Here is a 57671-nt window from a genome sequence, read left to right as displayed (position 1 = left end):
CGATATCAAAAAGCACGTTCTCTTTAGGCAAGTCTTTGCCCAGCAGAGAGCCGGTGACAGAATCCATAGGGTTGATGTAGCGGCTCTGCTCAACGATAGGGCCTGAAAGGTTCAATACCAAGGCCGATTGTTGTGGAACCGTAGGTTGTGTGTTGTCCGTTTGGAAATACACAAAGTAGATAAGGGCAATACTCAATAAAAAGAACAGATTGACCAGTGCAACACGCACAAAGGTGATCAGTTTCCATATCCCTTTAAAGATCATACCGATGAATTTGGCTATTTTTTTCATTATTTCTCCACGGAGAGAACACCACACTTAAACAAGCAGTAGTACTATTTATCTCAATAATATTAACTGGTTAGTATCCTACGTTAATTCAAAGTTCCAAACTAGATGAACTATTTGTTAATCGATAGATATTCTCATTAAGTGTAGTCACATTAGGGGCTGTCGAAGAATTAATACACCCTGCATTATGATCGGTGTTACAAAAATGTAAACGGTTGTTTGAAATTTTGATTTCTGCACTATACTGTGGTCAGACCACAAGGATAAATAACAGAAGTGATGTCTGCCATGTACCCACATTTATTAGAACCACTAGATCTTGGATTTACTCAGTTACGTAACCGTGTATTGATGGGATCAATGCATACAGGCCTTGAAGAGAATAAAGAAGGGCTGCACAAGTTAGCTGCGTTTTACGAAGAGCGAGCGCGAGGTGGCGTTGGCCTTATTGTTACTGGTGGTTTTTCTCCTAATTTACGTGGCAGATTAACCCCATTCAGTGCTGAATTCAGTAAAGTTAAGCACGCTAAAGCGCACCAAGTTGTAACCGAAGCCGTCCACAAACATGGCGGTAAGATTGCCTTGCAACTTTTGCATGCAGGTCGCTATGCAATGCACCCATTCGCACAAAGTGCATCAGGCATTAAAGCGCCGATTGCTAAGTTCGCGCCAAGTGAAATGAGCCCTCGTCAGATTAAGAAAACCATCGCTGCATTTGCCAACAGTGCAGAGTTGGCACAAGTTGCTGGCTACGATGGTGTAGAGATCATGGGGTCAGAAGGCTACCTAATTAACCAGTTTATTTGTAAACGTACCAACATGCGTTATGACGAGTGGGGTGGTTCTTACGAGAAGCGTATGCGTTTCCCGTTAGAGATCGTCAAGGCGATGCGTGAAGCGGTCGGCAAAGATTTCATCATCATTTTCCGTCTGTCGATGTTAGATCTGGTTGAGCAGGGCAGTACCTTTGAAGATGTTGTGTTGCTAGCACAGAAACTAGAAGAAGCGGGCGTTACCATTATCAACACGGGTATTGGTTGGCACGAGGCACGTGTTCCAACCATTGCTACTCAAGTCCCGCGTGGCGCGTTTTCTTGGGTGACGGAAAAAGTAAAACCGTATGTTTCTATCCCAGTTGTGACCTGTAACCGAATCAATACACCCGACGAAGCTGAGCGTATTCTCAGTTCTGGACAAGCGGACATGGTGTCGATGGCACGACCATTCTTGGCCGACCCAGACTTTGTAAATAAAGCCGCTCAAGACCAAGCCCAGTTTATTAACACCTGTATTGGTTGTAACCAAGCGTGTTTAGACAATGTGTTCAAAGGGAAACGAGCAAGTTGTTTGGTTAACCCAAGAGCCTGTTACGAAACTGAAATCGTGGTGCAACCCGCGGATGATCGTAAATCGATCGCCGTGGTCGGTGCTGGCCCTGCTGGTTTAGCTTGTGCGACCACATTGGCGCAGCGCGGGCACAACGTTGACCTGATTGAGAAGAATGACCGCATCGGCGGGCAATTTAGATTAGCAATGCAGATTCCTGGTAAAGAGGAGTTCAGAGAGACGATTCGTTACTTCGCCAATCAAGTCGATGCTTCGGGCGTTAATCTTAAGCTCGATACCGAAGCGACGTTTGAGATGCTTCTCAAATACGATGAAGTGGTGATGGCTGCGGGTGTTGAGCCGAGAAAACTGAATCTTGAAGGTATCGAGCAAGAGAAAGTGGTCGACTACCAAACTTTGATTCGCGATAAGACACCAGTAGGCGAAAAGGTGGCGATTGTCGGTGCAGGTGGTATTGGCGTCGATGTCGCGACCATGTTGACAGAACCGCCTTCACACAGCTTGGATGATTGGTTGCACGAGTGGGGCATTGATAAAAATATGGAGCACCCGGGCGGTTTGTATCCGTACCCAGATGCAATGAGTGATAAAACGGTTTGGGTGATGCAGCGTAAGGCCGGCCGAGTCGGTAAAGGTCCGGGTAAAACGACCGGTTGGATTCATAAGCGCACATTAGAGAAACGTGGTGTGAATCTGATGGGCGGTGTGAACTACGAAAAGATCGACGACCAAGGACTACACATTACGGTAAACAAAGAACCGAAAGTGTTGGATGCTGATTCTGTAATTATCTGTGCAGGTCAAGTATCGGTAAGGCCGTTTGAGGACATGTGGCAAGAGTTCGGTGGCAAGCTTCATGTGATTGGCGGTGCCGACTATGCAGGTGAACTGGATGCAGTGAGAGCCATTCGCCAAGGTGTCGAGTTGGCGACTAAGCTTTAAGCGAAATCAGCGCACAAATATTGTGATAATTCATCAAAGCCCTTAGAGACTGTCTAAGGGCTTTTTTGTTACAGATGTTGCGACTTATTATCGTTTGTAATCTATGCTAAAGTTCAAAGATACAAAAAAGAAAATAGTAAGGACTTCAAATGGATGCTTTGGATCTATTGCTCAATAGACGCTCTATCGCGAAGCTATCTGAGCCAGCCCCAGAAGGTGTTGCCCTAGAGAACATTATTAAAGCGGGATTGCGTGCCCCTGACCATGCCGCTTTAACCCCATGGCGCTTTGTTATCGCTCAAGGAGCGGGTTTACAGAAGCTCTCTGATATTCTTTTACGCGCAGCAGAAGCCGACAACAGTGAAGACGCGGTATTAGAGAAAGTGAAAAAGGCGCCGTTTCGTGCACCTATGGTAATTACCGTGATTGCAAAGGTCACTGAGCATGAAAAAGTGCCGGCATTAGAACAATACTTATCCGCGGGTTGTGCTGCACAAGCGATGCAGATGGCGGCCGTAGCTCAAGGTTTCCAGGGGTTCTGGCGCTCAGGTAAGTGGATGTTCCACCCAGAAGTACACCAAGCCTTTGGTCTTGAAGGCGATGATGAAATTGTCGGATTCTTATACCTAGGCACTCCTGGTTGCACGCCAATGAAGGTGCCAGAGCGCAACCTATCGCAGTTTGTCGAGTTCCTGTAATAGACTAGTCACTGTATAAACAAACAGTTTATCTTGATTTATTAGAGCCACATTAGATAATGTGGCTCTAATTGTTTGTTGTCTCTGGAAAATCATGTCTCGCTTAATCATTGCAGAAAAACCCAGCCTAGGTCGCGCCATCGCGGCTGCATTGCCAAACCCACAAAAGAAAGGCGAGGGCTTTATCCAGTGTGGAAATGGCGATGTGGTGACGTGGTGTATCGGACATCTGTTAGAACAGGTAGAGCCTGACGCCTATGAAGAGCGATACAAAAAGTGGAACTTGGTTGATTTACCTATCGTTCCTAACCAGTGGCAACTGAGACCAAGAAAGAGCTCCAGCAAGCAGTTAACTGTTATTCGTAAGCTACTTAAAGATGCTAAAGAAATCGTACACGCAGGTGACCCTGATAGAGAAGGGCAGCTGCTGGTGGATGAGGTGATTGATTACTGTAAGGTGTCGAAAACGCGAAAAGAGTCGATTCAGCGACTTCTTATCAGTGACCTTAACTTACCTGCAGTGAAACGAGCATTAAGTCAGATGCGCAGCAACAAAGAGTTTATTCCTCTATCGGTATCTGCGTTAGCCCGCTCAAGAGCCGACTGGCTTTATGGTATGAACATGACGCGTGCCTATACCTTGCTTGGTCAGAAAGCGGGTTATCAAGGTGTGTTATCCGTAGGGCGAGTACAAACACCAGTCCTTGGATTGGTGGTGAGACGCGATGAAGAGATTGAAAACTTCATCCCTAAAGACTATTTCACGCTGCATGCTTTGATTCCTTATCAAAATGGTAGCGACAACTTCGATATTCGTGCTCGTTGGAAACCGAGTGAGGCGTGTAAGCCTTGGCAAGATGAAGAGGGGCGGGTACTAAACCGCAAACTGGTGGAGAACGTCGCCAGCCGTATTCAGAATCAACCCGCTAAGGTCGTAGAGTCAGAGCAGAAGCAGACCAAACAAGCTGCGCCGCTTCCTTACTCGCTCTCTGCATTGCAGATTGATGCTGCGAAGCGCTTTGGTATGAGCGCGCAACAGGTTTTGGATACCTGTCAGTCTCTGTATGAGAAGCATAAACTGATCACTTACCCGCGTTCAGATAGCCGTTACCTTCCGAAAGATCATTATTCACAAAGGCAGTCTGTTGTTGATGCTATCGCCAATAATGCCAAAGAGCTTGAGCAAGGTGCGCAAGGGGCTGATTTATCACTGCGATCCAAAGCCTGGAATGACAGTAAGGTTGATGCTCACCACGCGATTATTCCTACTCCAAAGAAGTCATCAGTGAACGGGCTTTCTGGTAATGAGATGAAGATTTACCAGCAAATAGCACGTCAATATTTGATGCAGTTCTATCCTCATGCGGTATACGCAGAAGCCAAGTTGGTGTTTGATATTGCTGGTGGCGTGTTTATCGCTAAAGGCCGACAGTTAGTGACTCCGGGCTGGAAAGTGCTGATGGGTAAAACCGATACAGCAGAGAAGAGTGATGGTGCTGATACTGTACCGCCACTACCGGAAGGCACAGTGCTCACCTGCCGCGAGGGCGTCATTGCAGACAAAAAGACCGAACCACCCAAGCACTTTACCGAAGCGACGCTGCTTCAAGCGATGACAGGGATTGCACGCTTTGTTGCGAACAAAGACCTGAAAGCCATTTTGAAAGAGACAGACGGCCTTGGTACAGAAGCAACCCGTGCGGGGATTCTAGATACGCTATTCAAGAGGCAGCTGTTAACTCGTCAAGGTAAGAGTATTCACAGTAGCCCTGCAGGACGAGGTTTGATTCACGCACTGCCCGAAGACTCCACTTTCCCTGATATGACAGCGCACTGGGAGCATCAGCTGCAAGGCATGGCAGAGCGTAATCAGGCGTATCAGCCCTTTATGTCCGATTTGGAAAACAAAATCTCAGGATTGATGCAGCGTGTTAAAACCTCTGAGGTACCGGAATCTTTGCGTCACCTGCCAAAAGTAGAAAGGCCAGCGTATAAAAAGCGTAAAGCGGGCGGTCGAAAAAAGTACACCAAAAAACGTTCGTCGAGTTAACGACCTACCTTTCTACCACAACGTTCAAAAAGGCTTTTCCAATAGTCGACATGTTGGCGAATCGCAGTGCGAAATGCTTGATGTGTGCCGACTAATGGGAATGTATAGGGATGCAATTGTGGCTGCGCCTCAAACAAAGATAAGTTTGGAGCCAGTTGTTGATAGTAGCCGTCGAGCTGTGCCATGTAGGGCTGGACGATGCCAATGAACTGCTGCTCGAACACATTGTTGAGGTGACGAAACTTGGTGGTATCTCGTTGTTTTCCACAAATGATCTTGTGGTCAAATGTTTTGAGCTGTTGAGTGATCAGGTTCAACTCAAAAGTGGCCGCGCTCAATGAGTAGTGAAGATCGCCAAGCACCACCTGTTTTTCTAACGTCTCTTGTACCTCAGTAATCGAGCCAAGTGTCATCGATGTATTGAATGACTGGTTTAGATAATCCAGTGCATCACTGACTCGTTGAACCTTCAAACCGACATCTTCACTCAACCACTGACTGCCACGTAACTGAGATTGCATGGCATCACTGGCATAGAGCAGGTTCCATTGATGCATCGCGATCTGGTCGCGCTTTTGTTGCTCGATGCTCAGCAACTGTTGCTGAACATCATCTGAAATGCCTTGGTGATTGAGGCACTCTGATAACCCATCTAAGAAAGCCACTTGGTAATCAAAGTTACGAAATGGGTCTGCCACCTTCCCAAGCACGGAATTACGTTCAGCAATCAGGTTAAACAAGCCACACTCTCTAAGTTGGTAACTGTCTAATAGCCCCATGGAGATCGGTTCAATGTTAATGTTCAACTCACGCTTTCTGGGTAGAGCATCAAACTGCCACTCTTGAATGACTCTATCTTCATCTTGAACGCGCGCAACGCGACTGTGGTACTCATCAAACACGTCACCTTGGTTATCCCAGCAACCGACGAGCAACGCGCTCAGAAAACCTAAAATAGGGATTCGTCGGGAGATAGTAGAGAGAGTCACCTTGCTACTCATTGTGCTTACCAAGCGATCGTTGAGCCATCGTAATTGAGAAAGTGACCACTTACTTCAGTATTACTGTTCTCAATGACTTGAATTAAGCCTGCAGCTGAGGTTTGCGTGTCGATAAGCGCATTGGGGCCGCCCATCTCTGTTTGTACCCAACCCGGGTGCAGAGCCAAAACCGTAAAGCCTTGCGGGGTAAGGTCATTGCTCAAACTTTTCACCACAGAGTTGAGTGCCGCCTTTGAAGAGCGATAGATGTAGCCGCCACCAGAGGTGTTTTCTGTCATACTGCCTACTCTAGATGATAAACAAGCAACCTTTTTCGAAGAACCGTTTGAAAGTGCAGGAAGAAAGGCTTCGACAAGCTTGAGAGGCGCAATGGTGTTTGTTTCGAATACACGGCGCCACTCTTCAACATCCGTATTCCCCAAACCGTAACCTTTCGGCCCATAATAGCCGGCGTTGTTGATGAGAATATCGATGCCTTCAATATCATTCGCTAACTCGTTAACTGCCGGGTAGTTGGTTACATCCAGTTCAATGCAGGTTAGGTTGGAGTGCGCATGGTTCAAAGTCAGCAGTGCCTCAGCAGCATTTTTGTTCCGATAAGTTGCGTATACGGTGTGACCTGACTCTAGGTATTGTTGAGTGAGGCTCAGTCCAATACCGCGGTTTGCCCCGGTAATAAAGATGGTGCTCATAAGAAGTCCTTGTAGAGATGATGAATCAAGTGTGATGGCTTACAAGCAGAAAATCAACGACCCACCAACTGGTTAGCAACATAGTTACGAATAGTATTACTGCGATAAACGAACCGCAGATCACTCCACCGAGCAACATTAGGTTTTTCAAAACAGCCCCTTAATTTGATTAAATGGTAATCATTATCATTTATTGCGGTTGTCGCCAAGACTCAGGCTGTTATGATCTTAAGACTTTGACACAATGAACAGTTTTATGATCCCGCTAATCTATCACTCAATCTATTCACAGCTCCCTTTACCCGAAGGGCACCGCTATCCAATCAACAAGTATCAATTGCTGTATCAGGCGGTTGAAGCTAAACGATCTACGCTCGCTCATTGGCAGCAGACTTATCAACTCTTTGAGCCAAAAGCGGTGACGTTAGAGCAGGTAAAGCAAGTACACAGTGAAGAGTATGTGGACCTATTAGCGAGTGGTCAGCTTGCAGCCCCAAAGATGCGTCGTATCGGATTTCCATGGAGTGAGCAATTGATTGAACGGACTCTGTGTTCAGCGGGGGGCACAGCGCTATCGGCAGAAATGGCGATTGAACATGGTATCGCTATTCACTTAAGTGGTGGTTACCATCATGCCCACCATGATTTTGGTAGTGGCTTCTGCCTGTTTAATGATTTAGTTGTCGCAGCAAAGCATGCACTTACCTTCGAACACATCGATACGGTATTAATTGTTGATAGCGATGTTCATCATGGCGATGGAACGGCAACCCTCTGCCAAGATGAACCAGACATTGCGACGCTATCTTTCCATTGTGATAAGAACTTTCCAGCGCGTAAGCCTGCTTCTGACTTTGATGTACCGCTTTCTAGAGAAACGGGAGACGCAGAGTTTTTAGCAAGCTTTGAACAAGTGACACAAATGGCGATGGCGCACTATCAACCTGATTTGATCATCTACGATGCAGGTGTTGATATTCATGTAGACGATGAGCTTGGCTATCTCAATGTATCAACCGAGGGCATCTATCAGCGTGACTGCTTGATGTTTCAGATGGCAAAAAAGCAAGGTATTCCAATTGCTTGTGTTGTCGGAGGAGGCTATCGCTCTCAACACCAAGATTTGGTGCCGATTCATATGCAGCTTCTTAATGCCGCTTATGATGTGATGGGGTGAAGTTCGCTATTTTTTCGTCCTCAATGTGTAAACACATTTCAGGATGGGACAGGCATAGAAATGGAAAAAGCCGCTGATTTCTCAGCGGCTTTCTCGAATGTGGTGGAGGGATAGGGATTTGAACCCTAGAACCGCTATTAACGGTTGCCGGTTTTCAAGACCGGTGCTTTCGACCACTCAGCCATCCCTCCGATGGCGTGAATAATATAAGGCCTCTCTGTTCCTGTAAACCCCCACAAAGATTGTTTGCTTTATTTATGACCGCTTTAGGTGGTTTTTGTGTTTGAGTGCTGAAAACTTGATCAGACTGGCGCTAGTTAGTGGAATAAACTGATGCCGTGAGTGTGGTTTTCTCGGATGTGGTCCATTCATCGACATATCGGATGACGTGGCTAAAGCAAGATAAGATCAGTGATGTGAATTGGTTTGCTTTGTGGGACTATCAGCAAGAGTTTCAGGGGAGCAGAAACGAAAAAAGCCGCTGATTTCTCAGCGGCTTCTAGAATGTGGTGGAGGGATAGGGATTTGAACCCTAGAACCGCTATTAACGGTTGCCGGTTTTCAAGACCGGTGCTTTCGACCACTCAGCCATCCCTCCAGTGCGGTGAATAATATAAGGCATCCTTGACCTTGTAAACCCTTAATTTTCATTATTTTGTTTGAATGCTTGTTTTATAAACATAATGAATAATAAAAAAGGAAGCCGAAGCCTCCTTTTTTGGTATTTAGTCGCTGAAACAAGCCAAATTAGTCGTTCTTAGTGTAGAAACGCTGCAGCTCGGTCAGTCCTTGCATCAATACTGGCAGTCGAGGACTCACATCTTTCAGGCGTTTATAGTTCTCATCGTAAAGCTTATAGTTGCCAAACTTATCGAGCACCGTGGTTTGTTGGTTGGTAATCAGCGCTAATTCACGAGAATCACCAGCAAGAATCCATTTACGCTTGCTTTCATCAAACAAGTTACGGCCACTACTGAAGTCATTCGGGTTTGAAGATACACCCAAGAGATCTTGCAGCAGAGTCACTGATACATCTAGGTGGCTCGAACGGTGAGTGTATTCAGACGCAGATTTACCAGGCCAATGGATATACATAGGCACTTGCAATTGGTAACGGCTGTAGTTGGAGTTCGCACCCCAGCTGTTGGTCTTGGTTTCATTGAACTCGGTACCGTGGTTTGACGTAATGATCACCACCGTATTTTCAGTCAACGAAAGCTCTTCCAGTGTTTGATAAATGGTTTGCAGCTCATCATCCGCTGCTTTTGCTGCTTTCTGGTAGTCTGCTGCAAAACGCTCAGCCGCACTGCGAGTTTCGTTACTGTCGTTTTGATAATTGGTGAAGTTATCTAACGTCGTTAGTTCAATAAAGCTGAACCAAGGTGAGCTAGCTTCAGAAGATTGAACCCATTCTGTCCACGCGTTAATCGCGCTCTCATCGTTATGAGCCTGAGTTCCTTCGTCGATCTTACGTCCACGGAAGATGATCTCAGAGAACATGCCATCTTCAAACTGGTCGCCACTGAAGGCAGCAATGCTGTAGTTGTGGTGCTCAAGTACATCAAGCAATACCGCATTAGAACCCTGAGATTTTATGCTGCTTGAGTAACTGCTTGGCAAGCCATAAAACAGGCCGAAAATGCCGTACATATCATTACTTGAACTGTAGTGATTGCTGAAGTTAATGCCTTCTTGTGCGTAAGCAAAGCTGTTCGGCATGACTTCATTGTTCAGTGCGTCAGCGCGCAGGTTGTTGACACTCACTAGCAGAATATTGAGGTCTGCACTGCGGCGGTTGTATTGAATCTTTTCTAGCGGATAGCTGACAAGGTCGATATTGTCAGTATTCGCTTCGCGGCGTTCTAGGTACTCTTCACGATCAAGTAGGCCGTGTTTTTCCATGAAGCTCTTCGCTGTCATTGGGTAAGAGAGCGGGAAGTTCGCTTTTTGGCTAGTAATTGGGTTATAGAAGTAGGCATCTGCCCAAATGTAAGTCAGGTGACTACTAATAAAACTCAAGAAAAACACAGCGGCGATAGGGCGGCCGACATGTTTGTGTGACAGTTTGCGCTGCTTGCGCCATACCCACTCAGATAGACCGAGTTGGAGTAGGAAAATCAGCGGCATAACGATGAAAAGGTGCTGCAAGTCAGAACTGAATGCAGTCTCTTCTTCGCTAAAGAGAACCTCCCACACCACAGGGGTTAGGTGGAGGTTAATGCTTTGATAGGTTTGAGTATCTATCAATAAAACAGTTAGTCCGATTGTTGCAAAGCAGACGGCAACAAGTCGGAGTAACTTTCTTGACGGTAATATAAAGGTGAGGGGAAACAGCACCAATAGGTAGAGAGCGAACACCAAAAAGCCGAAGTGACCAACCCAAGAGACCGCTAAATAGAACTGTCCTAGGAGTGTTTCAGGCCAAGCCGATTGAGTGATATAACGAGTACCGATCAACATCGCAGCAATGATGTTGAAAAATGCAAACCAGTGACCCCAACCAACCAGTCGAGATACACGATCGCTATATGAGTTTGCGCTGTCTACCATTTATTATTCTTTTATCCGTCAGTCTATCTTAGTGAGACTTCTTTTCGTCAAGCGAAGAGATTAGTGCCTCGGCAAATTTTTCAGCAATTCCTTTGCGTTGTGAAGCAGCAACGTTCTGATTTAAGACATTGGTTGCGATATTTCCGGCGATCATCAGTGAAAGTTCTGGTGAAGCTTTGTGCTTAGACAGTACAGCACCTACTTCAGCTAGGATGTTTTCAACTTGTTCATCTGTGTATTTAGATATAATCGGCATAAGGACTCTAATAATGATAGTAAAAGCGGCTTATGATAACCTACAATTCACGACAACTGAAACCTGAACGATAATATTTTCATTATGAGCCTTCATCTTTCCAACGTAATTTTACACCAGCTGAGCAAGAATGATCAGGACGAACTGATTGTTAACTTCCGTGCTGAGTCTCTTGATAACGATGCTTCATCTGAAAGCTTAGTTGCTGAACTGCATCGCGTTTTTAACTCAAAACCTGGCAAAGGGTTTGGTGCATTTAAGTCCGACAGCGAATTTCAGCAGTGGTTGCATGAACTTCGTAAAGGTGAGACCAATTTCTACGATTTCTCGCAAAAAAGTGCTCAACGTCTAAAAGAAGAGCTTTCAAAATACCCATTTGCAGACGAAGGCACATTGGTTTTGGCTGAATACCAGTCGTTAGCAACCGACTATCTATTCATTGGCCTGCTGCCTTCAAACCAGAGTTTGAAAGTAACCGAAGGCTTAGATATCAGTGCTACCGACTACTTAGATATTTCTAAGATGGACATTGCAGCTCGTCTTGACCTATCAACTTACGAGACAGACAAAGAATCAAACCGTTACCTTGCGTACATTAAAGGCCGCGTAGGGCGCAAAGTCGCGGATTTCTTCCTAGATTTCTTGCAAGCTGAAGTGGGCTTAGATGCGAAACAGCAGAACCAAGTGCTGATGCAAGCGGTGGAAGACTTCGTTGCTGACTCTAAGTTAGAGAAAGAAGAGGCGATCAGCTACAAAAAGCAGGTAGCGGATTACTGTAATGAACAGCTGAAAGCAGGCGACGAGGTTCAGGTTCGTGAGCTATCGGGTGAACTACCACAAAGCACAGATGGTACGAGCTTCCTAGATTACACCAGCGAACAAGGCTACGAGCTTGAAGAGAGTTTCCCTGCTGACCGCGCGACCATGCGTAAACTGACCAAGTTTGTTGGCGCTGGTGGTGGTTTGAATGTGAGTTTTGACAGTTTGTTGCTTGGTGAGCGTATCTTCTATGATCCGGAGACAGACACGCTAACCATTAAAGGGACACCACCAAACTTACGTGATCAGTTGACTAGAAATAAGTCATAGCGTTAAGTTAGCACTAAGTGGCAGTAGGACGCTGCCACTGAGATTCATTTTCGCTTTTAATTCTTAAGGTTAATGAATCAACCTCCTCGAATCATTGGATCATAACAAGGAATGTCGATGGAATTATCTGTGACCCCACAACCCACGATTAAGCGTTCAACAAAAATCATCGCTCTGGTTTTGATTATTTGGCTTATTCCTACCTTGATGCTGCTTAATTTAAGTCGTTCCTACAACCAATCACTTGAACAGATTGAAGAGCTCGGCATTCGAGTGACTGAGTTAAGACAGTCTCTATACTTTTCAGAACCGCTTCGAGTATCAAGAGTTAATGATATGGCCCTTGATGCCCAACTTGTTTACTCTTTGCGATTGCAGGTGGAATCGGACTTTAAAAATGCCTGGATTCGACCGGATGTGAATCAATTGCTTTACGTTGTTGACCAATTTTTGGAAAAATTCAACGAGTTCACTCCCATTGAGAGCCAAGTTCAGTATCTAGTCGATGATATAAAGGCGCTCAGAAGCGACCCGAATACTTCTTCGCAGCTGCTACCTTTGTTGAATCAGTTCGGTACTGTTGTCTTCCAAGCGATGTATTCAGAAAATCACACCTCTTCCTCTATCTATCGTGCATTCGATGCAATCTTAGAGCAGTCTTATCAGTTAGAAGATGATGAGCAGGACGCACTGCAACAACTGCTTGCCGACGCATCGTCGTTACTTGGCGACTATGCGCAGCTGAATTACTTGGTCGATAGAATTAAGAAAAACTCAGTGAATGAGCAAATCATCGCGCTAGAAAATCAGTATCACTCAGGACAGTTCTACATGCTGCTCACTTTGGCGATATTAAGTGGCTTGGCTTTCTGCGTTCTGGTATTTACCCGATTAAGAACAGAGCCATATGAGCAAGAGTATTTTGATTCGCTAGAGCCACAAACCAATAATGTTAATCACAATCTAGTTGATGATACGGCTACCCTATCGCAAACGACGTCGTTGAACGAATCTTCGGATCAAAAAGATCGATCGGACAGCAGTGTGATCTTTAAGGCTGCTGCGACAAACCCTTCAACGAAACCAGTAACGGCTGTTGATAGTCCCGCTGAAAATCCGTTTTCGGAAAGCTCTACTTTTGCGGAAACTCCTATTAGTGAAAGACAAATCTCTTCTGAGTCGCGTATTAAACCCGTTGAATCTGATTCAATGAGCTCGGCACAGAACACTTTCGTTGATGCGGTTGAGAGCGATAATGTGGTCCCTTTGCAGCACAAATCGGAGAGCAGAACGGACGTTGCTGAAGAGACGGATACGCCGGTCATTGATATTACGGATATGCTAGAAACCTTAGATGGCGACCACGAATCGGTGTCCTTGCTGCTGAATGTGTTTGTAGAGGATCACGCCGATGACTTTGAAAAGTTCATGCAACTGAAAACAGAAGATGAAGTGACGGCTGCGAGAGTGGTGCATAGCTTGAAAGGCGTAGCAGGTAGCATTAAAGCATCAAGGTTGGCTGTGATAGCCACGAGCATCGAGGCGAGCATGAAGCAGTCTAAACCGATTAGCGATGATGACTTGAGAGAGTTAGAACTGGCGATTGAGGCAACGGTGGAAGCGGCGAGAGCGCACCTGCAATAGAATAATCGACGAGCAATAAAAAGAGCAACGACACTGAGTGTGGTTGCTCTTTTTTTATTTGGTCAAAACAGTGATTAAGCCTGTTGTTTGTTCAGCTCTACCGCTTGTTCCGTCTCTGCAGCTGGTGCTGTTGGTTCACATTTGTCAACGAACCAACCCATGTAAGAGGTAACGATAGTCACGATAATACAGATAAAGCTCAACCACATGAATGGCGCGTAGGATAGGGTAGCAACACCTAGAATGCTCGCCATGTAGATACCGTTGTCACTCCAAGGCACCATACCTGACGTTAGCGTGCCGCCAAATTCCGCATTACGAGATAAGTTCTTACGTTTGTAACCCAAACGGTCGTAGTTCTTAGCACAAATTTTTGGCGTTAGGATAAGCGATACGTACATTGCTGAGCCAAACACGTTACCCATGAAAGCGGTACCGATGGTGCTGGTTGCAAGCGAGCCTGCGCTGTTAACACGACGTTCAAACACTTTAGCGATGGTCTCAAGTACGCCAACTTTATCAAGCAGACCACCAAAGCCTAAACCGAACACAATCACAGCTACTGAGCCAAGCATGGAAGACATACCACCACGGTTAAGAATAGAGTCAATGAACTCAACACCTGAAGAGATAGAGAAGGGTGCCCATGCTGTATTGAACGCGGTTAGGAAGTCGATCTCTTGAATCATCACAGCCCAGATAATACCGAGTAGCGAACCAAAGCTGATCACTGGGAAAGAAGGCATGCGGAAAGCAAGTAGGCCAAGGACGATCAAAACAGGTACGAAAGAGTAAGGAGTGATGTAAAACTGAACTTCCATTGCTTTGATAACAGACTCTACTTGGCTCATGTCTACATTGCCTGCGTAGTGGAAGCCAAATGCCGTGAACATAATACCCGTGATGATGTAGCTAATTAAGGCAACCGGCAGCATACCTTTGATGTGCTCAACCACTTCAACGTTAGACATAGACGACGCTAGGATAACTGAATCAGAAAGCGGCGACATTTTATCACCAAAGTAACAACCTGATAGAACCGCACCCGCTGTAATTGGCGCTGGAACACCTAGGCCTTGACCAATCCCCATCATTGCGATGCCCGCCGTACCTGCAGCACCCCAAGATGTGCCAGTAGCAAGAGCAGTCAAAGAACAGATGATCATGGTTGCTAGAAGGAAAATCGATGGGTGAATCGCTTTCAAGCCGTAGTAGATAATGGTTGGCACAATACCACCAGAGATCCAGGTTCCGACCAGCGCACCTACCGCTAAAAGTATTAAAACAGCACCTAAACCATTCGAGATCCCTTTAAGGGCTGCTTTTTCTAAGTCTTTGTATTGATGGCCTAAGCGGATGCCGAGCACCATAATGATGAACCAACCAATGTAGAGGGCAAGTTGGATTGGGAGATCAAGCTTTGCTGTAAAAGAAAACGCAAGGGATAAAAATAAGCCTAACGAGATGAAAACCTGCATCAGGTTCGGTAGGCGAGTTTTACTTTGCTTCATAAAAGCCTCTTGTTATTTCGAGCATTATAGTGCTTCGTTATAGTGTGGGGTACGAAATAGACACTACAGGATTTGGTTGATTATATCGAAAAATAACATTTAAGTTGTGATATTTGACTATTTATAGTCTTATTTTTAGTATCATAATCTAAATATATGTTAAATATATTGGTGCTTATTGTTGATTTCTGTTGCACGTTGTTTTCGCCATGTAAACGGAAATATTGCAAAATAGAGTGGTTTTAGAACTAATAACTGTTTATCAATTGGGCGAATTGACTGTTAGGTAATCAAATAGCTAGCGCTCATCGCAAAATAAGCCTGATTGAGTTGGTTTTTTGAACTTTGTTAATGAACTGCTTGGAAGAGATAACTCCTAGATTTGTAGTGTTCACGGAAAAGAAACGAAAAAGTTACACTTTTTGACAAAAACCACTTGAGTTCTTTTTCTGAAAAACTTATAGATGGAGGAAAGCAATTTAATTTTTATACATGGAGAGTTCGAGATGAGAGTAGGTCTAGTTGGTTGGCGCGGTATGGTTGGTTCTGTACTGATGCAACGTATGGTTGAAGAGCGTGATTTCGACCTGATTGAACCTGTTTATTACAGTACATCTCAAATCGGCATCCCAGCCCCTGTTCTAGGTGGCAAAGATGCGGGTTTACTGCAAGACGCATTCGACATTGAAAGCCTAAAACAGCTGGACGCGGTTATTACTTGTCAGGGTGGCGATTACACATCAAAGGTATATCCAGCGCTGCGCCAAGCGGGTTGGAAAGGCTACTGGATTGATGCGGCTTCAACTCTGCGTATGGATGCTGACTCTATCATCACTCTTGATCCTGTTAACTTGGCTCAAATCCAACAAGGTATTCATGGTGGCACCAACACGTTTGTTGGCGGTAACTGTACTGTGAGCCTGATGCTTATGGCTCTAGGCGGCCTGTATGAAAAAGGCATGGTTGAGTGGATGAGCGCAATGACGTACCAAGCCGCTTCTGGTGCAGGTGCGAAGAACATGCGTGAGCTTATCTCTCAAATGGGTGTGATCAACGACAGTGTAAGCTCTGAACTTGCGAACCCAGCGAGCTCTATTCTTGATATCGACAAAAAGGTAGCGGACACCATCCGTTCAGAATCTTTTCCTACAGACCAATTTGGTGCGCCACTTGCTGGCTCGCTCATCCCATGGATCGATGTGAAGCGTGAAAACGGCCAGAGCAAAGAAGAGTGGAAAGCAGGCGTTGAAGCGAACAAGATTCTTGGCCTAGACGGTCAGCCAATCCCAATCGATGGTACTTGTGTACGTATCGGTGCGATGCGTTGTCACGCACAAGCGCTGACTATCAAGCTTAAGCAAGACGTTCCAATGGATGAAATCGAAGAGATCATCGCAACGCACAATGACTGGGTTAAAGTGATCCCTAACGATCGTGACATTACAGCTCAAGAGCTAACGCCGGCGAAAGTAACAGGCACTATGTCAGTACCAGTAGGTCGTCTACGTAAGATGTCTATGGGTAACGATTTCCTAAATGCATTCACAGTTGGTGACCAACTACTATGGGGTGCAGCAGAGCCTCTACGTCGTACTCTACGCATCATCCTTGCTGAGAAAGCGTAATAAGAAAGAGTTTTCTGTTTTGAGGCGAGATGGGCGCTGTCCTTTTAAACTCGTCGCTTAATGAGAGTCTAAAGCCGATGTTCATACATCGGCTTTTTTGATCGCCGATGGCGGGTTTATCTAAAGTCCAATTTGTTTAGATACAAATCTTGTCCTTTACGCCACAAAAAACAAAGATCCCCAACTCGCTCGTCCCTCACTCTTGAGGATGACGAGAGTTCGCGTCCAAACCAACGTCGTTTCCAATACTGACGAAATGTAATCGTGGAAAACTTAGTTTTTAGTAGGCAAGTAGAGATATCTCTTGAATAGGATGGTGATTCGTTCACTCACTTTGAATGATGATAGGAGATTATTTCTAAACTAATGTCATTCCCGATAGCGACGAAGGAGCGTAGTCGGGAATCCCGTTTTGGCTCAGTGAACCAACATCAAAAAGGGTGACAATGAATGTCACCCTTTCTAGTCCCCTGATATCTTGTTATCCGGCTCTAGGAACTACTCTTAAATCCCTTCGCATCTCGATACCCGAATCTCGTATCTGCTTTTAAATCCCTTCGCATCTCGCTACCCGAATCTCGTATCTGCTTTTAAATCCCTTCGCATCTCGCCACTCGAATCCCGCATCTGCTCTATTCATCCTCAACCACAACCCGTTTATCTGGGTCAGCCAACTCACTACCACAATGCTTACAGTGCATCGCATCCGAGTCATGCCCGGAACGATTACAATTAGGACACTTGACCAGCTCTTTGTGGGCGTTCATCTCATTACTCAGTTCAGCAGTAATGATACCTGTTGGTACCGCTAGAATTGAATAACCCAATAGCATGGTCAGTGACGCAATAGCTTTACCCAGTACCGTCTGTGGAACCATGTCGCCATAGCCGACGGTAGTGATGGTGACGATCGCCCAGTAGATACTTTGTGGAATACTGGTAAAGCCATTATCAGGGCCTTCGATAACAAAAATCAGTGAGCCAAAAATGGTCACTAAGATACCCACTGTACTGAAGAAGATCAGGATCTTACGTCGTGCCATCAACAGCGAACGCAAAAGGATATTGGAATCTTGTAAGTAGCGAACGAGCTTTAGGATACGGAAGATACGCATTACACGAAGAAGCCTGATCACACCCATGAACGAGGCACCTGGGAAGAGTATCGCTAGATAGGTTGGCAGAATCGCGAGTAGGTCGACCACGCCATAGAAGCTGGTGGCGTAAGATTTCGGCTTTGGTGAGCAGTAGAGTCTTAAAAGATACTCAATGGTGAATAGTGCGGTAAAGGTGTACTCAATGTAGCGAAGCTCTTGTGACCAAGCTGTCATGACGTTAGGTAGTGACTCGAGAATCAAAACCACTAAAGACGCAATAATGGCAACAATCAGCGAGATATCAAAGATACGCCCTGCTCGGGTATGTGTACCAAAAATGATGACATAGAGGTGATGCTTAAGAGAGTGTCGAGGCATAGTTGTAAAAATGTGCTTATTGTAATGACTTGGTAAACATCATACTCGGATGAAATAAATGAGGCGAGTGAAAGCCCATGCTTTACTCGCCTCGATAGCGTTTTTTAGTGTCGGTTAAACGTTTTCTTTATTACGCCAAACCTGGGAATAGGTTGCGAAGACCGTTGGCAATGAACTCGATACCCAGTGCACCAAGAATCAGACCCATGATACGGGTGATCACGTTGATGCCTGTTTGGCCTAGGAAGCGCACAATCACGGGTGCAGAACGGAACAGTAACCATGAACAGGTTGCAAAAGCGACGATGCTAATGCCAATACCCACAGTATCAATGGCCGCTGGGTAGCGAGAGCCGTAAACAATGGTTGAACTGATCGCACCTGGACCTGCCATGAGCGGCATCGCAAGAGGTACTACACCGATTTGCTCTCTGCTTACGTATTCTGACTTCTCTTGTTTGTTCTGCTTATCTTCACCTAGCTTACCGCTCATCATTGAAAACGCGATGCTAAGAAGCAGTAAGCCACCCGCCACTCGGAATGAATCTAAAGAGATGCTGAACATGTCCAACAGCATTTGTCCGGCCACTAATGACACAATCAATATAACTGCTACTGCGACGTTAGCTTGTAGTGCCGTTCGATTCCTCTCTTCTGGCGGCATATGGGCCGTGAGAGAAACAAAAACAGGCATGATGCCGATAGGGTTTACAGCGGCGACAAGCCCAAGGAAGAATTGCAGAAAGATTGCGAGTTCTAAACCTTGCATGAGAGCGATCTCCAGTTAGCGTTAATAGTAAAGTGAGTTTGATCTGACCTATATCAGAGTGCGTAATGTAAGGGACAAATTCAAAGAGCGCGAATGAAAAAAACTAACCTGAAATGGGGGCTGTTTTTTAGAAAAACTAATTGAGTAATAGATGTGTAATTTGAATGTTGCAGGATGTTCTTTGGTGTTTCATGTTGTAACTTGATTTGGTCTAAATGTTATCTCGCGCACGCTTTTAATAAAAATTATGACAGTTTCTCCCCCGTTGCAACGGGATGGATATACTCTCAGTAGCACAGTTTTTGCCGTGTACATGTAAGTAAGCTGATTAAAAATGAAACTTTTTTACAGAATATGACATTAATTAGAAAAAAATTATCCGTTTGCTTGTTTTTTGTTCGAATGTAAATTGTGATTTTAGTCTATATAAATCATGGCTTTAACGACATTTTTGCGATTGCCTTACCACTTATTGGTTAATTCCTTTTGGGTAACTGATCTGGGTCAATTTTTTTCACACACTGAAATAATATACTCAGTTCCGAAAGCAATTTACTAAGAACGCTGTTGGCAACCGAGTAATGACACAGTGAAATTAATAAAAAGTTTTTAATATTTATTATTTTAGGAGATCCACCATGCCTGTAACTAACTTAGCTGAACTAGATGCTCTAGTAGCACGCGTTAAAGCAGCACAAGAAGAGTTCGCAACTTTCTCTCAAGAAAAAGTAGATGCAATCTTCCGCGCAGCTTCACTTGCAGCTAACCATGCTCGTATCCCGCTAGCTCAACAAGCGGTAGCAGAATCTGGAATGGGTATTGTTGAAGATAAGGTAATCAAAAACCACTTCGCATCAGAATTTATCTACAACAAATACAAAGACGAAAAAACGTGTGGCATCTTAGAAGAAGATGACAACCTAGGTACAATGACTATCGCAGAACCTGTAGGTATCATCTGTGGTATCGTACCAACAACTAACCCAACTTCTACTGCGATCTTTAAGTCTCTTATCTCACTTAAAACTCGTAACGGCATCATCTTCTCTCCACACCCACGTGCGAAGAACTCTACAAACGATGCAGCTAAACTAGTTCTAGACGCAGCAGTAGCAGCGGGTGCTCCAAAAGACATCATCGGTTGGATCGACCAACCATCTGTAGAGCTTTCTAACGCTCTTATGAAGCACGACGGTATCGCACTTATCCTTGCAACTGGTGGTCCAGGCATGGTTAAAGCAGCATACTCTTCTGGTAAGCCAGCAATCGGTGTAGGTGCAGGTAACGTTCCTGTAGTTATCGATGAAACAGCTGACATCAAGCGTGCTGTAGCTTCTATCCTTATGTCTAAGACTTTCGATAACGGCGTAGTATGTGCTTCTGAGCAAGCAGCTATCGTAGTTAGCGAAGTATACGACGAAGTAAAAGAGCGTTTCGCATCTCACAAAGCTCACGTTCTATCTAAAGCTGACGCTGACAAAGTACGTAAAGTACTTCTAATCGACGGTAACCTAAACGCGAAAATCGTAGGCCAACCTGCTCCAGCAATCGCTGAAATGGCTGGTGTTAAAGTTCCTGCAGACACTAAAGTGCTTGTTGGTGAAGGTCTAGGTAAAGTTTCTTACGATGACGAATTCGCTCACGAGAAACTATCTCCAACTCTAGGTCTATTCCGTGCTGACAACTTCGAAGACGCAGTTGCTCAAGCGGTAACTATGGTTGAAATCGGTGGTATCGGTCACACATCTGGTCTTTACACTAACCAAGACGTTAACGCAGACCGCATCCGTTACTTCGGTGACAAGATGAAGACTGCACGTATCCTTGTAAACATCCCAACTACTCACGGTGGTATCGGTGACCTTTACAACTTTAACGTAGCACCGTCTCTAACTCTTGGTTGTGGTTCTTGGGGTGGTAACTCTATCTCTGAGAACGTAGGTCCTAAGCACCTTATCAACAAGAAAACTGTAGCTAAGCGAGCTGAAAACATGTTGTGGCACAAACTACCTAAGTCTATCTACTTCCGTCGTGGTAGCCTTCCAATCGCAATGAGCGACCTAGAAGGTAAGAAACGCGCATTCCTAGTAACTGACCGTTTCCTATTCAACAACGGTTACGCTGATGAAGTAGTTAAACTGCTTAAAGAGCAAGGCATCGAAGTTCAAACATTCTTCGACGTAGAAGCGGATCCAACACTATCTGTTGTTGAGAAAGGTGCAGAAGCAATGAAGAGCTTCCAACCTGACGTTATCCTAGCTCTAGGTGGTGGTTCACCAATGGATGCTGCGAAGATCATGTGGGTAATGTACGAGCACCCAGAAACTCACTTCGAAGAACTAGCAATGCGCTTTATGGACATCCGTAAACGTATCTACAAGTTCCCTAAAATGGGTAAGAAAGCTGAGCTTGTATGTATCACTACAACGTCAGGTACTGGTTCAGAAGTTACTCCATTCGCGGTTGTTACTGACGACAAGACTGGTGCTAAGTACCCACTAGCTGACTACGAAATCACGCCAAACATGGCTATCGTTGATGCTAACCTAGTAATGAACATGCCTAAGTCTCTAACAGCATTCGGTGGTTACGATGCAGTAACTCACGCTCTAGAAGCTTACGTATCTGTTCTTGCTAACGAATACTCTGATGGTCAAGCTCTACAAGCACTTAAGATGCTTAAAGAGTACCTACCATCAAGCTACGCGAACGGTGCAAACGACCCAATCGCTCGTGAGAAAGTACACAACGCAGCAACTATCGCTGGTGTAGCATTCGCGAACGCATTCCTAGGTGTTTGTCACTCTATGGCGCACAAGATTGGTGCTGAGTTCCACCTACCACACGGTCTGGCGAACGCACTACTAATCTCTAACGTGGTACGTTACAACGCGAACGATAACCCAACTAAGCAGACTGCATTCTCTCAGTACGACCGTCCACAAGCACGTCGTCGTTACGCTGAAGTTGCTGACCACCTAGGCCTAAGCCAAGCTGGTGACCGCACTGCTCAGAAGATTGAACGTCTACTAGCATGGCTAGACGAGCTGAAAGGCGACCTAGACATTCCTAAGTCAATCAAAGAAGCGGGTGTTTCTGAAGCTGACTTCGTAGCTAAGCTTGATGAGTTAGCGGTAGAAGCGTTCGATGACCAATGTACTGGTGCGAACCCACGTTACCCACTAATCACTGAGCTTAAAGACGTACTACTAGCGTCTTACCACGGCCAAGCTTACGTTGAAGGTGAAACTTTCGAAGGTACTACTGTAATCCTTAAGAAAGCTGACCAAAAACCAGCAGACGCTAAAGCGCCTAAAGCTAAAAAAGAAAAAGCTGACGCTTAATTAGATTCAGTTTTGAGATAGATTTTCGCTAGCACGTAAATCTACAATCGGGAAAAGAACAAAGCCCCAGTCGAGAGACTGGGGCTTTTTTTGATCAGAATTGAAACTAACAATTTCACTGAAGCTGACAGGAGCTTTTACTTATCATGATTAGCGAAGCTAAGTTAGTATACTCACGGATCAAATTGAGCTATTCGGCACTTTCATGAGAATAAAAGTAAAGCGTTTCTGTTGTTGCCTTACCGTCAGAAGTTTGGTCGCATAACGAATTACCACTACGTATCACATAGGTGTCGATATATAGGTCACCTTGTAATTGAGTCCAATCTAAGCAAAAAGGCTTAAAATTCCCAGACACTTTTGATTTCGCACCGGTTCTGTAGCGAAAACGAGCATATGCTTGTCCTGAATCGAACTTCACTGACGTACTGTTTGATTGGAGTTCTCCGAACTCGCCATATTTCCACTTGAATGTAACGGTTCGTGGTTGCCCCAGCGCAATATATTCATTCTCAGTTAAGTCTAAAGTATAGTAACCCACTCGTTTCAACCCATCTTTAACCATACTGACATTTGGTTGGATGTCTGGAGATACTGCTTGAGGCTTTGAGTTGACCTTTTTAAGACCACTCGATGGCAGCTTAAAGACAGAGGGTGGATTACCCTTACCACCAATCCTATTGTGACAAAAGGAAGTTTTTGGTTCGAAATAGTGGTCTGCGCCTCCTTTTTCCCTAATATGTATCCCAGAGATACACGGTTTTGCCACCGGTGTTGTTCTTGAAAATTCTTGGTGTTCTGAAGTGACCCAAGTTTTGAGCGTCTGGTCGTGTCTAAGTTGCCACAGAATGTTTGTAACACTATAGCGATCATTATCTTCTTGCTGCTTAAACTCAATGCCTCCCTTTCTTAGTTGACCGTCCATGCCGTGATCAGTTTTGTACTGTGTAGAAAAATATATGGATTCAATAGTATCAAGAACTGAAGGAGGTGGTGGCGGTGGAGGAGGTGGTTCATGTGGATCAAGAATGATTATTTCACCTTTATCTGGATCTATTTTACCCGGAGAGCCTGGTTCGCCAGGGGTACCTGGGATAATGTTACCGTCTGAGTCCAGGGCATAGGCGGCAAGTAGCCCGACAACCTCTGTATCATCATTGACTGTATCAGGTAGGCTTGCTCCGGGAAGGTGCACTAGTTGAATCTCTCTTTCAGTGAGGTATTCATCTTTATTGCCGTCATCAACAAAGACGGGATAAAGGTTATCTCCTTGCAACATCCCTTGTGATTTTGCATAGCGAAGGTTTTCTTCTGTCGGCAATAGCCAGTGGAAGTTATCTGGTACGTTGTAGTTATCTGAAACCATGTCTGCACGGTATTGCTCCGCACTGGTGTTCATCACTAAGTCGATAAACTGCTTGAACGTGATGGGTTCTTCGCCAAAAACATAGCCAAATTCTTTACAATCCTCGGATGGTATATTTTCTTGTGAACATCGTGAATAAGGATAATTATTTACGTATTCGATATCCATTGCCCCGCCGCCTGAACCGCCAGATTTAAAATCTCCTTGAACTCCAGCATTGGTCGAGAATGATATAGGTATTCCAATTAAAAGTGGCAGTATGGATGTACGTGTGAAAGTGTTACTTCTCATTATTTCTCCTGCTTTTATGAAGGTGAACTTGTTGATAAATATCTGATCAACTATTCCGGCTTGTATATGTTTATGTGCCTAATAGTCATATTTTTTAATTAAAATTAACGCTGGGTCTATTTGTTGTTTATAAAAAACTCGTATCTTTTTTAATTTAAATTTAATGTTTTTAAGGTTTGTTTTATAAACTGCGATTTATGGGCTTCTATTTTATATAATCTTTGCTTGTAATATTAATAAACTAAAAATAACCTCACTAAACCCTTTAAAGTCACATATTGAAAGTACTAGTATAAGAAATGAGCTTAATGATATTTAAGTCTGTTTAGGTTAAGTTTTAGAATATTTTAAAGATAACTCAAATAGTGTTGGTATGCTATACCATGTTGTGGTTTGGTATTGGCTGAATATGTATTTTTAATGCAAACTACCTCTTTAGGGTTGATCTAAAATATCATTAGTAATAAAGTAAATAGCGTCCTGTTATTAATTACTAAATTGTTATTAATAACGATGTGGCTTTGTCTTTAATCGCATTTTTGTAATTAGTAAATCTTGTTGTTCTTATGGTTGATTAGCTCTCATTGCCTATGAGTAGTGACGGATTTAACGTAATAAAAATTCGTATTAATGACTGGTTTGTAATTTAGCTTAATTTAAGGGCTGCTAATGTTTGTAGCCCCATTAAAATACAATTATAAGTTCAAGGAGAAAGTAGTGAACCTGAATAAAGGTCGAGTTAAAAACTCAAAGAAGAAAAATCAAGGTATTGCATTGATAGAAATGCTTATTGTGATTGGTATTATTGGTCTAATTACAGCGGGTATTGTTGCGCTTTCGACATCGGTATTTCGCAGTATGGATGAATCAGATGTGATCGCAAATTTAAGTACAGTAAAGGTAAAGCTACAAAAAGGCTATAAAACTCAAGGAACTTACACTGGCCTTGGCGGTGCATCAGGTGCAACGAGTTCGCTTCTAGAACGTGCAGATACGTTGAATCCGTTTGGAGCTGATTTTGTATTTGGTCCTGTAGAAACAAATGGGCAAACGGATGGTGGTGCAGCAATAAAAGTCGCAGGTCTTAGTTTAGATTCGTGTCAAAATATCTTAACAACTATTGATGATAGCACCTTTGAATATATCGCTCTTGAAACTGGAGGTGCTGGCACGGCTCCTACAGTCCTAGCTACAACTAGTGATATTGCTGAAGGCGGTATTACCGGCTTGGCGGAGTTTGTTGTAGGTGGTGAGGTAGAAATTGATAGAACTGTAGATGAAGTCGATACGAGATGTACTACAGCCGCAGAAGATAGTAATGCAATGCTAGTAGTTGGTTTTTATTAACTGATGAATTTCTAGTTTATAAGTGCTCTACTGTTAGAGCACTTAATTCAATTTGCACCCAACCCGTAATCCGGAATTAATATGAAAAAATTAATAACTGTAATTCTGCCTTTACTCATATTAGGTTGTTCTACCAGCGAATATGTAGAATTGCCACAAAACTCTGAAACGCAGCAGCGTATTGATACAGAGCTAGATAAGAGTAAAGAGAGAAAAACAAACTATTTAGAAGTGGTTGATCACTCGATGCTATTTGAGCCAGGAAATGAATTCCAGATCAATAGCTTTTACAAAGATGAAGATATCAGCTTTAGCTTTACAGACAAAGCTACCGTACAGATGATCATTGAAGAAATGAATGCTCTTCTTCTTTATCAAGGTAACTACATCAATAACTGTTTAACCGAAGATTCAGAAAGTGGTGGCAGCAACGATAGCTCGAATGCTATTACTGATGCACTTGGTTCTCTGCCGTTAGCTGGTGGGGCAGCAATGCCTCAAGAATCCACTCAACTGAGTGAGGACTATAAAAAGTTTATCTATGATGGGAAGTTATCCGGCCTCTTTAAATCCTTAGAAAATATATATGACGTATCGGTAAAATTTTATGACGACCAATACGTAGTATCACGCTGTAGTATGGAGAATATCCCACTTGCTGGCTTGCTATCGTCAATGGAAGCGAGCTTAGAAACAGCATCTAATTCGGCAGGTGGTAGTGGGTCTTTCTCTGGCTCAATGGATCTTTCTTATGATCTTAAAGCCTCTCTAATGGAAGAGGTGGAAATGCTGCTTTCTGAGGAGGGGACAGTCAGAGCCAATAATACGACAGGGTCGTTACTAGTTGTCGAAAGACCATCCTATTTAAGACAAGTGAAAAGACTTGTCGATGATTACAACCAAGTACTAGAGCAACAAATTTTGCTTTTAGTCACAGTGTTGCGCTATGGGGACAACGATGTCAATAAGTTGGGTTTAGATTGGGATTCGATAATTACGAGTGGTTCAACTTCAATAATTCCATCTTCGTCATTTAGCGATAATATCGCCGGTCTTGATTTAGGCTTTAAAAAAGATGGTTCTTCAACAACCGATCTAATATTACGCAGTTATTTCAACAATACGCATTCACTGCTTTCTACTAAAGCAGATTTGCTCACTCAGAATGGTGTTCCTACCCCATTAAGTATTGCTAAAGAGCAAAGTTATATTTCAACCGTAACAACGGAATATGACAAGGATTTGGATAGGGAGATTAGGGAAGTCGGAACCGACGTGATCAACGAAGGTTTTAACATGATGTTCAAGGCATTGGCGGTCAACGATAAAATATCGGTAACCACCCACATTACCCAAAATGAGTTAGTCGGATTAACCGAAGACCAAGGCATTACGCTTCCAACCGTATTCAATCGTCAGTTTTTACAATCATTTCGTGTAAATAGCGGCGATGTGATTCTGCTCGCTGGATATGAAGAGAATAGTGCTAGAACCAGTGACAGTTCAGCGGCTCCAGGAACCATTATCTTTGGTGGTTCTAACAACCGAGACCTAGACCGCAGCAAGATAGTTATTTTGATCGAACCAAGGGTGATATAGGAAATATTATGAAACTCGCGAAACTATGTATTCTACTATCAGCCTTGTCTGCTGGTACTCATGGGCAGTCTGCCGAAAACCTTTATACAGTCGTTAGGGGCGATACTGCGTCTCAAGTTGCATTTAACCATCAGCTGACTTTGTCCCAATTAGCCAACCAGAATCCACACTGGGTTGAGAGTGTAAAAAGTAATCTAGACAAGCTATTTATCGGAACCAAGTTAGATGTCTCTTTACCAAGTCATGGTAATGATAAACAACCCATTTCCGAGGAGAAAGCCGATCTCGACATCGCTGGAGAGGGAAGTCAGGCAGTAGAAATTGTCTCGAGTGAAGAGCTAAATCACTATATGAAATATACCGTAGTGAGCGGAGACACGGCATCTGAGGTTGCATACTCCCACCAAATGACCTTGCAGCAACTGACGGATGAGAATATGGCTTGGGTTGAGCAAGTAGGTGGTAATATTGACCTATTACCTATTGGTACACGACTCAATGTTATATCCCAAAAATTAGCGCCGCCTGTCGCAAAGAGCACGCTAAACGAGATAACAGGCGATGCGAAACAAAAAGTAGAAGCGGAAGAGCCAGTATTTCAAGATACACCGTCCGTTCCAGGTGAGAAAAGTAACGGTAAGACGAGCAAAACAGCTGAACTCAATCAGGCTGATGTTAAATCAGAGATTACTAAGCCAATCAATTTAGAGCCAGTTGTCGTTGAAACATCAGTGGTAGCAAGCAAGCTGATTGACTCTCAGCCGGTAGAAGCTAAAAAACAGGCGCGGGCTATCTCGTCTTTTAAACTTGCAGAGAAAAAATCGTTTAAAAAGCAGTTCCTTAACTGGTGTCGTAGCGAAGAGTTGAAGTGTATTTGGGAATCTCAAACTGATTTTAAAGTTGCTGCTGATTTGGAATACAAGGGCAATACTGCAAACCAAATTGTTGAACAAGTCGCTGAAGATTTATATCTGAACCAATCTAGAACAAAAGTTCGCTACTACAGCAAGAATGATGTGTACCGCGTTTATGACTAGTATTTTTGCTTATTCTATCATTTTTATTATTGGCTCAACTTTATATAGCTTTCTGCAGTGTATTAGCGAGCGAATCTTTATATACAAGTGGCCTATTCTATTTTCTTTAATTTCAAGTTCGCGTTGTGATCTTTGTGGACACAAACTTTCGATAAAAGAATACTTTCCTTTGCTATCGACGATGTACCTCAGAGGGAAGAGCCGTTGTTGCCATCGTTATTTAGATAAAAAATATCTCTATGGTGAGATTATTTCAGGAGCACTTTTATGTACAGGTGTATATTTGTTACGATTCTAGCTATATTTTCTTCTTTTGAATTAACAGCAGAAGAAGTGCAGGGTGTAAATAAGAAAATAGACACAATGCAAGTTCATGCGAGTAAAATGGAATCTAAGATAGAACAGTATATAAAATATAATGAAGAAATTGAGAAAATAAGAAGTGAGAAAGCTCGCCTTCAAGAGTATCTTTCTTTGGTTCGACTTAAGATATCTGTTGCCAGTGAAGAGCAAAAATTGAAAGAGAAAACGCAGCCGAAACCTAAGGCTCAACCTGTTAATGTAACTCAACAATTGGCAGCACCGGCTAGACCGATGGCACCTAAACGTAAAGATATGATACCTGAGGTAAACATATTAAGCTTTGCTGAAGTAGGGAATCGTATTAACGGCGTCATTATGATGGATGGGATTCGATATTCATTAAATAAAAAGAGTACTCGTGTTGGTAAGTATAAGTTTGACTATGGCTCTGGCATGTTAGTTGTTTCCACTAAAGATGACAGGAAAGAAGTCTATGTTGAGTAGTAAGTTGAATCTTAAACTCTCTAGGGAAAAAAAGAAGTCAACGATTGAATCACTTTCCACTTTTGAAGATTGCAACATTGAGTATCAAACACGAGTCTATACGTTAAAAGACAGTGAAGTTGTCCCATATTGTGAAGAAAATAGAATAAACAGGAAATTTCTTTACTACTTCAGTTTTGATTCAAATATTGAATGGGAATATAACCAATACTTCACATCGACGAAAGATACCCCTTTACTCATGGCTGTGATCCCAATGATCAAGGATCCTGCACTTGTTAACGGCAACCATTTTTTTATAGTAAAGAATCCTGATGATGAACAGTACTATATATGGGGTATACAAGGTGGAGTTATCTTGACTATTAATGAGGAATTCCCTGCATGTTATAAAACCCGTGCTTTAGCAATAGACAGTATAGAAGTGATCGCTGCGCTAAAAGGGATTAGTGATTACGATGTATTAGATGTTAAACCTGAAGACTTGACTGACAGTGAATTATCACAGTACCGATTTAGACCAGTGACTAAGAGTTTAAGAGAAAAGGTCATTATATCTAGTGCAATCACCTTATCTTTCATTGTTTCTATTTATACAGGTTGGAATATTAGTTTCGGACTTTATTAATGAACATCAGTGTAGACAAAAAAACAGTTAAAATGTGTGTGATTGTATTTGCTATATCTATCACGCTAGTTTTTATATCTAGCCTGTCTAGGTATTTTATTTACGAACGACCAAAGGTGATAGAGAAAGAGAATGAAGTTAAGCGGCAGGCGCTGCTAAAAACGTCTCTAAAGAAAAAGGCCGATATTAGTGTTGATAATAAAATTCGTGAATTTTGTTCTGCAATTGACATGTCAAAAATTGAACCGCTGGTTACGTATTGGGTTTACGGACACTATGAACAATTTCCGGGATGGAATGTCAATAGCGCCCGATGTAATGATGGGAAATGTAACGCAAACCTCAAAGTTTCCTCTTCTGTCCAGGACAAGAAATCAGCAGTGAATGCTATTCGCTTCCTGCTAGATGAGCTGAATGCTAGCTATGACGGTGAAAGTCAGTTCACTTACTCATTTGATCAAAAGTTTACTGCATTGAGTATTAATAACTTTTCAATGGCTTCTGTTGTAGAAACATCGCTGGAAGAAGCTTGCGTAGATAGTCAGCCTCCACTTAGTGATGTGATGGAATTGGTGGATGAAATGAACGGTATTGTCAATTTATACAAAGATGGACAAGTTTACCTTGATATTAAGCCAAAGAAGAATCTTCCATACAGCTATCAAGATATGGTGAAGTTTAATGAGCTGTCAAAAGTACGCTATGTCCAAGAGTTAGATGTTTACACTACAACACCATCTGAGCTTTATAAATTCGTTGATGCTTTTGATACCGTGTCACCTTGGCAGTGGAAAGTAAAAAGCTTCGAGTATCCTCAAAAAAATAGCCATCTTAAAAGCAGCGTTGGCTACAAACTGTCGCTCAACTTAATCGTGCGTGGTTAGTTACATGAAGAGTAGATACACAGGTTTTACATTACTTGAAATGCTCATTGTAATGGCGATATTTGGAATCATCGCAGCAACGCAATTATCGGGTTATACCACCCGGTTTAACCAAAAACTCAGTTATGAATCTGGGGTTCGCATCGCCAATTTAGTCTTAGGTGTCCGAGCAAGAGCTCAGGATACTATCGTGCCTTTAGCTACAGGAGAGTATAACAATTATGTTGATTTTAAGTTTAGTGACTGCGGCAGTACCGAGAACAACGGTATTCCAGAAGATGTTGGTGCTGGTTCACTAAATAGAGATGACTTTCCAGAAGGTACGTTGTTTCTTCCGTGTCCATTTCGACAAACATTTCAAGAGGATGGTATTGAAGTTGTTGGTAATGAGGGTGAAGCGTTAGATGCAGTGACGATTGTCGTTGCGGGTGAGACAGTAACCCTACGAGATGAGTTGGAAGAAGATAGCCCTGCAATGGTTCACACTGGAGACGTATTTAATATTCGTTTAGACATTGGAGGTTTTCTCTATGGTGATGATGACAATCGCCTGACTCAATTAACGAACTTAGTTGATGGTTTCGAAAGCTCCTTAGTCATGAATGGTATTGCTGTCCCTGATCAAGTACAGATTTTTCCATATACGATGCAAGAGATCGAAGCCACATTGGACACGGGTGGAGCTAGGGCTACATTCTTGGAAGTTTCAATTGGTGTTAGACGAGGTGAGTTCCTGCGTGCTGATGGCAGTGTCAACATAGAAGCCGGCTCTCCTTTGTGTTGGACGGTTATGGCACCGGGTGGTGCTCCGGAAGAAGTGTGCCTGAACGTTGCGCTAGATGGATTAAATGATCAAGCAAACATCAACCTCACTTCATCTACTGGTAGAGACATTAATGTTGTTACTCGAAGTCAGGGCCAATTCGTCAACCAAGACGTGGAGGGTAATTTAAGGACCAGCCCTACCATCTATTCTGTTAATACCAATGAGCGCGTCCCTGTACCGGTTTGTCCTGTTGGTACCGTGCCAAGTATTGCAGCTAGTATATCAGGCTTTACTGACTCACAGTTGGCAGATGCCGTTGATGGAAACTGGGGTGATATGGAGACATCTGCCCCGGACTATGGAACATCAAGTGAGGTGGGCTTAGTCGGTGTCGGCTGGAGGCGCGATGGGAATGATTGGGTGATTGAGTCGAATGTCGCCTCGATGGGGACAACAGGTGGCTCTGATTCAACGGCATCGCGATTTAATGTGATGACTTGGTGTGGTATAGCGCGGTAACTACTAAATGATTAAATACGAAGAAATAAAATCAGTCGACCAACTGGGTTTTTATGAGCGAATTGTTACCGATGAGATATTTGGTGATTTTAGGAATGTCATATTGGTTATTGATCCCGAAGATATTGTTTATGCATTCATCAAGACATCAAAGTTCGACAATCGAGAGCTGATTGTTATCAATGACCGACTAAGTTCTGCTGATTTGCCGATAGTATCGAAAGTGTATGAGTGTGCGGACGAGTTTTTTATTCTTGTCCAAGACAATATCTCGCAGTACTTAAGAAAAGACTTTGATACACAAGACAACGTTCTTCTAATGAGTCAAGCGGAGCTAAGAGTTCGCGAATTATTGTCGGGAGCTGTTATTGAGGGAGCTTCTGATGTTCATATTATTCGAGAAAAAAACATTGCCATAGTGAGCATGAGAAAGCTTGGTAGCGTTGTTCCCTACAGCCAGATTCACCCGAATGATTGTGACATGATGATGAGCGTTCTCTATAACGTGAACGCATCGGGTAAAGGGATAGCGTGGAACCGACGAGAGCCACAAGATGCGGTGATCGCGATGGAAATCTCAGGTGTTAACTACACATTTCGTTACGCTCATATGCCAATCCATTCTCTCGATGGTGAGTCTTACCACGTCGTATTGAGGGTACTGGGCGGTAAGAAGAAGCAGGTCGACCTAGATCAACCACAAAAAAGCTATTCGGACGCGATCAAGGCGCTGGGTTTTGATATTCAGCAGATGGCTGCACTGAAGAAAATGTTCAGTCGCCCAAATGGACTTATTGTTGTATGCGGGACAACTGGTTCTGGTAAGTCGACCACAATTAAGGCCATGCTCGAGTGGCTCTATTACGAATTCCACGACAAGAAAATCTCAATGTTAACGGTAGAAGACCCTGTGGAGTATGATATTGGTGGTGCGATACAGACTTCTGTAGTCCGAACGCTGAACTCAGACAAGAATGCCTTTATGCCAGCAATCTATTCAGCGATGAGACGAGATCCAGATGTGCTGCTGATAGGTGAAACGCGAGACCCTCATACTGCTACTGCACTCGTTGATATTGTGGAAGGTGGGCATATCGCGGTATCGACACTGCACGCTTCATCTGTGGTCGGTGCAGCACAGCGTTTATCAAGCCTAGGAGTGAGCTTTAAAAAGCAAGCCTCTGTTGATTTCTGGTCAGGCGTGATTTGTCAGAAGTTGATCAAAGTGATTTGTACAGAGTGTAGTTTTTCTCTGTACAGTGCCGCTAATAAAGGTGTAATGCCGGAAACTATCGCTCGTATCAACCAGTCACTCACGTTAACGTCCGACGATAGAAATACTCTGAGATTCACTAATCCTGAAGGCTGTACTCAATGTGATTTTACAGGCAACGTTGGCCGAAGAGTCGTGGCTGAAATGCTCGCCGTGGATGACCACATATTGTCAGCATTGGCAAAAGAAGACTCATTAGAGCTCTATACTGCATGGGTTAATTCCTATGGGAGCGATAAGGCACTCGGCAAAACTCTGAGAGAAAAGGCGCAAGAGTTAATGACAAACGGATTGTTGTGCCCGATTGAGTTTGAATCCAAGTTTGGCTTTATTGAGTAGGGGGTAAAATGCTATCAAAAATGAAAGTGGGAACCACAAGGTATCTCAGTGTTCAAGACCGCATCTCTTTCTATGATAAGTGTTCATCAATGTTGGAAGAGGGGATTTCACTGTTTCTAGCGATTCAACAGATGCAAGACATTGCTGCTAAAACGCGACACAAAAAGAAAGAGCAGCTCTACGGAAAATGGCTTAAAGAGTTTAAGAAGGGTAGCAAGCTTGAAAAGATATTTAAGGGTTATGTACCAGAAAGCGAATTGATTGTCCTAGCGGTCGCAGAAAAAACCGGTGAACTCGTCGTGGCCTTTAAAGCCCTTAGTGATATGGCAACACTAAAGCAGAAAATAAAAAATGAAGTACTAGCGGCAACGTTGAAACCTTTGTTTAGTATCGCTGTTGCTATCGGTGTGGTTGTGTTCTTCTCTATAAAGGTGTTTCCCGTTTTTGAACAAGCGATACCTTTAGATAAGTGGCCAACGATTTCAAGCACAATGTATTCGATGGGTAAGTTCTTCACCTCGTATCAAAGTATATTTATGGTTCTGGCTATTTTGGTTTTTGTTTTTCTGCTGCGTTATTACTGCGTCTATTCTAAGTCGCCAATACGCATGAAGCTTGATCCCTTACCTCCGTTTTGTACACATAAGAGCATCTCGGCGACCTACTTTTTACAGTCCCTTGCTGTTTTATTGTCTTCAGGTGTCTCTCTGATTGAGTCAATCAAGATTATTGAAAGGAACAGTAAAGGATGGATTGAAGACAAGACCGAAAAAATGGCAAAAAACATCCGTAAGGGTCAAGCATCTCATGACATCATCAATGTTGGTCTGTTTGATATCGAGACGATGGCGGATGTCGCTATCTTCTTAGAGCGCGGAAACATGGGTAAGAATATCGCCAAGATAGCTCGAAGAACGGAAGCACGTTTGGACAAGCACTTCAAAAAGCTGGCGACTAATATTAACACTGCAATTCTCGCGCTTCTTGCTGTGCTAACTGGCTGTATCTACTACTCCATATTCATGTTGACTCAACTTATTGGTAAGTAGAACTCTTCTTTCTATATTTACAATTCTGCCGCCACCACTCGGCCGCTGAAGTAGTCGTTAGAAACGATATATTCGGCGGTGCGGGTGAGTTCATCTTGCAGCTGCGCCCAGTGACACTTATTGAGTTTGCCATCGGCATTGTGAATGGCTGGTATGACTCCACCGACTCGTATATTGAAAGGGGTCAGTTCTTTGGCCCAGCTGTGGGTAAAACCTGTGATCATCGAATTGGCGCTCTCTAAGCCAGAGACATCTCGAAAATCATCATGGGAGATCACATTGACTATCACCCCTTGCTTATTGGCTTGTCTGAGCCTGTCTACGCTTGCTTGCCCGAATGAGAAAAGGGTAGAAGCCATAGCGGAAAGGTTATCGATAAAGCAGCTGACGGGTTGTGTTCCGGTGAGAGTTGGCATTGGCGTACTTACCCAATTGTTCACCAGAACATCCGGTGTGGTGCCAAATGTCAGTTGAATAAAATCGAACACCTTGAGTATGGTTTGGCTGTCATAGCGTTCTATTGGGTAGCTATACACTGACGTCGAATAGCGTGAACACAGCTGATAGGTTTCATCTAGGCTTGCACTGTCAATATCACAAAGAATGACGGTCGCACCCAAATTAACAAAATGGTTTGCGATGGTTCCCCCAAGTTGTGACCCAGCGGATGTCACCAAAATGATAGAGCTTTTTATTTCCATTCCTAGACCTAAATGAGTAGTCGTGTTTAGCTAAGAGTGGGTTAAAAAATATACGATTGGTGTGAATTAGCTCAAACTAAGCAGTGAAAATACAGAACTTTATATGAACTTAGTGTCAGCTCACACTTTGTGGGTATGTGCGTGAAATATATCACACTGCTCAATGTTTCCGTGAGGTTAAGCTTGAGCCTGAATATGGAATTGACGTTGAGCGGTGGTGAGGTCGTTGTATAGCGTTGCGTTTGGCAAATCCGCTGGTGGTTGCTTGGCTAACTTGCGACGTTCATGTGTGGACAGGTTATGGTAAACCTCTTCAGGGAAGTCGTGTGTTCCTTCTGGTAGAAATGCCAGCGCTTCAGGAGTGAGGTAGTGGTTCAGTTTGGCACTCGGCAAGCCGCCTTCATGAAAGCCTTGTGATTGCTTGGCTGAAATATCATAAGAAGATTGATTCGAGCGTAAAGGCTGCGGCTCTGCGACACCAAATTGTTGGCGCAATTTACTTTCTGTTGTGTCTTCTACTGACAAAACATCCAGAGGCGTGTTATCACGAACATCATCGGAAAACATAGACAGCAGCAACGCGAAATCGGCACGGCGACCTTGTTCAACCGCTTGGTTGATTCCAGTCCCGAACTTGAGTTCGTTAATAATGACGTTATTGTCGAGTGTGTTTACTTGCATGGTGCCTCTCTTTAGATACACCTATAACGGCAAGCCTTGCTCAAACTTTAGTGCTAAAAGCGATTAAGTAATTGATTGGTTTTATTTTAATCAGGGAGGAAGTGTGGGAGTCAAAAACAAAAAAGCCCACGCATGCGTGAGCTTTTATCAGAATCAGCTGAATGCCAATTATTTAGCTAGGTTCGCTGCAACGAATTCCCAGTTAACTAGAGCCCAGAAAGCGTTCATGTAATCTGGACGTACGTTACGGAAGTCGATGTAGTAAGCGTGTTCCCATAGGTCAACAGTTAGAAGTGGAGTAACACCTTCTTCTGTTAGAGGAGTCGCTGCGTTAGACGTGTTAACGATCGCCAGAGAACCGTCAGCGTTCTTAACAAGCCAAGTCCAAGAAGAACCGAAGTTGTTGATTGCTGAATCAGTGAATTTTGCTTTGAACTCTTCGAAAGAGCCGAATGAAGCGTTGATTGCTTCTGCAACTGCACCTGTTGGTTCACCGCCAGCTTTAGGAGCTAGACAGTGCCAGTAGAAAGTGTGGTTCCAGATTTGAGCTGCGTTGTTGAATACGCCACCAGTAGAAGTCTTGATGATCTCTTCTAGTGTTTTACCTTCGAACTCAGTACCAGGGATAAGACCGTTTAGCTTAACAACGTAAGTGTTGTGGTGCTTACCGTGGTGGAAATCTAGAGTCTCTGCAGAGATGTGTGGTTCTAGTGCGTCTTTCGCGTAAGGTAGAGCTGGTAGTTCAAATGCCATTGCTCAATTCTCCATTGATATGAAAGAGTTACCTCTTTCGATTGCTTCCAGTGTTATTTATTATTCATAGCTTACTTTTTGCAGGCTACGGTCAATTTGCTGACTTGCGATATAGTTTAGCAAGTTTTTACTTTATTAAAAGCACATTTGTGTGATTTTCTATGAAATCTTACCTTAACTCTTTAACCATTTTTTTTATATGGTTTTTATTCTTGGGGTTTGGGGTAGAATAAAGCCAACAAAGCCGTAATCCATTAACGAGGAAGCAATGGAAACTATCGATAAAATCAAACAGCAAATTGAAGAAAATGCCATTCTACTTTACATGAAAGGTTCTCCTAAACTACCAAGCTGTGGTTTTTCTTCTCAAGCATCTCAAGCGCTAATGGCATGTGGTGAAAAGTTTGCTTACGTGGACATCCTACAAAACCCTGACATTCGTGCTGAGCTACCAGCTTACGCACAGTGGCCAACATTCCCACAACTTTGGGTTGAAGGTGAGCTGATCGGTGGCTGTGACATCATTCTAGAGATGTTCCAAAAAGGCGAACTTCAGCCTCTTATCAAAGAAGCTGCAGCGAAAGTTGCTGGCGACGAAGCATAAGAGCTGAGCTTATAGCGACACTCAATGAGAAAAGGGGCCGTTGGGCTCCTTTTTTATTGGTATAAGGGAAATGCAATGAATGTAAAACTTCACTATGTCCACGATCCAATGTGCAGTTGGTGTTGGGGATACAAGCCGACATTAAAACTTCTTAAACAGCAGTTGCCTGCGAGCATCGAGTTTAATTACGTGGTTGGTGGCCTTGCACCGGATTCTGATGAGCCTATGTCAGGTGAGATGAAGCAGAAGCTACAAGCGATTTGGAAGCAGATCGAAGCCAAGCTTGGAACAGAGTTCAACTATGAGTTCTGGACCGAATGTCAGCCTGTTCGCAGCACGTATCCTGCTTGTCGAGCTGTGATTGCCGCAGGATTTCAAGATCATTACGAAGAGATGCTTGAAGCTATTCAGCATGCTTACTACCTGCGCGCTATGCTGCCTCACAGCACAGACACGCATTTACAATTGGCTGAAGAGCTTGGAATGAACGTGCAGCAGTTTGAAAACGACCTTTCAGGTAAGCTTTTAGAAGGCGAGCTAGACGATCAGCTAAGCTTTAAAGAAGCGATGGGTGTCTACTCTTACCCAACTTTAATGCTTGAAGTGGATGGCATTTTCACCGAGGTTGAGTTGGACTACCACTCGACGGAGGCAACGCTTAAATCTATTCGCGAGATTATCCTCAATAATACGCCCGCTTAATCGCAGCGTCTGAACGTGGCAAGCGAGCATATTAATGATCTCAAGGCTTACTCAAAAGAGTAGGCCTTTGATTGTGGCGTTTTGGTTTGGGTTGCTCGCAGTTGTTCGAGCTCTCGTGTGAATTGCGATGATACTCGTTGAACGTCTTGAAGGTAGCCATTCATTTGGGCTTCAACTGTTGATACATCGACCGATTGTGCGGCAAGATCATCTGATAGAGCTTCAATACTAGCCAGCGGATTGGCCAGTGCGTCACAAGCAACCATTTTCGCAGCCCCCTTAACGCGATGAGCAGCAGTCTTAAGCGATTTGAACTTCTGATCCAGCCACAATTGTTCAATCGTCTTCCAATCTTTGATAAAGCTTGTCTCAAATTCCATAAGTAGTGACATTGCCACATCGGCATCACCAAACAGATCATTTAGCCCTTTAAAGTCAATAATGGTGACGGGCTCATCATTGGTCACTTGTACTGTGATTGGTTTTGCTTGTGTTGCCTCTGCGGTCGCTTCAAAGCTCTCTTCTATACCTTGAAACAGTGCGGAGAACTCATTGATTTCATCCGATGTGTCGATGCTTGTCTCTTTCGGTATCGCTTCGGGCTCATTGGCTGAAATGTGATTGAGGGAGGGTAGCCACTTTTCTAAGGTTAGCGTCATCTGCTTGATTGAGACAGGCTTGACTAAGAAGTCATCCATACCGTGGGCGTAGCAATTTTCATCTTCACCTTGAACGGCATTAGCAGTAAGCGCGACGATAGGTAAACGGTATTCAATCAATGGTGCGAGCTCGGTAGATTCCTTGCTATTTAACACTTTAGAACGATCTAACGCATTAAAACGATGAGCCGTAAAGCTTGCTCCTGATTGACGCAGCGCCATCACTTCTTGTTCTGGCAGTTCTTCATCTGGCGTGTCTAACTGTTTTCGTTTCAAAGCATTATGGACTTCATCGCACTGTTGTTCGGCTTGACGAATGCTTGCAGCTAGTGTGTAGCCATCCATCTCTGGCATATGACAATCTGTTAATAGCAGTCCGTATCTTTTCTCTTTGAGTGCATTAAGCGCCAGTTGTCCGTTGTCTACAATATCAGCGTGAACACCAATGTTTGCCAGTTGCTTTGCGATGACTTGTTGGTTAATTGGGTGATCTTCTGCGACTAAAATCAGTCGTCCATTCTGTTCTGCTTGCTCGCGGGTTTCTTGGTTAAAGCGGGCGCTTTTCTCTGCATTAGTCTCCATTGGGACGAGTTCGTGGCTCACGGGTTTAGTGAGAACATGAACCAAGTTATCGGGCAGGAGTGGATTTACGGATAAACACCAAGAGCAGCCGAGTGGTTCAGGCGAGAGCATAGGGTTTTGGTTAATGACTGTAAATCGGGTTGCCTGAGCGTGGGCTTGAATCCAGGCATCAGTGATTGCCAGTTGTTGCCATACCGACATTGCGACAAAGATGTGTTTTGGGTTGTGTCGAGTAATAGATTCTTGCAACAGATCTTTCTGATTGATGTGCAGAACTTTAGGCTCAAGTTGAAGGTGTTTCAGGTAACGGCACAGCTCTTCTTGTTGTAAGAAAAAACCCACAATGTAAACCACTGAAGAGGAGTTTTGTGTTTGGCTTGGGCTGCATTGAGCGTCTTCTTTGAGCAATTGAGGCAAGGCCAAGCCTGTTGTTGGCTCTTCACTTTCGCCTATACAGACTGGGAGTGTAAGTGTGACGGTAAAGTCACTGCCTCTTCCTTCCTCACTGTTGAGCGATAATGTCCCCTCCATTTGTTCAATGAGTTTGGTTGCAATCGAGAGCCCAAGTCCTGTACCGCCAAATCTGCGGCTAGTGGTTTTGTCGACTTGTTCAAAAGGTTGGAAGAGTGCATCTTGCTTGTCCTTCGGGATGCCGATGCCAGTGTCTGAAACAGTTAAGCTTATCTTCTGCTGGTGTTGATTGCGCTCAATAACATTAACATGCAGTGAAATCGTGCCATGTTCGGTGAATTTGATCGCATTATTAAGGAAGTTATTCAGAATTTGGTGCAGCCTGATATCGTCGGCAAACAGCCATTGTGCGAGCGTAGGATCTTGCCAGAAGTGGAACGCTAGGCCTTTTTGCTGAGCATGTATCGACTGCGGCTGAACGATACGTGCCAGTACCTTGCCAAGCTCAATCTCTGTTGGGTTGAGTTCTAATTTACCTGCTTCAATCTTGGAGTAATCAAGCACATCATTCACGATATGGAGTAGGTTCCGAGCCGACTGGTTTAACCCACCGTGCAGGCTCTGTAGCTCTTCGCTTAAATGGTGTTCCTGCATCAGTTCCAATAGGCCAAGAATGCCACTGATGGGTGTGCGTACCTCGTGGCTGATGGTGGCCAAGAACTGTGACTTCGCAGCTGTCGCGCTTTCAGCTTTTTGTCTCGCGTTGTCCAATGCCTGTTGTTGCTTCTTTAGGAGGGTGATATCGGTGATAACGGTATTCCACTCCAATGCTGGCTTCGCCTTGCTTTCAACATCACGGTCGGAACTATGCTTCTTCGACGGTACGGCAGTGATTTCACTTGAGTTGCTCGATACTTGACTGCTGAATTTAACCCACTTGATCTCACCAGAGGGTAACTGTACTTTCTGTTCGCTCTCCCAGTGTTTAGTGTCTGCTACCTCTAGTATGGTGCTCTCAAGTTGACGAAGTCCTTTTGCTGAGAATAGTTCGAATAATCGCTGCGGAGTGTCTTGGACGGTTTGAGCACATAAACCAAACATCTCACTAACGCCGGCGCTGACAAAGCTGAACTCAACGCTTAGTGGTTGAGTTGGCTCGGTTTGGATATGTTTTAGAACCACGCCATCGATGTTATCTGCGAGTGTTTGTAAGTGGTTCTCTGCGGCTTTTGCTCGCTCTTCAGCAACTTTTCTTTGCTTGATCTCAGCGGCCATCTTTCTATTCCAATAGACAATCACTAGGATGATCAATCCAATTGCCAGCCCTATGATCGCTGACCATTTAGCGACTTCACGTGGGGATAGTCCTTCTTGATACTCATAGGTTAGCCACTTGTTTTCAAGTCTTTCAAGCTCTTTTTCCGGCAATGCACCAATGGCCTTATTTAGAATGCTGAGGAGCATGGGATAACGAAAATTCACCGCCATGGCGAGTGGCGCGTTGTTTTGTTCGCTAATGGTGCCGGTGATTTTAAACTGGCCAAGATAGTCTTGATGAAGCAGTGGCGCAGCATGATGCAGAGAGGTGAGTGTAAAGTCGATCTCCTCTTTCTGTAATGCTTGGAACGCACTGACGTGATTAATGTAACTCTGGCTACGACAGGTTAAACAGAGTGATGGCAATACTGTCGCACCACCGCTATTTTCAATGACACCGATGGTCTCATTACCACTTGGTGTGAAGTTACCAAACCGATCGGAGCGGCTCAATAGCACCCATGGCTCATAGCTGTAGGCTTGGGTAAAGTCCATGTAACGGGCTTTATCAGAAGTGGGTGTCATGTTGGTGAGAATCATGCTCTCACCGCGGTTGAAAGCGATCTCTGCTGCCTCGGTGGTGAGATATGTGGTGGGCTTAAAAGAGACACCTAATACGTTACCAATCAGCTTTAAAACATCAGCCGACAGTCCATCGTGCTGCTTTTGTTCGTTGATGAAATCATACGGGTACCAATGGCTGTGAGTACCAACGGGAATCGTCGGATTTCGTTCTAACCAGTCTTGCTCTTCTTGGGTCAAATTGAGCGTGCCATAATCCAAAAGCATCGAGTGTTGAGAAGGGGCAAGCCACTGGTTATAGATGGAATGGAGTGAATCCGCTTTGATGTCTTCTAAGGCAAAGTTAATGCGGCTCAACAACTTGTGCTTACCTTTCTTAATGGCGAAATGCAGGTGGTCAGCGGGCAAGTCTGGCAATAGAGACAGCATTAATGACTCTTGAGGCTGCTCGCGTAGCAATGCTGAAAGGGCAAGAGCATCACCGATGTAGGCATCAACGCGATTCTCTTTGATGGCTGAAAACGCGGCTTGCGTACTATTTAAGGTCGTCACTCGACTATCGGGCAGAAGACTAGGAAGCAGCTCATTCAGTGCGAAGCCTTTTTCTAAAGCAAGATTCGCGGTCGCGAGATCACTCAGTTGATTAACCGTTTGTTGTTGGGTGATGACAGCGCGACGGATTGAAAACATCGGCTCACTGAACGCCATATATTCTTGACGCTCTTTTGTGGCTGAAACACCGACCAACAAATCGAGTTCACCTTGCTCAAAGGCTTGCAATACAGCACTGAAGGTTGGGTAGAGATAGATCTCATAATCAAATCCTACGTTGGCTGAGACTCGCTCTAGCATGGTGATCAATAGCCCCTCGGTGACAGTGCTGCCAGCCTGAGTCTGATGTTGATAACTATAAGGCACCATATCGTAGGCAGGTAGACCAACCCTAAGCACGACTTGATTCGGTGAGTGAGTGTTTGCTGTTGCTTGAGTGGTTGTTGATGCTTGAGTCGCGAAAGGTTGAGCATCTAGGGTCTGAAAGTGCTCCTCAGCCAGCAGTGCGTTGGGCAGCGCCAATAACAACCAGCAGCCCAAAACGGTGAAAAAGCGCTGTATTAGGGTTTGAATACCGTCGTATTGCATGAAGACATCCTGTCGTTAGCGGTTCATTTTTTGTAAGCTCGGTAAATTCGATCAGCTCGATTAGCTCACAGTAGCAGGCGCACTTTTATTGAGCGGAGGCAGCGCGAAGTTGTCTGCTTGTTGGAGTGCTATTCGCTGCAGAAGTGCAAGACCGCTGCTGTCGGTTTTTAGCAATGTGTCGAGTTGGCGTGTTATCTGCTCAACCTTCTCTTGCACACCCAGTGATTGGTAACACAGTGCCATTAAGAAGAACGCCTCGATGTCGTTCTCGGAAAACTCATTGCTAGAGGTGCTATCGATATGTGCTCGCGCGGAGTCCGGTTGATTGAGTTGGATAAGCTGTAAACTGCGACATAACTTAAGCAGGGGTTTGCTGAGCGCATAGCTCTTTTCTGAATGAGAAAGCCTCTGCCAAGCAGCTTCAGGACGCCACAGCTGCAGCTCTTTCTCTGTCAGGTTGGAAGAGTCACACCACAAGATCAGAGCGCGCTTACCTGTCGAATCCCAAATTGAGTGGGGTAAGAGTTGTGCCAGAGCACGTAAATGCTGGGTTGCTTTATCAAAATCGCGATTGAGCAGTTGCAGCCACACCATGGTATTGGTGAGCTCTATATTGCTGCCATTCACCGAAAGCACATGATCAATGGTGTTGTCCGCCATCTCAAGTTTGTTGGTGTTGAGACACACCTTAACTTTGAGTTGCTGTAGCTTGAGATTCCGTGGGTTTTGTTCAATCAGTACGTCCAACTGACTTAGAGCGTCTTGGTACTGTTGTTTAGCGATTTGGATTTCAGCCAGTTTTATCTTCGCGGGTAAGTAATCATGCAGCTGAAGAAGACCATTGAGCATCGCCTGTGCTTCATCAAGGTGCTTATTTTTGATCAGCACCTTAGCCATATAAACAATCGCGTCTTTGAGGGTCGAAGGATCGGGTGCTTTGGCAAACAAGGGCTTAACTGCGTTGAGACCACTTTTGATGTAAGTTTGCTCTAAGGTCGAAAAGTAATGCTGGCGCGACAGCCCTAAAGTAACACGCTTAATGATGTCATCCGCTCGTATTGGCTTGATGAGATAGCCATCGGGTTCGAAGTTCGCATAGCCAAAGAAAATGTCTTGGCTGTCATTGCCAGTGACGATGAAAACCAGTGTTTGAGGTTTGATAAGCTCTTTTTGTTGTAGAAACTCTAAGAGCTGTAAGCCGTTACTGCCAGCTCCGAGGTCGTGATCGACGAGTAGAATATCAAAACGATGTGCGCGACATGCTTCAATTGCACTTTGTGCGTTGGAGGCACTAATGACGTTGTTATTGGGAACGCCGAGTTTGATGAGCAGTGCACGAGTCGCACTCTGAATCACACTACTGTCATCGATGATCAGATAGCGTGATTGGGCAAGTATATCCATATATTAGCCTTATGACGTATTGAGCCTTTACCGTACATATCCATCTATTTATCGAATTATTTATCTAGGATTGCACAGCTTATTTATTAGACACTTAAGTGTAGAAGGGCATGTTATAAAATGCCACCTGATGCATAAAAACAGAGTGCTTTTGGAAAGGGAATCACGTACGTAATAAGAGGGTGGGTTATGAGAAAGGCAATAAAAAACCGCCTAATGGTAGGCGGTTTTGAAAGGTATACGTTTAGCTTTAGACTAAAGAACCATTGCCGCAATCCAACCGAATGCGATCAGCGGTAGGTTGTAGTGTAGGAAAGTTGGTACTACCGTTTCCCAAACGTGCTCGTGTTGACCGTCCGCGTTAAGACCCGATGTTGGACCAAGCGTAGAGTCTGAAGCTGGCGAGCCCGCGTCACCAAGTGCAGCCGCTGTACCTACTAGTGCGATAGTCGCCATAGGAGAGAAACCGAATGCAGCTGCTAGCGGTACGTAGATTGTTGCCAGAATTGGGATAGTCGAGAATGAAGAGCCGATACCCATTGTCACCAATAGACCCACAACCAACATAAGAAGAGCAGCAAGCGGCTTGTTATCACCAATCGTGGTCGATAGGGCCTCTACAAGTGACTCTACGCCACCTGTTTGCTTCATTACTGCGGCAAAACCTGCTGCGGCAATCATGATGAAGCCGATCATTGCCATCATGTGAACGCCTTTAGTGAACACGTCTTGCGTCTCTTTCCACGCAATTACGCCACCAAAAGTGAACACCATGAAGCCCGCTAGAGCACCGATGATCATTGAGCCAGTCGAAAGCTGAACAGTCAGAGCTGCAACAATACCAACAGCCGCCACAATGATGTGCTTCTTGTTGATTTGCTTAGCTTCTGTCGACACTGTTGTGTGTTCAGTCTCTTTGTATTGGCGTGGTTTACGGTAAGTGAAGAAAACCGCTGTTAGTAGACCAAAGATCATGCCTGCTGCAGGCAGAAGCATAGCGACAGGCACTTGGCTTGCAACCACGTTTTCAAGGCCATTGTCGTGTAGGTTCTTTAGTAGGATATTGTTAAGGAAAATACCACCGAAACCAATTGGAAGAACCATGTATGGCGTGATCAGACCAAATGTCAGAACACACGCGACCAAACGACGGTCAAGGTTCATTTTCGCAAATACGCCTAGTAGAGGTGGAATTAAAATTGGAATAAAGGCGATATGCACAGGGATAACGTTTTGAGAAGACATGGTCACTAGAATAAGTGATGCAAGAATGCCGTATTTCAAACCGTTAGACGCAGCGCTGTTCTCTTTGCCGTGAATACGTTTAATAACGCTTTGAGCAAGTAGGTCTGTGATACCTGAACGTGAGATAGCAACCGCAAAGGTACCTAACATTGCGTAGCTAAGTGCGATGGTAGCACCGCCACCTAATCCGCTTTCAAAGGCTGCAACGGCATCGTTAAGAGTCATGCCCGACACAACGCCACCGATGATCGCACTGAATGTGAGAGCAACGACAACGTTAACACGCATCAAGGCCAGAACTAGCATGATGCAAACTGATATAACAACAGGGTTCATAATTTTCTCGGAGTGTTGTGTTTAACTACTTTTTAATTAATGACAATACGAAAAACGTTTGTCGATTTTATTCTTGTTCTGGTTCAACAAGTGGCCAGCCGCCTAAGGCTTTCCATTTGTTAACGATACCGCAAAACAGTTCAGCTGTTTTTTGAGTATCATACAAAGCAGAGTGTGCTTCTTTGTTGTCAAAATCCATCCCCGCAGTACGGCAAGCTTTAGCCAGAACGGTTTGGCCATAGGCAAGTCCACTTAAGGCAGCAGTGTCAAAAGTTGCAAAAGGATGGAAAGGGACGCGTTTAAGCTTACAACGCTCACTAGCAGCATTGACGAAATTCAGGTCAAATGTTGCGTTATGTGCCACCATGATAGCGCGGCTGCAATTGGAAGCTTTTTGTTCTTTTCTCACAAGTTTGTAGATCTCTTTGAGGGCTTCTTGCTCAGAGACCGCACCACGTAATGGACTGAAAGGGTCTTTGATGCCATTGAAATCTAAGGCTTCTTGCTCGATGTTGGCACCTTCAAAGGGCTCGATATGAAAATGAAGCGTCGATGCTGGATGAAGATCTCCGTTTTCATCCATTGCTAATGTAATGGCACAGATTTCTAATAATGCATCGGTTTTCGCGTTGAACCCTGCGGTTTCCACGTCAATGACTACCGGAAAATAGCCACGGAAACGTTTTTTTAGGGTCAGAGCTTCGTTTTCTACAGTCATGTTGGCCCAAATAAGTGTGATTGAGGCTGCATTATTGCAGATAATAGCAGTGATAAAAACTCCAGAAAGTGATTAATTCATAAATTAGCCACCCACATTCGGCGCGATATTTGCATTAATCTGACTAGAGAGAATATGCGGCAATTGGCTGCATTGTTAAACGAATTGCTTAAGAGATACTCCCCCTTATGAATAAACGACTAATTACAGGTTCAATTCTGTTTTCGTTACTGATGTCGTCGACGGCGCTTGCGCAAGAGAAGCGATATGGGGCATCTCCTCAACAGTCGACTTGGGAAATGGTGGCAAATACCCCATTGGAATGTCGACTGGTTCACCCGATTCCAAATTTTGGTGATGCGGAGTTTTCATCGCGTGCCAGCAAAAAGATCATTTTAGATTTTGAACTAAAAATGCGCCGTCCAATGGGGGCGACACGCAATGTCAGCTTGATCTCGATGCCACCACCTTGGCGTCCGGGGGAAAGCGCGGATCGCATGACAACGATTAAGTTTTTCCAGCAATTTGACGGCTACGTTGGTGGTCAAACGGCTTGGGGGATCTTGAGTGAGTTAGAGAAAGGGCGTTACCCAACGTTTAGCTATCAAGAGTGGCAGAGCCGAGATCAGCGAATTGAAGTTGCTCTCTCTTCAGTGCTGTTCCAGCAGAAATACAATGTATTTAGTGACTGTATTGCTAACTTGTTGCCGTACAGCTTTGAAGATATCTCATTTACCATTCTTCATTACGATAGAAATAGCGACCAGCTGAGTAAGGCTTCTCAAAAGCGTTTGAGTCAGATTGCCGAATACATCCGTTATAACCAAGATATCGACCTTGTGCTGGTGGCAACATACACAGATTCAGCAGACAGCAAAGGTGTCAGCCAAAACCTATCGGAGCGTCGAGCAGAGTCGCTACGTGAGTATTTTAAATCGCTTGGTCTTTCAGAAGAACGAATCCAAGTTCAGGGTTATGGCAAGCGTCGTCCGATTGCCGATAATGCATCACCTATCGGCAAAGATAAGAACCGACGCGTGGTGATTTCACTGGGGCGAACTCAGGTTTAATCATCAACCTATTATTCAATCAAATAAAAATGCCAGTCTCGACAGACTGGCATTTTTATTTCCGGGCAGGAAAGCAATTAGTTAAGACGGAATTTGGCAATAATTTCGCAGTTGGTCGCCGTATCTATTTTCTCTACCATAGAGGCAATTTTTGGGTTCGGGTGGCGCTTCATAAAATCAATCAACGCCTTCTTACAGCAGCCAATAGAGTCGATAAAGCTAGCACACTGTGTATTTGGGCATTGAGGAATCAGGGTCAGTACTTTTTCTGAAGCGAGCTGTAGATATTTTAGCTCATATTCAGTGTCGCCAGCCCAACGCCAGAATTGTGCTAAGTTGTGGCATGAAATAACGGAGATCAGTAGTCGCTCATCAGCTTCGATATCCGTGCGTTCAGTAATTCTTTCACTGAGAGTTAGCGCTTGCTGATAGTGTAGGATGCTTCGAATAGGATCGTCGAGTTGCAGCGCGGTATCGGCAAGTAAAGTGTGTTTTTCCCATTCGTTTATCATAATGATAGCTCCCAAATTAAAACTGGCATCAATCTAAACGATAATCATTATCATGTAAAGTCTAATAACTGAGATTTAAGCAAGAGGTAGTGTTTTATGAGAGCCACTGCTACGAAATGAAGTGGAAAATAAAAAGCGAGCATGATGCTCGCTTTATTATTGAATCGTTGTGACTACTTAAGTAGCGGAAGCCTGAAATTAGCCTTCCAGTCCAGCGCTAGCTTGCTTGTTTTGAATCAGCTCAATCATGTAGCCGTCTGGGTCTTTAACAAATGCAATGTGCGTTGAACCGCCTTTCACGGGGCCCGGCTCACGAGTAACGTTGCCACCTGCCGCTTTGATTGCATCACATGTTGTGTAGATATCGTCAACACCGATAGCAACGTGACCAAATGCGTTACCAAGATCGTACTCAGACGTTCCCCAGTTGTAGGTCAACTCAATCACTGAACCTTGTGATTCATCGCCGTAACCCACGAATACTAGTGTGTATTCGTACTCTTTGTTTTCGTTGCGACGAAGTACATTCATGCCCATCACGTCAGTGTAGAACTCGATTGAACGATCCAAATCGCCGACGCGTAGCATGGTGTGTAAAATACGACCGTTTGACATAGTTTGCTCCTAGCTTTGATGTTTTTATAGAAAACCGATAATTGGTTAGACTTCGGTCTTCTCTTTGAATTCGCATAAGTCTTCAATGATGCAGCTACCACAGCGTGGCTTGCGCGCCACACAAGTATAGCGGCCGTGCAGAATCAGCCAGTGATGTACATCTAGCTTGAACTCCTTTGGTACGACTTTAAGCAGTTTTTGCTCAACGTCATCAACAGTTTTACCCATTGCGAACTTACTACGATTCGATACGCGATAAATGTGAGTATCGACGGCAATGGTTGGCCAGCCAAATGCAGTGTTGAGCACCACATTTGCTGTTTTACGACCAACACCAGGTAAGGCTTCAAGAGCGGCACGGTCTTCAGGAACTTCGCCGTTGTGCAGGTCGAGCAACATGCGGCAAGTTTTGATGGTGTTCTCGGCCTTTGAGTTAAACAGGCCAATGGTCTTGATGTATTCTTTTAGTCCATCAACACCTAGGTCATAAATCGCTTGTGGTGTGTTGGCAACAGGGTAGAGCTTATCGGTTGCCTTGTTAACACTGACATCGGTGGCTTGCGCTGATAGCAAAACCGCGATCAATAACTCAAAGGGAGAGCTCCAGTTGAGTTCGGTCTGAGGATTCGGGTTGTTTTCCCTTAAACGCTCTAAGATTTGTACGCGTTTGACATTATTCATAGTGACATTACTTTCCAGTTTTAAAGCTCGGAGTGGCTTAAGCTTCAAGCTTGTTGTTCTTTGCACTCTTGTGAGTGTCTTTATTTATATTTGCAAAAGGGGCTAAATTAGCCCCTTTGAATGATTTGAACTACGCGTTAGTGACACGTGCGCGTTCGATTGTTGGTTTCTCTTGCTTCGGCTGTCTTGCTTTTGCTTGATGGTCGATGAGGTTCTTCAGCGCAATCAAGAAGCCAACGCCGATGAACGCGCCCGGCGGTAGCAGTGCCAGTAAGAAGCTATTATCGAATTGGAATATTTCAATTCGTAGTGCGGCTGCCCAATCACCAAGTAACAGATCTGCACCGTCAAACAAGGTGCCATTACCAATGACCTCGCGCATAGCGCCTAGTACAACAAGAACGGCAGTCATACCCATCCCCATCCAAAAGCCATCTTGCGCTGCTGGCAGTACCGTGTTTTTAGAAGCAAACGCCTCAGCTCGACCGATAATAATACAGTTGGTCACAATCAGAGGGATAAAAATACCCAGAGACAGGTATAGACCGTATGCGTAAGCGTTCATCAGTAGCTGAACACAGGTTACTAATGAGGCAATGATCATTACGAATACAGGGATACGTACCTCTTTTGGAACGTGATTGCGCACCAAAGATACACAGACGTTTGAGCCAACTAGGACTAACAGTGTCGCGATGCCTAAGCCTAGCGCGTTAGTAACCGTTGACGACACCGCTAATAATGGACAAAGGCCAAGCAGTTGTACAAGGGCAGGGTTGTTTGCCCACATGCCATTTTTAATCAGCGTTTTATGTTCACTCATTATGCGCCTCCACAGTTTTTAGGCTGAGACAACAGTGTCTGTTGGTTTTCATTAACGAACACGACAGCATTCTTCACCGCTTTTACTACGGCTCTTGGGGTGATGGTTGCACCGGTAAATTGGTCGAAGTCACCGCCATCTTTGCGTACTTTCCACTTATCTTGGTTCGTTTCAGTGACTTGTTTGCCAGTAAATGAAGTGATCCAGTCGGTAACGCGAAGGTCGATCTTATCCCCAAGCCCAGGTGTTTCTTGGTGTGAAAGGACTCGAGTCCCTAAAACTGTGCCGTCGATATCCAGACCAACGATCACTTTAATCGCACCGTTATAGCCATCAGGCGCAATGGCCTCAATAGCAATCGCACTCGGTTCACCATTGATGGTTGCAATGTAAGCGGGCATGGCTTGCTTGCTGCCCAGCGCTTCAGACTCAACCAGTGTACAAGACGAAAACAATTCGTTGTCATGTTTCTCGTGTGGGATCACTTGATTCAAGACAGATAGTAGTTGTACTTGCTCTTGTTGCTTGATCTGGTCTTTTGTCAGATAGTGGGTAACGGCCACTAGACCTGTGGATGCACAGGCAAAAATTGCAAGGGTTAAACCATTCTTTCTAATAGCATTTAGCATGGTATGTGATTTCCTTAATGGCCGTATGTACGAGGTTTGGTGTAGTAGTCGATCAAAGGAACGCACATATTGGCTAACAGCACTGCAAAGGCAACACCGTCAGGGAAGCCACCCCAACTACGAATAATGAAGACCAAGCCACCGATCATCGCACCAAATACCAATCGACCTTTAACTGTTGTAGAGGCGGATACAGGATCAGTAGCGATAAAGAATGCACCGAGCATCGTGGCACCAGAGAGCAAATGAACCAATGGTGATGCAGTTTCACCCGGGGTAAGCACACTGAACACCAGACTAAATAGCGTCAAACTTGCCAAGAATGAGACAGGAATGTACCACTGAATCACACGTTGTTTGATTAAGACAAGGCCGCCTAGTAGATAAGCGATGTTTACCCACTCCCAGCCAATGCCTGCAAGCCAGCTAAATTGAGGCTGTGAAAGTGCTTCAGAAGCGGTGTTGCCTGCTGCTAGAGATGTTTTGAATGCATCTAATGGTGTCGCCATTGTCGTGCCATCAATACCAACTCGAGCCTGCTGTAAAGAGAGGCCTTCATTGTTAAAACCAGTAAAGATCATCAAGAACGAATCAACAAAGCTTGCAGGTTCTGCACTCAAACTGATGGGTGCATTCCAGCTTGTCATTTGCACTGGGAATGAGATCAGCAATACCACATAGGCGACCATGGCTGGATTAAATGGGTTTTGTCCTAGCCCACCGTAAAGGTGTTTCGCAATAACAATGGCAAAGAACAAACCGATAACCATTAACCACCAAGGAGAGTGTGGCGGGATCGCAACGCTTAAAAGCCATGCAGTAACCACTGCGCTGTAGTCGCGTAACGCCATAACAGGCGGGCGTTTACGAAGTAACATGACACAAGCTTCGAAAGTAACGGCAAGCAAAATAGCGAACACGAGCTGAATGATCGTACCCCAACCAAAGAGGTAGGTTTGGGCCAATAGTCCAGGTAGCGCGGCAATCGCCACCCATTTCATTAGATCGGGTGTGCTTCTGCGGCTATGCGCGTGTGGTGAGCTGGCAATAAAGAAGGCCACTACTCTTTCTCCTCAATGTTCTTTTTATTCTGCTCTTGTTGAGCCTTTCTCGCTTTTGCACGAGCAATGGCCGCGGCAACAGCAGCTTTCTTTGGATCAACCGCTTCGTCTGCTGTCTCAGTTTCAGTTTCTTCAACTTGTGGTTGAGCTTGCTGTGCTTTTTTCGCTTTAGCGCGAGCAATGGCAGCGGCAACAGCAGCTTTCTTCGGATCAACCGCTTCGTCTGCTGTCCCAGTGTCTGCATCAGCTTCTTCAACTTGTGGTTGAGCTTGCTGTGCTTTTTTCGCTTTAGCGCGAGCAATGGCAGCGGCAACAGCAGCTTTCTTCGGATCAACCGCTTCGTCTGCTGTCCCAGTGTATGCATCAGCTTCTTCAACCTGTGCCTTTTTTGCTTTAGCGCGAGCAATGGCAGCGGCAACTGCAGCTTTCTTCGGATCAACTGCTTCGTCTGCTGTCTCAGTTTCAACTTCTGCCTCTTCAACCTGTGGTTGAGCTTGCTGTGCTTTTTTCGCTTTAGCACGAGCAATGGCAGCGGCAACTGCAGCTTTCTTCGGATCAACCGCTTCGTCTGTTGTCTCAGTTTCCGCTTCTTCAACCTTTGGTTGAGCTTGCTGTGCTTTTTTCGCCTTAGCACGAGCAATGGCAGCGGCCACTGCAGCTTTCTTCGGATCAACCGCTTCGTCTGCTGTCTCAGTTTCCGCTTCTTCAACCTGTGGCTGAGCTTGCTGTGCTTTTTTCGCTTTAGCACGAGCAATGGCAGCAGCGACTGCGTCTTTCTTAGCGTCAGCACCTGAATCAGCACCTGAATCAGCGCTTGTTTCTGCCTTCTGTGCCTTCTTCGCTTTGGCACGAGCAATAGCCGCAGCGACAGCGTCTTTCTTCGTGTCAGCGCCTGAATCAGAGCTTGTTTCTGCCTGTTGTGCTTTCTTCGCTTTGGCACGAGCAATAGCTGCAGCAACGGCATCTTTCTTGTCTTCACCAGAGCTTGGGTTGTCGCTGGTGGCTTGTTGAGCTTTGCGTTCTCGAGCTAGCTTTTTGCGCTCTTCGCGTAGCTTGGACATTTCGGTGTTGTCTGGCTCTGCGTTGTTACCTTGCTGAGCGGCTGCTTGTTTTGCTTTCGCTTTAGCAATGGCAGCGGCAACTGCTGGCTTCACAGCCGGCTCGCTGCTTGCTGTATCTGTGCCCGCGGCTTTCTGTGCTTTCACTCGTGCAATGGCTGCGGCAATTGCGTCATCACCGTCAGATGTCTTCATCTCTTTACGACGATTGTCAGCGGCTTTCTTAAATCGATTCTCACGCTCAGCCTTGTCGCGTTCCATACGGGCATTTTTCTCTTCAAAACGCAGTTTGGCGCGCTCGGCTGCGGCGGCTTCATCTCGACGAGTTTTGATTTCTGCTTTGGCTTGGCGGTAATACTGAACAAGTGGGATCTCACTTGGGCAGACAAACGCACAAGCACCACACTCGATACAGTCTTTGATGTTGAGCTCTTCACATTTATCGAGCTCATTTGCCTTAGCGTGCCATTGAAGCTGTTGAGGTAGCAACGAAGCAGGGCAAGCCTCTGCACATTGACTACAACGGATACACTCCATTTCGTAGCTGTTAGGAGAAATCTCGCGGCGCGTTGGCGCTAGAATACAGTTTGATGTTTTAGTGATCGGCACGTTTTCATGTGGCAACGTAAAGCCCATCATAGGCCCACCCAAGATAAGTCTTGGTAGCTTTTTATCTGCTTTGTATCCAAACTCTTCAAGCAATGCGCTGACTGGTGTGCCTAACAGAGCCCATACATTACGTGGCTGCTTAAAGGTTTTACCGGTCAATGTAACGACACGGTTCACTACAGGTTCGCCGTCAATCACTGCTCGTTTGATAGAGTAGAGTGAGCCGACGTTCTGTACCAACACGCCAATATCTGCAGGAATGCCGCCCGCAGGTACTTCTTTGTTAGTGAGAATCTTAATTAGCTGCTTCTCACCACCAGATGGGTATTTGGTCGGAATGACTCGAATGACGATATCTTTGTCTTTTGCAGCGAGCTCTAGTGCTTTAATCGCTTGTGGCTTGTTGTCTTCGATACCAATTACAGTCAGCTTTGGCTGCAATAGGTGTTCAACAACTTCGATACCTTTTAGCACCTCATCCGCGTGCTCTTGAAGTAGTTTGTCATCAGAGGTGATGTAAGGCTCACACTCAGCAGCGTTGACGATCAGAAGATCTGTACGACCCAATCCAGACTGAAGTTTCTTTGCGGTAGGGAAGCCAGCCCCCCCCATGCCTGAGATACCCGCTTGACGAATGATATCCAGAAGTTCATCCGCGCTCTTTTGCGTGTAATCTTCAACGCCTTGACGTTCGATCCACTGATCTTGACCATCAGGTTTGATCACGATGCTCAGTTCAGAAAGGCCAGAAGGGTGAGCGGTAGTTCTTGGTTCGATGGCAACAACGGTACCCGATGTTGGGGCGTGTACAGGAAGAGTGAAACCTGTGTCCAATGCAGTCAGCTGCTGGCCTTTGAGTACAGCGTCACCAACAGCAACCAATATATTGCCGGCTTTGCCGATATGCTGTTTTACAGGTAGCACAATCTCTTGCGGGATCGATGCATGGATCAGATCAGAGCCGTTAGATTGTGTTTTGTTTTCGGCAGGGTGTACACCACCTGGAAAGGTCCAAACAGAGCCGGTACGAATTTGTTCAATTAATGAGATCATACTAACCCTACGCTTCTTTTTCTGCTGGAGCAGCTTGGTTAGTGATGTCAGTAACCGGAATCATGTTCATTTGCCATTTCCAATTTTCAGTTGTTGTCGCGACAGGAATCATTTCTATACAGTCTGTAGGGCAAGGAGCTACACAAAGATCACATCCGGTACACTCATCTTTAATGACCGTGTGAAGGGCTTTGGTTCCGCCGACGATCGCGTCGACCGGGCAAGCCTGAATACATTTGGTACAACCAATACACATGTCTTCATGAATGAAGGCGACGGTTTTGACTTTGTTGTCGAGATCGTGTGCCGAGTCTTCAACTTCTACACCCATCAAATCGGCAAGTTTTTCGATTGTTGCCTGGCCGCCAGGAGGACATTTATTGATGTTATCTCCGTTGGCAATAGCTTCCGCGTACGGTCTACAGCCAGGGTAACCACATTGACCACATTGTGTTTGAGGCAGAATAGTGTCGATTTGATCGACGATAGGGTCAGCCTCAACTTTAAATCGGATAGATGCAAAACCAAGAATGGCACCAAATACAGCGGCCAATACAGCTAAGGCAATAATTGCAATTAAAATGGTACTCATGGTTACTTCACCAACCCTGTAAAGCCCATGAATGCCAGTGACATTAAGCCTGCAGTGATCATCGCAATCGACGCACCTTTGAATGGCATTGGTACATCTGCCACGGTGATGCGTTCACGCATAGCGGCGAATAGGATCAATACCAAAGAGAAACCAATCGATGCACCGAAACCGTAAACGATCGATTGGATAAAGTTGTGATTCTCGTTGATGTTAAGAAGTGCCACACCTAATACCGCACAGTTGGTTGTGATCAGCGGCAGGAAGATGCCCAGAAGTCGGTATAGCGTTGGACTGGTTTTGTGCACAACCATCTCAGTAAATTGAACCACAACCGCGATCACTAAGATGAAGCTCATGGTTCTTAGGTACTCAATGCCCAATGGAGCAAGAATGTAGTTTTCTACAAGGTACGAGCAAACCGACGCCAGTGTTAACACAAACGTCGTTGCTAAGCCCATGCCAATTGCCGTCTCCAGTTTTTTGGAAACGCCCATGAAAGGACACAGCCCTAAAAATTTAACTAGCACAAAGTTGTTGACCAGCACAGTGCCAACCAACAACAAAAGGTATTCGGTCATAATGGATTAATTCTTGAAATTCCGATCCCAATATTATCCTGCTTTGCTCACCTAATAACAACCAAGGATCGTTAGGGATTTAGGCAGTTGATGAAAAAATCTACGCCTAATCGTTTGATTCACTTGGTTGTAGCAAGTATAGACCCTCTCAATCCCAAGGATCCTTGCAAAATGTAAGACTAAGAATGCAGATATTACGACTAGAACAATACGAGGTTTAGAGGAATTCAGGTCAACAAAAACGCAAAAAGCCGCATCGAGTGATGCGGCTTCTTTAAATTTGGCTCCCCCTGCGGGACTCGAACCTGCGACATACGGATTAACAGTCCGCCGTTCTACCAACTGAACTAAGGGGGAATTGCTTGTTAGCGACGCGAATATTAATAACCCAGTGGATATCTGTCAACAGAAAAAACCGACAAAAAAATAGATAAATTACTTTACTTTTCTGTAGCCCTTACGGAGTTTAGCTTTGCTTTAGTTATCCACCAAAATTGTGGATAAGTGTGTGGGTGAAACTTTGACAACGTTAAATAGAAGTTTGAGCATACGGGGCTTATACGAGCTAAGTGCCTGCTATTAATGGCTTTAATGTGGTTTTTTAGACGTGTATAACTTTGGGCGGTTACTGAGTAATCAGCATAAAACGTGGTTATTTTAGAAATTTTGGGGAAAAGTCGTGGATGAAAATAAGTTGGATTCAGCAGATATGCTTGGGTAGGGCGACGGATAATATCAATTAATCTGAATAAAAGCTATAACTTAACAACAATAATATGAGGTGATTATCTCGATAAAGGTTGCATCTATAGCCAACCTAAGGAGACAATACCCTGATTAAATAAACAGTATGGGAATGACAACCTATGAGTAAGCTCTTCGACTTGGTTTCTGACTATAAACCTTCAGGTGATCAGCCGACCGCCATTGCAAAGCTTTTAGATGGTTTAGATTCTGGTTTGGCGCACCAGACACTATTAGGTGTGACGGGGTCGGGTAAGACCTTTACCTTAGCGAATGTCATTTCTGAAGCTCAGCGTCCTGCGATCTTGTTGGCGCCGAACAAAACCTTAGCCGCCCAGTTGTATGGTGAGATGAAAGCCTTCTTCCCAAACAACGCGGTAGAGTATTTCGTTTCTTACTACGATTACTACCAACCAGAAGCCTATGTCCCAACGACAGATACCTTCATTGAAAAAGACGCATCGGTTAATGCCCACATTGAGCAAATGCGCCTCTCGGCAACCAAAGCCCTTCTAGAGCGTAAAGATGCCATTATTGTTGCGTCGGTGTCTGCTATCTATGGTCTGGGTGACCCTCAGTCTTACCTAAAGATGATGCTCCATGTGTGTCGTGGTGATGTTATCGACCAACGCGATATTCTACGCCGCCTTGCTGAGCTTCAGTATTCCAGAAACGATGTTGCATTTGAGCGTGGTCAGTTCCGTGTGCGCGGTGAAGTCATTGATATTTTCCCGGCAGAATCGGATCAAGATGCCGTTAGAATCGAGATGTTCGATGATGAAGTTGACTGCATTAGCATCTTCGACCCACTGACTGGCGTTGTAAAACAGCGCGATCTCCCGCGTTTCACTGTCTATCCGAAAACTCACTATGTGACGCCTCGTGAAAAGATATTGGAAGCGATTGAAAACATAAAAGAAGAACTTCGTGACCGAGCACAATACCTCAAAGACAACAATAAACTGTTAGAAGAGCAGCGTATCTCTCAACGAACCCAGTTTGATATCGAGATGATGACCGAGCTTGGTTTCTGTTCTGGTATCGAGAACTACTCGCGCTATTTAAGTGGTCGTGCGGAAGGTGAAGCGCCGCCAACCTTGTTCGACTACCTGCCTGCTGATGGCTTGTTGGTTATCGATGAGTCCCACGTTACTGTCCCGCAAATTGGTGCTATGTATAAAGGTGACCGCTCCCGCAAAGAAACGCTGGTGGAATTTGGTTTCCGTCTGCCTTCTGCGTTGGATAATCGTCCAATGAAGTTTGACGAGTTTGAAGCCATTGCGCCGCAAACTATATTTGTTTCAGCGACTCCCGGCAATTATGAGCTCGAGAAGTCTGATGGGGATATTGCCGATCAAGTCGTGCGTCCGACGGGTTTGCTGGACCCTGAGATTGAGGTTCGTCCTGTATCGACCCAAGTCGATGATTTGTTGTCTGAGATTCGTATACGCTCACAGAAAGATGAGCGTGTCTTGGTCACAACACTCACCAAGCGTATGGC

General features: G+C 44.6%; 47 protein-coding genes and 3 tRNA genes (2 of these 50 only partly in view). 22 read left to right on the top strand and 28 right to left on the bottom strand.

Annotation, left to right across the window (positions count from 1 at the left end; all coding sequences use genetic code 11):
* Nucleotides 1-292 carry the start of a signal peptide peptidase SppA gene (gene sppA, locus KI655_RS05390; protein ID WP_285402444.1) on the bottom strand. Its footprint begins 1559 nt before the window's first position, so only the first 292 of its 1851 coding nucleotides appear in the window; the start codon lies at nt 290-292; the stop codon falls past the left edge of the window.
* A gap of 279 nt (nt 293-571) precedes the next feature.
* Between sppA and KI655_RS05385 the strand changes: the two genes are divergently transcribed.
* The 3 genes from KI655_RS05385 to KI655_RS05375 all read left to right on the top strand — a co-directional run bounded on the left by KI655_RS05385 (nt 572) and on the right by KI655_RS05375 (nt 5329).
* Nucleotides 572-2581, top strand: a complete 2010-nt coding sequence (locus KI655_RS05385; protein ID WP_285402442.1) for an NADPH-dependent 2,4-dienoyl-CoA reductase — start codon at nt 572-574, stop codon at nt 2579-2581.
* A 149-nt stretch (nt 2582-2730) separates the two neighbouring features.
* Complete coding sequence (locus KI655_RS05380; protein WP_285402440.1) at nt 2731-3279, top strand: NAD(P)H nitroreductase; 549 nt, start codon at nt 2731-2733, stop codon at nt 3277-3279.
* 94 nt (nt 3280-3373) lie between these two features.
* Nucleotides 3374-5329, top strand: coding sequence for a DNA topoisomerase III (locus KI655_RS05375; protein WP_285402438.1), 1956 nt, complete (start codon nt 3374-3376; stop codon nt 5327-5329).
* On the opposite strand, the gene KI655_RS05370 is transcribed toward KI655_RS05375, so the two are convergent.
* Nucleotides 5326-6330, bottom strand: coding sequence for a DUF3080 domain-containing protein (locus tag KI655_RS05370; RefSeq protein WP_285402436.1), 1005 nt, complete (start codon nt 6328-6330; stop codon nt 5326-5328). The two genes, KI655_RS05375 and KI655_RS05370, sit on opposite strands and share 4 nt — an antisense overlap.
* Before the next feature lie 5 nt (nt 6331-6335).
* Entirely contained in the window at nt 6336-7022 is a 687-nt protein-coding gene (locus KI655_RS05365) for an SDR family oxidoreductase (protein WP_285402434.1), read from the bottom strand.
* Between the two features lie 256 nt (nt 7023-7278).
* Between KI655_RS05365 and KI655_RS05360 the strand changes: the two genes are divergently transcribed.
* Nucleotides 7279-8199, top strand: a complete 921-nt coding sequence (locus KI655_RS05360) for a histone deacetylase (protein ID WP_285402432.1) — start codon at nt 7279-7281, stop codon at nt 8197-8199.
* A gap of 100 nt (nt 8200-8299) precedes the next feature.
* On the opposite strand, the gene KI655_RS05355 is transcribed toward KI655_RS05360, so the two are convergent.
* From KI655_RS05355 to KI655_RS05340, 4 genes are all read right to left on the bottom strand, one after another.
* Nucleotides 8300-8390, bottom strand: a tRNA-Ser gene (locus tag KI655_RS05355).
* A 316-nt stretch (nt 8391-8706) separates the two neighbouring features.
* Nucleotides 8707-8797, bottom strand: a tRNA-Ser gene (locus KI655_RS05350).
* Nucleotides 8798-8946: 149 nt separating this feature from the next.
* Nucleotides 8947-10749: a DUF3413 domain-containing protein gene (locus KI655_RS05345; RefSeq protein WP_285402430.1), complete on the bottom strand. Its 1803-nt coding sequence runs from the start codon at nt 10747-10749 to the stop codon at nt 8947-8949.
* Between the two features lie 28 nt (nt 10750-10777).
* A complete protein-coding gene (locus KI655_RS05340; RefSeq protein WP_032551972.1) occupies nt 10778-11005 on the bottom strand; it encodes a YejL family protein in 228 nt (75 codons plus the stop codon).
* 84 nt (nt 11006-11089) lie between these two features.
* Between KI655_RS05340 and yejK the strand changes: the two genes are divergently transcribed.
* Both yejK and KI655_RS05330 read left to right on the top strand, forming a co-directional pair.
* The gene (gene yejK / locus KI655_RS05335; protein ID WP_285402428.1) at nt 11090-12094 is read left to right on the top strand and encodes a nucleoid-associated protein YejK; all 1005 of its coding nucleotides are present in this window, start codon (nt 11090-11092) and stop codon (nt 12092-12094) included.
* Between the two features lie 117 nt (nt 12095-12211).
* Nucleotides 12212-13738 carry an Hpt domain-containing protein gene (locus KI655_RS05330; protein ID WP_285402426.1) on the top strand — a complete coding sequence of 509 codons (1527 nt, stop codon included), beginning with the start codon at nt 12212-12214 and terminating at the stop codon, nt 13736-13738.
* Nucleotides 13739-13812: 74 nt separating this feature from the next.
* Here the strand turns inward: KI655_RS05330 and nhaC are convergent, their stop codons facing one another.
* Nucleotides 13813-15249, bottom strand: coding sequence for a Na+/H+ antiporter NhaC (gene nhaC / locus KI655_RS05325; protein ID WP_285402424.1), 1437 nt, complete (start codon nt 15247-15249; stop codon nt 13813-13815).
* Nucleotides 15250-15755: 506 nt separating this feature from the next.
* Between nhaC and asd the strand changes: the two genes are divergently transcribed.
* Nucleotides 15756-16874, top strand: coding sequence for an aspartate-semialdehyde dehydrogenase (gene asd / locus KI655_RS05320; protein ID WP_285402422.1), 1119 nt, complete (start codon nt 15756-15758; stop codon nt 16872-16874).
* A gap of 632 nt (nt 16875-17506) precedes the next feature.
* On the opposite strand, the gene KI655_RS05315 is transcribed toward asd, so the two are convergent.
* The gene (locus KI655_RS05315) at nt 17507-18349 is read right to left on the bottom strand and encodes an ion transporter (protein ID WP_285402420.1); all 843 of its coding nucleotides are present in this window, start codon (nt 18347-18349) and stop codon (nt 17507-17509) included.
* Between the two features lie 130 nt (nt 18350-18479).
* Entirely contained in the window at nt 18480-19118 is a 639-nt protein-coding gene (locus KI655_RS05310; RefSeq protein ID WP_032551978.1) for a YchE family NAAT transporter, read from the bottom strand.
* Between the two features lie 638 nt (nt 19119-19756).
* Here KI655_RS05310 and adhE point away from each other — a divergent pair.
* Nucleotides 19757-22462, top strand: coding sequence for a bifunctional acetaldehyde-CoA/alcohol dehydrogenase (gene adhE, locus KI655_RS05305; protein ID WP_285402417.1), 2706 nt, complete (start codon nt 19757-19759; stop codon nt 22460-22462).
* 190 nt (nt 22463-22652) lie between these two features.
* Here adhE and KI655_RS05300 read toward each other — a convergent pair whose 3' ends face one another.
* Nucleotides 22653-24119, bottom strand: coding sequence for a hypothetical protein (locus tag KI655_RS05300; protein ID WP_285402415.1), 1467 nt, complete (start codon nt 24117-24119; stop codon nt 22653-22655).
* Between the two features lie 669 nt (nt 24120-24788).
* Between KI655_RS05300 and KI655_RS05295 the strand changes: the two genes are divergently transcribed.
* From KI655_RS05295 to KI655_RS05255, 10 genes are all read left to right on the top strand, one after another.
* Nucleotides 24789-25466: a prepilin-type N-terminal cleavage/methylation domain-containing protein gene (locus KI655_RS05295; RefSeq protein WP_285402413.1), complete on the top strand. Its 678-nt coding sequence runs from the start codon at nt 24789-24791 to the stop codon at nt 25464-25466.
* 81 nt (nt 25467-25547) lie between these two features.
* A complete protein-coding gene (locus KI655_RS05290; protein WP_285402411.1) occupies nt 25548-27065 on the top strand; it encodes a hypothetical protein in 1518 nt (505 codons plus the stop codon).
* 8 nt (nt 27066-27073) lie between these two features.
* A complete protein-coding gene (locus KI655_RS05285; protein WP_285402409.1) occupies nt 27074-28102 on the top strand; it encodes a LysM peptidoglycan-binding domain-containing protein in 1029 nt (342 codons plus the stop codon).
* Complete coding sequence (locus tag KI655_RS24155) at nt 28077-28400, top strand: prepilin peptidase (protein ID WP_373417272.1); 324 nt, start codon at nt 28077-28079, stop codon at nt 28398-28400. The genes KI655_RS05285 and KI655_RS24155 overlap by 26 nt, the downstream gene beginning before the upstream one ends.
* Nucleotides 28370-28909 carry a hypothetical protein gene (locus KI655_RS05280; RefSeq protein ID WP_285402407.1) on the top strand — a complete coding sequence of 180 codons (540 nt, stop codon included), beginning with the start codon at nt 28370-28372 and terminating at the stop codon, nt 28907-28909. Before KI655_RS24155 ends, KI655_RS05280 begins: the two co-directional genes overlap by 31 nt.
* Nucleotides 28899-29537, top strand: a complete 639-nt coding sequence (locus tag KI655_RS05275; protein WP_285402406.1) for a hypothetical protein — start codon at nt 28899-28901, stop codon at nt 29535-29537. The genes KI655_RS05280 and KI655_RS05275 overlap by 11 nt, the downstream gene beginning before the upstream one ends.
* Complete coding sequence (locus KI655_RS05270) at nt 29537-30421, top strand: hypothetical protein (RefSeq protein WP_285402405.1); 885 nt, start codon at nt 29537-29539, stop codon at nt 30419-30421. Before KI655_RS05275 ends, KI655_RS05270 begins: the two co-directional genes overlap by 1 nt.
* A gap of 4 nt (nt 30422-30425) precedes the next feature.
* The gene (locus tag KI655_RS05265) at nt 30426-31706 is read left to right on the top strand and encodes a type II secretion system protein (protein WP_285402404.1); all 1281 of its coding nucleotides are present in this window, start codon (nt 30426-30428) and stop codon (nt 31704-31706) included.
* Nucleotides 31707-31713: 7 nt separating this feature from the next.
* Nucleotides 31714-33318, top strand: coding sequence for a GspE/PulE family protein (locus KI655_RS05260; RefSeq protein WP_285402403.1), 1605 nt, complete (start codon nt 31714-31716; stop codon nt 33316-33318).
* Between the two features lie 8 nt (nt 33319-33326).
* Entirely contained in the window at nt 33327-34367 is a 1041-nt protein-coding gene (locus tag KI655_RS05255) for a type II secretion system F family protein (RefSeq protein WP_285402402.1), read from the top strand.
* Nucleotides 34368-34384: 17 nt separating this feature from the next.
* Here the strand turns inward: KI655_RS05255 and KI655_RS05250 are convergent, their stop codons facing one another.
* The 3 genes from KI655_RS05250 to sodB form a co-directional block, all read right to left on the bottom strand.
* Nucleotides 34385-35068: an SDR family oxidoreductase gene (locus KI655_RS05250; protein ID WP_285402401.1), complete on the bottom strand. Its 684-nt coding sequence runs from the start codon at nt 35066-35068 to the stop codon at nt 34385-34387.
* 177 nt (nt 35069-35245) lie between these two features.
* A complete protein-coding gene (locus KI655_RS05245) occupies nt 35246-35749 on the bottom strand; it encodes a VC2046/SO_2500 family protein (protein ID WP_285402400.1) in 504 nt (167 codons plus the stop codon).
* A gap of 168 nt (nt 35750-35917) precedes the next feature.
* The gene (sodB, locus tag KI655_RS05240; protein WP_285402399.1) at nt 35918-36502 is read right to left on the bottom strand and encodes a superoxide dismutase [Fe]; all 585 of its coding nucleotides are present in this window, start codon (nt 36500-36502) and stop codon (nt 35918-35920) included.
* A gap of 268 nt (nt 36503-36770) precedes the next feature.
* Between sodB and KI655_RS05235 the strand changes: the two genes are divergently transcribed.
* Nucleotides 36771-37106, top strand: coding sequence for a Grx4 family monothiol glutaredoxin (locus tag KI655_RS05235; RefSeq protein ID WP_032551983.1), 336 nt, complete (start codon nt 36771-36773; stop codon nt 37104-37106).
* Between the two features lie 75 nt (nt 37107-37181).
* Complete coding sequence (locus KI655_RS05230; protein WP_285402398.1) at nt 37182-37808, top strand: DsbA family protein; 627 nt, start codon at nt 37182-37184, stop codon at nt 37806-37808.
* A 47-nt stretch (nt 37809-37855) separates the two neighbouring features.
* On the opposite strand, the gene KI655_RS05225 is transcribed toward KI655_RS05230, so the two are convergent.
* The 4 genes from KI655_RS05225 to rnt all read right to left on the bottom strand — a co-directional run bounded on the left by KI655_RS05225 (nt 37856) and on the right by rnt (nt 46142).
* Entirely contained in the window at nt 37856-42439 is a 4584-nt protein-coding gene (locus KI655_RS05225) for a transporter substrate-binding domain-containing protein (protein ID WP_285402397.1), read from the bottom strand.
* Nucleotides 42440-42499: 60 nt separating this feature from the next.
* Complete coding sequence (locus KI655_RS05220; protein WP_285402396.1) at nt 42500-43843, bottom strand: response regulator; 1344 nt, start codon at nt 43841-43843, stop codon at nt 42500-42502.
* A 255-nt stretch (nt 43844-44098) separates the two neighbouring features.
* Nucleotides 44099-45424, bottom strand: a complete 1326-nt coding sequence (locus tag KI655_RS05215; RefSeq protein WP_285402395.1) for a Na+/H+ antiporter family protein — start codon at nt 45422-45424, stop codon at nt 44099-44101.
* A gap of 67 nt (nt 45425-45491) precedes the next feature.
* Complete coding sequence (gene rnt / locus KI655_RS05210) at nt 45492-46142, bottom strand: ribonuclease T (RefSeq protein ID WP_285402394.1); 651 nt, start codon at nt 46140-46142, stop codon at nt 45492-45494.
* 188 nt (nt 46143-46330) lie between these two features.
* On the opposite strand from rnt, the gene KI655_RS05205 reads away from it, so the two are divergent.
* Nucleotides 46331-47212 carry an OmpA family protein gene (locus KI655_RS05205; RefSeq protein ID WP_285402393.1) on the top strand — a complete coding sequence of 294 codons (882 nt, stop codon included), beginning with the start codon at nt 46331-46333 and terminating at the stop codon, nt 47210-47212.
* Nucleotides 47213-47289: 77 nt separating this feature from the next.
* Here the strand turns inward: KI655_RS05205 and KI655_RS05200 are convergent, their stop codons facing one another.
* The 10 genes from KI655_RS05200 to KI655_RS05155 form a co-directional block, all read right to left on the bottom strand.
* Nucleotides 47290-47724 carry a DUF2753 domain-containing protein gene (locus KI655_RS05200; RefSeq protein WP_285402392.1) on the bottom strand — a complete coding sequence of 145 codons (435 nt, stop codon included), beginning with the start codon at nt 47722-47724 and terminating at the stop codon, nt 47290-47292.
* A 198-nt stretch (nt 47725-47922) separates the two neighbouring features.
* Nucleotides 47923-48339, bottom strand: a complete 417-nt coding sequence (gloA, locus tag KI655_RS05195; protein ID WP_239841444.1) for a lactoylglutathione lyase — start codon at nt 48337-48339, stop codon at nt 47923-47925.
* A 45-nt stretch (nt 48340-48384) separates the two neighbouring features.
* The gene (gene nth / locus KI655_RS05190) at nt 48385-49020 is read right to left on the bottom strand and encodes an endonuclease III (RefSeq protein ID WP_285402391.1); all 636 of its coding nucleotides are present in this window, start codon (nt 49018-49020) and stop codon (nt 48385-48387) included.
* A 130-nt stretch (nt 49021-49150) separates the two neighbouring features.
* Nucleotides 49151-49843 (bottom strand): electron transport complex subunit E, encoded by a 693-nt coding sequence (locus KI655_RS05185; RefSeq protein WP_150869004.1) that lies wholly within the window; start codon nt 49841-49843, stop codon nt 49151-49153.
* Entirely contained in the window at nt 49843-50472 is a 630-nt protein-coding gene (gene rsxG / locus KI655_RS05180; RefSeq protein WP_285402390.1) for an electron transport complex subunit RsxG, read from the bottom strand. The genes KI655_RS05185 and rsxG overlap by 1 nt, the downstream gene beginning before the upstream one ends.
* A 14-nt stretch (nt 50473-50486) precedes the next feature.
* Nucleotides 50487-51533 carry an electron transport complex subunit RsxD gene (gene rsxD / locus KI655_RS05175; RefSeq protein ID WP_285402389.1) on the bottom strand — a complete coding sequence of 349 codons (1047 nt, stop codon included), beginning with the start codon at nt 51531-51533 and terminating at the stop codon, nt 50487-50489.
* Nucleotides 51533-54253, bottom strand: coding sequence for an electron transport complex subunit RsxC (gene rsxC, locus KI655_RS05170; protein WP_285402388.1), 2721 nt, complete (start codon nt 54251-54253; stop codon nt 51533-51535). Before rsxC ends, rsxD begins: the two co-directional genes overlap by 1 nt.
* A gap of 7 nt (nt 54254-54260) precedes the next feature.
* A complete protein-coding gene (gene rsxB / locus KI655_RS05165; RefSeq protein WP_285402387.1) occupies nt 54261-54845 on the bottom strand; it encodes an electron transport complex subunit RsxB in 585 nt (194 codons plus the stop codon).
* A gap of 2 nt (nt 54846-54847) precedes the next feature.
* Complete coding sequence (gene rsxA / locus KI655_RS05160) at nt 54848-55426, bottom strand: electron transport complex subunit RsxA (protein WP_032551997.1); 579 nt, start codon at nt 55424-55426, stop codon at nt 54848-54850.
* A 281-nt stretch (nt 55427-55707) separates the two neighbouring features.
* Nucleotides 55708-55783, bottom strand: a tRNA-Asn gene (locus KI655_RS05155).
* A 509-nt stretch (nt 55784-56292) separates the two neighbouring features.
* Between KI655_RS05155 and uvrB the strand changes: the two genes are divergently transcribed.
* Nucleotides 56293-57671, top strand: partial view of an excinuclease ABC subunit UvrB gene (gene uvrB / locus KI655_RS05150; protein ID WP_285402386.1) — the 5' portion only. It continues 652 nt past the right edge of the window; only the first 1379 of its 2031 coding nucleotides appear in the window; it begins with the start codon at nt 56293-56295; the stop codon falls past the right edge of the window.

The organism is Vibrio sp. D404a (assembly GCF_030248535.1).
Lineage (GTDB): Bacteria > Pseudomonadota > Gammaproteobacteria > Enterobacterales > Vibrionaceae > Vibrio.
Note: the sequence above shows the minus strand (reverse complement) of the source record. Positions and strands in the feature narration are given on the sequence as shown.

What these genes read in the sequence shown, in the direction of transcription:
- gloA (WP_239841444.1), bottom strand. Translation starts at nt 48,339, where the DNA reads ATGTCAAACGGTCGTATTTTACACACCATGCTACGCGTCGGCGATTTG.
- KI655_RS05285 (WP_285402409.1), top strand. Translation starts at nt 27,074, where the DNA reads ATGAAACTCGCGAAACTATGTATTCTACTATCAGCCTTGTCTGCTGGT.
- KI655_RS05235 (WP_032551983.1), top strand. Translation starts at nt 36,771, where the DNA reads ATGGAAACTATCGATAAAATCAAACAGCAAATTGAAGAAAATGCCATT.
- KI655_RS05280 (WP_285402407.1), top strand. Translation starts at nt 28,370, where the DNA reads ATGTACAGGTGTATATTTGTTACGATTCTAGCTATATTTTCTTCTTTT.
- KI655_RS05255 (WP_285402402.1), top strand. Translation starts at nt 33,327, where the DNA reads ATGCTATCAAAAATGAAAGTGGGAACCACAAGGTATCTCAGTGTTCAA.
- KI655_RS05330 (WP_285402426.1), top strand. Translation starts at nt 12,212, where the DNA reads ATGGAATTATCTGTGACCCCACAACCCACGATTAAGCGTTCAACAAAA.
- rsxA (WP_032551997.1), bottom strand. Translation starts at nt 55,426, where the DNA reads ATGACCGAATACCTTTTGTTGTTGGTTGGCACTGTGCTGGTCAACAAC.
- KI655_RS05370 (WP_285402436.1), bottom strand. Translation starts at nt 6,330, where the DNA reads ATGAGTAGCAAGGTGACTCTCTCTACTATCTCCCGACGAATCCCTATT.
- KI655_RS05275 (WP_285402406.1), top strand. Translation starts at nt 28,899, where the DNA reads ATGTTGAGTAGTAAGTTGAATCTTAAACTCTCTAGGGAAAAAAAGAAG.
- KI655_RS05225 (WP_285402397.1), bottom strand. Translation starts at nt 42,439, where the DNA reads ATGCAATACGACGGTATTCAAACCCTAATACAGCGCTTTTTCACCGTT.
- KI655_RS05260 (WP_285402403.1), top strand. Translation starts at nt 31,714, where the DNA reads ATGATTAAATACGAAGAAATAAAATCAGTCGACCAACTGGGTTTTTAT.
- KI655_RS05310 (WP_032551978.1), bottom strand. Translation starts at nt 19,118, where the DNA reads ATGCAAGGTTTAGAACTCGCAATCTTTCTGCAATTCTTCCTTGGGCTT.
- KI655_RS05245 (WP_285402400.1), bottom strand. Translation starts at nt 35,749, where the DNA reads ATGCAAGTAAACACACTCGACAATAACGTCATTATTAACGAACTCAAG.
- nth (WP_285402391.1), bottom strand. Translation starts at nt 49,020, where the DNA reads ATGAATAATGTCAAACGCGTACAAATCTTAGAGCGTTTAAGGGAAAAC.
- sodB (WP_285402399.1), bottom strand. Translation starts at nt 36,502, where the DNA reads ATGGCATTTGAACTACCAGCTCTACCTTACGCGAAAGACGCACTAGAA.
- KI655_RS05205 (WP_285402393.1), top strand. Translation starts at nt 46,331, where the DNA reads ATGAATAAACGACTAATTACAGGTTCAATTCTGTTTTCGTTACTGATG.
- KI655_RS05270 (WP_285402405.1), top strand. Translation starts at nt 29,537, where the DNA reads ATGAACATCAGTGTAGACAAAAAAACAGTTAAAATGTGTGTGATTGTA.
- KI655_RS05230 (WP_285402398.1), top strand. Translation starts at nt 37,182, where the DNA reads ATGAATGTAAAACTTCACTATGTCCACGATCCAATGTGCAGTTGGTGT.
- KI655_RS05295 (WP_285402413.1), top strand. Translation starts at nt 24,789, where the DNA reads ATGTTTGTAGCCCCATTAAAATACAATTATAAGTTCAAGGAGAAAGTA.
- KI655_RS05365 (WP_285402434.1), bottom strand. Translation starts at nt 7,022, where the DNA reads ATGAGCACCATCTTTATTACCGGGGCAAACCGCGGTATTGGACTGAGC.
- nhaC (WP_285402424.1), bottom strand. Translation starts at nt 15,249, where the DNA reads ATGAAGCAAAGTAAAACTCGCCTACCGAACCTGATGCAGGTTTTCATC.
- adhE (WP_285402417.1), top strand. Translation starts at nt 19,757, where the DNA reads ATGCCTGTAACTAACTTAGCTGAACTAGATGCTCTAGTAGCACGCGTT.
- KI655_RS05220 (WP_285402396.1), bottom strand. Translation starts at nt 43,843, where the DNA reads ATGGATATACTTGCCCAATCACGCTATCTGATCATCGATGACAGTAGT.
- KI655_RS24155 (WP_373417272.1), top strand. Translation starts at nt 28,077, where the DNA reads ATGATGTGTACCGCGTTTATGACTAGTATTTTTGCTTATTCTATCATT.
- KI655_RS05380 (WP_285402440.1), top strand. Translation starts at nt 2,731, where the DNA reads ATGGATGCTTTGGATCTATTGCTCAATAGACGCTCTATCGCGAAGCTA.
- KI655_RS05375 (WP_285402438.1), top strand. Translation starts at nt 3,374, where the DNA reads ATGTCTCGCTTAATCATTGCAGAAAAACCCAGCCTAGGTCGCGCCATC.
- KI655_RS05185 (WP_150869004.1), bottom strand. Translation starts at nt 49,843, where the DNA reads ATGAGTGAACATAAAACGCTGATTAAAAATGGCATGTGGGCAAACAAC.
- KI655_RS05290 (WP_285402411.1), top strand. Translation starts at nt 25,548, where the DNA reads ATGAAAAAATTAATAACTGTAATTCTGCCTTTACTCATATTAGGTTGT.
- KI655_RS05385 (WP_285402442.1), top strand. Translation starts at nt 572, where the DNA reads ATGTCTGCCATGTACCCACATTTATTAGAACCACTAGATCTTGGATTT.
- rsxG (WP_285402390.1), bottom strand. Translation starts at nt 50,472, where the DNA reads ATGCTAAATGCTATTAGAAAGAATGGTTTAACCCTTGCAATTTTTGCC.
- KI655_RS05340 (WP_032551972.1), bottom strand. Translation starts at nt 11,005, where the DNA reads ATGCCGATTATATCTAAATACACAGATGAACAAGTTGAAAACATCCTA.
- rsxC (WP_285402388.1), bottom strand. Translation starts at nt 54,253, where the DNA reads ATGATCTCATTAATTGAACAAATTCGTACCGGCTCTGTTTGGACCTTT.
- rsxB (WP_285402387.1), bottom strand. Translation starts at nt 54,845, where the DNA reads ATGAGTACCATTTTAATTGCAATTATTGCCTTAGCTGTATTGGCCGCT.
- asd (WP_285402422.1), top strand. Translation starts at nt 15,756, where the DNA reads ATGAGAGTAGGTCTAGTTGGTTGGCGCGGTATGGTTGGTTCTGTACTG.
- yejK (WP_285402428.1), top strand. Translation starts at nt 11,090, where the DNA reads ATGAGCCTTCATCTTTCCAACGTAATTTTACACCAGCTGAGCAAGAAT.
- rnt (WP_285402394.1), bottom strand. Translation starts at nt 46,142, where the DNA reads ATGACTGTAGAAAACGAAGCTCTGACCCTAAAAAAACGTTTCCGTGGC.
- KI655_RS05345 (WP_285402430.1), bottom strand. Translation starts at nt 10,749, where the DNA reads ATGGTAGACAGCGCAAACTCATATAGCGATCGTGTATCTCGACTGGTT.
- KI655_RS05200 (WP_285402392.1), bottom strand. Translation starts at nt 47,724, where the DNA reads ATGATAAACGAATGGGAAAAACACACTTTACTTGCCGATACCGCGCTG.
- KI655_RS05360 (WP_285402432.1), top strand. Translation starts at nt 7,279, where the DNA reads ATGATCCCGCTAATCTATCACTCAATCTATTCACAGCTCCCTTTACCC.
- KI655_RS05250 (WP_285402401.1), bottom strand. Translation starts at nt 35,068, where the DNA reads ATGGAAATAAAAAGCTCTATCATTTTGGTGACATCCGCTGGGTCACAA.
- KI655_RS05215 (WP_285402395.1), bottom strand. Translation starts at nt 45,424, where the DNA reads ATGAACCCTGTTGTTATATCAGTTTGCATCATGCTAGTTCTGGCCTTG.
- KI655_RS05265 (WP_285402404.1), top strand. Translation starts at nt 30,426, where the DNA reads ATGAAGAGTAGATACACAGGTTTTACATTACTTGAAATGCTCATTGTA.
- KI655_RS05315 (WP_285402420.1), bottom strand. Translation starts at nt 18,349, where the DNA reads ATGCCTCGACACTCTCTTAAGCATCACCTCTATGTCATCATTTTTGGT.
- KI655_RS05300 (WP_285402415.1), bottom strand. Translation starts at nt 24,119, where the DNA reads ATGAGAAGTAACACTTTCACACGTACATCCATACTGCCACTTTTAATT.